Origin of the sequence: Deinococcus depolymerans, from assembly GCF_039522025.1 — a bacterium.
Taxonomy (GTDB): Bacteria; Deinococcota; Deinococci; order Deinococcales; family Deinococcaceae; genus Deinococcus; species Deinococcus depolymerans.
In genome coordinates, this window is sequence record NZ_BAAADB010000031.1 from 1 (window position 1) to 55,465 (window position 55,465).

General features: G+C 71.0%; 54 protein-coding genes and 1 riboswitch (1 of these 55 cut by a window edge). Of the genes, 30 read left to right on the forward strand and 24 right to left on the reverse strand.

Features of this window, described 5'->3' with window-relative positions:
• Positions 1–458: 458 nt before the first annotated feature.
• Positions 459–1,382, forward strand: a complete 924-nt coding sequence (locus ABDZ66_RS16060; protein ID WP_343761082.1) for a hypothetical protein — start codon at positions 459–461, stop codon at positions 1,380–1,382.
• 406 nt (positions 1,383–1,788) lie between these two features.
• Here ABDZ66_RS16060 and ABDZ66_RS16065 read toward each other — a convergent pair whose 3' ends face one another.
• Complete coding sequence (locus tag ABDZ66_RS16065) at positions 1,789–2,232, reverse strand: Hsp20/alpha crystallin family protein (RefSeq protein WP_343761084.1); 444 nt, start codon at positions 2,230–2,232, stop codon at positions 1,789–1,791.
• 391 nt (positions 2,233–2,623) lie between these two features.
• Between ABDZ66_RS16065 and pyrR the strand changes: the two genes are divergently transcribed.
• From pyrR to ABDZ66_RS16080, 3 genes are read left to right on the forward strand one after another with little or no spacing between them, the layout of a single operon-like run.
• The gene (gene pyrR / locus ABDZ66_RS16070; protein ID WP_343761086.1) at positions 2,624–3,172 is read left to right on the forward strand and encodes a bifunctional pyr operon transcriptional regulator/uracil phosphoribosyltransferase PyrR; all 549 of its coding nucleotides are present in this window, start codon (positions 2,624–2,626) and stop codon (positions 3,170–3,172) included.
• Positions 3,169–4,113, forward strand: coding sequence for an aspartate carbamoyltransferase catalytic subunit (locus ABDZ66_RS16075; RefSeq protein WP_343761088.1), 945 nt, complete (start codon positions 3,169–3,171; stop codon positions 4,111–4,113). Before pyrR ends, ABDZ66_RS16075 begins: the two co-directional genes overlap by 4 nt.
• Before the next feature lie 17 nt (positions 4,114–4,130).
• Complete coding sequence (locus ABDZ66_RS16080) at positions 4,131–5,390, forward strand: dihydroorotase (RefSeq protein WP_343761090.1); 1,260 nt, start codon at positions 4,131–4,133, stop codon at positions 5,388–5,390.
• Between the two features lie 51 nt (positions 5,391–5,441).
• Here ABDZ66_RS16080 and ABDZ66_RS16085 read toward each other — a convergent pair whose 3' ends face one another.
• A complete protein-coding gene (locus ABDZ66_RS16085; protein WP_343761092.1) occupies positions 5,442–6,650 on the reverse strand; it encodes an NAD(P)/FAD-dependent oxidoreductase in 1,209 nt (402 codons plus the stop codon).
• A 254-nt stretch (positions 6,651–6,904) separates the two neighbouring features.
• Complete coding sequence (locus tag ABDZ66_RS16090; protein WP_343761094.1) at positions 6,905–7,120, reverse strand: hypothetical protein; 216 nt, start codon at positions 7,118–7,120, stop codon at positions 6,905–6,907.
• 174 nt (positions 7,121–7,294) lie between these two features.
• On the opposite strand from ABDZ66_RS16090, the gene ABDZ66_RS16095 reads away from it, so the two are divergent.
• Together ABDZ66_RS16095 and sufU are read left to right on the forward strand one after the other, a co-directional pair.
• A complete protein-coding gene (locus ABDZ66_RS16095; protein ID WP_343761096.1) occupies positions 7,295–8,473 on the forward strand; it encodes a M20 family metallopeptidase in 1,179 nt (392 codons plus the stop codon).
• A complete protein-coding gene (gene sufU / locus ABDZ66_RS16100) occupies positions 8,470–8,904 on the forward strand; it encodes a Fe-S cluster assembly sulfur transfer protein SufU (RefSeq protein ID WP_343761098.1) in 435 nt (144 codons plus the stop codon). Before ABDZ66_RS16095 ends, sufU begins: the two co-directional genes overlap by 4 nt.
• A 44-nt stretch (positions 8,905–8,948) precedes the next feature.
• Here the strand turns inward: sufU and ABDZ66_RS16105 are convergent, their stop codons facing one another.
• The 4 genes from ABDZ66_RS16105 to ABDZ66_RS16120 all read right to left on the reverse strand — a co-directional run bounded on the left by ABDZ66_RS16105 (position 8,949) and on the right by ABDZ66_RS16120 (position 14,864).
• Positions 8,949–11,696, reverse strand: coding sequence for an HD domain-containing phosphohydrolase (locus tag ABDZ66_RS16105; protein WP_343761100.1), 2,748 nt, complete (start codon positions 11,694–11,696; stop codon positions 8,949–8,951).
• 430 nt (positions 11,697–12,126) lie between these two features.
• Positions 12,127–12,738, reverse strand: a complete 612-nt coding sequence (gene folE, locus ABDZ66_RS16110; protein WP_425544449.1) for a GTP cyclohydrolase I FolE — start codon at positions 12,736–12,738, stop codon at positions 12,127–12,129.
• Positions 12,739–13,045: 307 nt separating this feature from the next.
• A complete protein-coding gene (locus ABDZ66_RS16115) occupies positions 13,046–14,263 on the reverse strand; it encodes an adenylosuccinate synthase (RefSeq protein WP_343761102.1) in 1,218 nt (405 codons plus the stop codon).
• 175 nt (positions 14,264–14,438) lie between these two features.
• The gene (locus ABDZ66_RS16120) at positions 14,439–14,864 is read right to left on the reverse strand and encodes a secondary thiamine-phosphate synthase enzyme YjbQ (protein WP_343761104.1); all 426 of its coding nucleotides are present in this window, start codon (positions 14,862–14,864) and stop codon (positions 14,439–14,441) included.
• A 120-nt stretch (positions 14,865–14,984) separates the two neighbouring features.
• Here ABDZ66_RS16120 and ABDZ66_RS16125 point away from each other — a divergent pair, with 120 nt between their 5' ends.
• The 4 genes from ABDZ66_RS16125 (at position 14,985) to ABDZ66_RS16140 (ending at position 20,783) form a co-directional block, all read left to right on the forward strand.
• Positions 14,985–16,328: a DUF4403 family protein gene (locus ABDZ66_RS16125; RefSeq protein WP_343761106.1), complete on the forward strand. Its 1,344-nt coding sequence runs from the start codon at positions 14,985–14,987 to the stop codon at positions 16,326–16,328.
• Positions 16,329–16,700: 372 nt separating this feature from the next.
• On the forward strand, positions 16,701–17,288 hold the full coding sequence (locus ABDZ66_RS16130; RefSeq protein WP_343761108.1) for an NUDIX domain-containing protein: 588 nt from the start codon (positions 16,701–16,703) through the stop codon (positions 17,286–17,288).
• 2 nt (positions 17,289–17,290) lie between these two features.
• A complete protein-coding gene (locus ABDZ66_RS16135; protein ID WP_343761110.1) occupies positions 17,291–17,905 on the forward strand; it encodes an IMPACT family protein in 615 nt (204 codons plus the stop codon).
• Positions 17,898–20,783, forward strand: a complete 2,886-nt coding sequence (locus ABDZ66_RS16140; RefSeq protein ID WP_343761112.1) for an AAA family ATPase — start codon at positions 17,898–17,900, stop codon at positions 20,781–20,783. Before ABDZ66_RS16135 ends, ABDZ66_RS16140 begins: the two co-directional genes overlap by 8 nt.
• Before the next feature lie 9 nt (positions 20,784–20,792).
• Here ABDZ66_RS16140 and ABDZ66_RS16145 read toward each other — a convergent pair whose 3' ends face one another.
• The 3 genes from ABDZ66_RS16145 to ABDZ66_RS16155 are packed head-to-tail and all read right to left on the reverse strand — an operon-like array spanning position 20,793 to position 22,525.
• A complete protein-coding gene (locus ABDZ66_RS16145) occupies positions 20,793–21,233 on the reverse strand; it encodes a hypothetical protein (protein ID WP_343761114.1) in 441 nt (146 codons plus the stop codon).
• A gap of 34 nt (positions 21,234–21,267) precedes the next feature.
• Entirely contained in the window at positions 21,268–21,738 is a 471-nt protein-coding gene (locus tag ABDZ66_RS16150; RefSeq protein ID WP_343761115.1) for a hypothetical protein, read from the reverse strand.
• 10 nt (positions 21,739–21,748) lie between these two features.
• Positions 21,749–22,525, reverse strand: a complete 777-nt coding sequence (locus tag ABDZ66_RS16155) for a diguanylate cyclase domain-containing protein (RefSeq protein ID WP_343761116.1) — start codon at positions 22,523–22,525, stop codon at positions 21,749–21,751.
• 137 nt (positions 22,526–22,662) lie between these two features.
• Here ABDZ66_RS16155 and ispF point away from each other — a divergent pair, with 137 nt between their 5' ends.
• The 4 genes from ispF (at position 22,663) to ABDZ66_RS16175 (ending at position 26,172) form a co-directional block, all read left to right on the forward strand.
• The gene (gene ispF / locus ABDZ66_RS16160; protein WP_343761117.1) at positions 22,663–23,169 is read left to right on the forward strand and encodes a 2-C-methyl-D-erythritol 2,4-cyclodiphosphate synthase; all 507 of its coding nucleotides are present in this window, start codon (positions 22,663–22,665) and stop codon (positions 23,167–23,169) included.
• Between the two features lie 16 nt (positions 23,170–23,185).
• The gene (locus ABDZ66_RS16165) at positions 23,186–23,644 is read left to right on the forward strand and encodes a tRNA (cytidine(34)-2'-O)-methyltransferase (RefSeq protein ID WP_343761395.1); all 459 of its coding nucleotides are present in this window, start codon (positions 23,186–23,188) and stop codon (positions 23,642–23,644) included.
• A gap of 118 nt (positions 23,645–23,762) precedes the next feature.
• Positions 23,763–24,779: a GGDEF domain-containing protein gene (locus ABDZ66_RS16170; protein WP_343761118.1), complete on the forward strand. Its 1,017-nt coding sequence runs from the start codon at positions 23,763–23,765 to the stop codon at positions 24,777–24,779.
• Between the two features lie 148 nt (positions 24,780–24,927).
• The gene (locus ABDZ66_RS16175) at positions 24,928–26,172 is read left to right on the forward strand and encodes an aminopeptidase (protein WP_343761120.1); all 1,245 of its coding nucleotides are present in this window, start codon (positions 24,928–24,930) and stop codon (positions 26,170–26,172) included.
• Between the two features lie 238 nt (positions 26,173–26,410).
• On the opposite strand, the gene ABDZ66_RS16180 is transcribed toward ABDZ66_RS16175, so the two are convergent.
• The 6 genes from ABDZ66_RS16180 to ABDZ66_RS16205 form a co-directional block, all read right to left on the reverse strand.
• Positions 26,411–27,331, reverse strand: coding sequence for a ferritin-like domain-containing protein (locus ABDZ66_RS16180; RefSeq protein ID WP_343761121.1), 921 nt, complete (start codon positions 27,329–27,331; stop codon positions 26,411–26,413).
• A gap of 167 nt (positions 27,332–27,498) precedes the next feature.
• Positions 27,499–28,089, reverse strand: coding sequence for a MerR family transcriptional regulator (locus ABDZ66_RS16185; RefSeq protein ID WP_343761123.1), 591 nt, complete (start codon positions 28,087–28,089; stop codon positions 27,499–27,501).
• A complete protein-coding gene (locus ABDZ66_RS16190; RefSeq protein ID WP_343761126.1) occupies positions 28,086–28,271 on the reverse strand; it encodes a hypothetical protein in 186 nt (61 codons plus the stop codon). The genes ABDZ66_RS16185 and ABDZ66_RS16190 overlap by 4 nt, the downstream gene beginning before the upstream one ends.
• A gap of 49 nt (positions 28,272–28,320) precedes the next feature.
• Positions 28,321–28,686 carry a hypothetical protein gene (locus tag ABDZ66_RS16195; RefSeq protein WP_343761128.1) on the reverse strand — a complete coding sequence of 122 codons (366 nt, stop codon included), beginning with the start codon at positions 28,684–28,686 and terminating at the stop codon, positions 28,321–28,323.
• Between the two features lie 99 nt (positions 28,687–28,785).
• The gene (locus ABDZ66_RS16200) at positions 28,786–29,778 is read right to left on the reverse strand and encodes a malate dehydrogenase (RefSeq protein ID WP_343761130.1); all 993 of its coding nucleotides are present in this window, start codon (positions 29,776–29,778) and stop codon (positions 28,786–28,788) included.
• A 515-nt stretch (positions 29,779–30,293) separates the two neighbouring features.
• Positions 30,294–31,115 (reverse strand): enoyl-CoA hydratase/isomerase family protein, encoded by an 822-nt coding sequence (locus ABDZ66_RS16205; RefSeq protein ID WP_343761132.1) that lies wholly within the window; start codon positions 31,113–31,115, stop codon positions 30,294–30,296.
• 162 nt (positions 31,116–31,277) lie between these two features.
• Between ABDZ66_RS16205 and ABDZ66_RS16210 the strand changes: the two genes are divergently transcribed.
• On the forward strand, positions 31,278–31,943 hold the full coding sequence (locus ABDZ66_RS16210) for a CAP domain-containing protein (RefSeq protein WP_343761134.1): 666 nt from the start codon (positions 31,278–31,280) through the stop codon (positions 31,941–31,943).
• A gap of 23 nt (positions 31,944–31,966) precedes the next feature.
• Here ABDZ66_RS16210 and ABDZ66_RS16215 read toward each other — a convergent pair whose 3' ends face one another.
• The 3 genes from ABDZ66_RS16215 to ABDZ66_RS16225 all read right to left on the reverse strand — a co-directional run bounded on the left by ABDZ66_RS16215 (position 31,967) and on the right by ABDZ66_RS16225 (position 35,075).
• Entirely contained in the window at positions 31,967–33,151 is a 1,185-nt protein-coding gene (locus ABDZ66_RS16215) for an MFS transporter (RefSeq protein ID WP_343761136.1), read from the reverse strand.
• A 5-nt stretch (positions 33,152–33,156) separates the two neighbouring features.
• Positions 33,157–33,756, reverse strand: coding sequence for a hypothetical protein (locus ABDZ66_RS16220; protein WP_343761138.1), 600 nt, complete (start codon positions 33,754–33,756; stop codon positions 33,157–33,159).
• 407 nt (positions 33,757–34,163) lie between these two features.
• Positions 34,164–35,075 carry a response regulator gene (locus ABDZ66_RS16225; RefSeq protein ID WP_343761140.1) on the reverse strand — a complete coding sequence of 304 codons (912 nt, stop codon included), beginning with the start codon at positions 35,073–35,075 and terminating at the stop codon, positions 34,164–34,166.
• Between the two features lie 108 nt (positions 35,076–35,183).
• On the opposite strand from ABDZ66_RS16225, the gene ABDZ66_RS16230 reads away from it, so the two are divergent.
• Positions 35,184–35,900, forward strand: coding sequence for an HD domain-containing protein (locus tag ABDZ66_RS16230; protein ID WP_343761142.1), 717 nt, complete (start codon positions 35,184–35,186; stop codon positions 35,898–35,900).
• A 17-nt stretch (positions 35,901–35,917) separates the two neighbouring features.
• On the opposite strand, the gene ABDZ66_RS16235 is transcribed toward ABDZ66_RS16230, so the two are convergent.
• Positions 35,918–36,544: a histidine phosphatase family protein gene (locus ABDZ66_RS16235; RefSeq protein ID WP_343761144.1), complete on the reverse strand. Its 627-nt coding sequence runs from the start codon at positions 36,542–36,544 to the stop codon at positions 35,918–35,920.
• The gene (locus tag ABDZ66_RS16240; protein WP_343761398.1) at positions 36,541–36,942 is read right to left on the reverse strand and encodes an acyl-CoA thioesterase; all 402 of its coding nucleotides are present in this window, start codon (positions 36,940–36,942) and stop codon (positions 36,541–36,543) included. The genes ABDZ66_RS16235 and ABDZ66_RS16240 overlap by 4 nt, the downstream gene beginning before the upstream one ends.
• A gap of 321 nt (positions 36,943–37,263) precedes the next feature.
• On the opposite strand from ABDZ66_RS16240, the gene ABDZ66_RS16245 reads away from it, so the two are divergent.
• The 7 genes from ABDZ66_RS16245 to sugE all read left to right on the forward strand — a co-directional run bounded on the left by ABDZ66_RS16245 (position 37,264) and on the right by sugE (position 43,867).
• Positions 37,264–38,400 carry an ABC transporter substrate-binding protein gene (locus ABDZ66_RS16245; RefSeq protein WP_343761146.1) on the forward strand — a complete coding sequence of 379 codons (1,137 nt, stop codon included), beginning with the start codon at positions 37,264–37,266 and terminating at the stop codon, positions 38,398–38,400.
• Positions 38,401–38,519: 119 nt separating this feature from the next.
• Entirely contained in the window at positions 38,520–39,386 is an 867-nt protein-coding gene (locus ABDZ66_RS16250) for a branched-chain amino acid ABC transporter permease (protein WP_343761149.1), read from the forward strand.
• 44 nt (positions 39,387–39,430) lie between these two features.
• Positions 39,431–40,420, forward strand: a complete 990-nt coding sequence (locus ABDZ66_RS16255) for a branched-chain amino acid ABC transporter permease (RefSeq protein ID WP_343761403.1) — start codon at positions 39,431–39,433, stop codon at positions 40,418–40,420.
• On the forward strand, positions 40,413–41,222 hold the full coding sequence (locus ABDZ66_RS16260; protein ID WP_343761151.1) for an ABC transporter ATP-binding protein: 810 nt from the start codon (positions 40,413–40,415) through the stop codon (positions 41,220–41,222). The genes ABDZ66_RS16255 and ABDZ66_RS16260 overlap by 8 nt, the downstream gene beginning before the upstream one ends.
• The gene (locus tag ABDZ66_RS16265; protein WP_343761153.1) at positions 41,215–41,922 is read left to right on the forward strand and encodes an ABC transporter ATP-binding protein; all 708 of its coding nucleotides are present in this window, start codon (positions 41,215–41,217) and stop codon (positions 41,920–41,922) included. The genes ABDZ66_RS16260 and ABDZ66_RS16265 overlap by 8 nt, the downstream gene beginning before the upstream one ends.
• Positions 41,922–43,166 (forward strand): serine hydrolase domain-containing protein, encoded by a 1,245-nt coding sequence (locus tag ABDZ66_RS16270; protein ID WP_343761157.1) that lies wholly within the window; start codon positions 41,922–41,924, stop codon positions 43,164–43,166. Before ABDZ66_RS16265 ends, ABDZ66_RS16270 begins: the two co-directional genes overlap by 1 nt.
• Before the next feature lie 299 nt (positions 43,167–43,465).
• Positions 43,466–43,536, forward strand: a riboswitch (guanidine-III (ykkC-III) riboswitch).
• 16 nt (positions 43,537–43,552) lie between these two features.
• Complete coding sequence (gene sugE / locus ABDZ66_RS16275; protein ID WP_343761159.1) at positions 43,553–43,867, forward strand: quaternary ammonium compound efflux SMR transporter SugE; 315 nt, start codon at positions 43,553–43,555, stop codon at positions 43,865–43,867.
• A 27-nt stretch (positions 43,868–43,894) separates the two neighbouring features.
• On the opposite strand, the gene ABDZ66_RS16280 is transcribed toward sugE, so the two are convergent.
• Positions 43,895–44,980, reverse strand: coding sequence for a quinone-dependent dihydroorotate dehydrogenase (locus ABDZ66_RS16280; RefSeq protein WP_343761161.1), 1,086 nt, complete (start codon positions 44,978–44,980; stop codon positions 43,895–43,897).
• Positions 44,981–45,047: 67 nt separating this feature from the next.
• Positions 45,048–45,506, reverse strand: coding sequence for an RrF2 family transcriptional regulator (locus tag ABDZ66_RS16285; protein WP_343761163.1), 459 nt, complete (start codon positions 45,504–45,506; stop codon positions 45,048–45,050).
• A gap of 122 nt (positions 45,507–45,628) precedes the next feature.
• Here ABDZ66_RS16285 and ABDZ66_RS16290 point away from each other — a divergent pair, with 122 nt between their 5' ends.
• From ABDZ66_RS16290 to ABDZ66_RS16300, 3 genes are read left to right on the forward strand one after another with little or no spacing between them, the layout of a single operon-like run.
• Positions 45,629–46,795 carry a hypothetical protein gene (locus tag ABDZ66_RS16290; protein WP_343761164.1) on the forward strand — a complete coding sequence of 389 codons (1,167 nt, stop codon included), beginning with the start codon at positions 45,629–45,631 and terminating at the stop codon, positions 46,793–46,795.
• Entirely contained in the window at positions 46,792–48,702 is a 1,911-nt protein-coding gene (locus ABDZ66_RS16295; protein ID WP_343761166.1) for a chorismate-binding protein, read from the forward strand. The genes ABDZ66_RS16290 and ABDZ66_RS16295 overlap by 4 nt, the downstream gene beginning before the upstream one ends.
• Positions 48,699–49,406: an aminotransferase class IV gene (locus ABDZ66_RS16300; protein ID WP_343761168.1), complete on the forward strand. Its 708-nt coding sequence runs from the start codon at positions 48,699–48,701 to the stop codon at positions 49,404–49,406. Before ABDZ66_RS16295 ends, ABDZ66_RS16300 begins: the two co-directional genes overlap by 4 nt.
• A gap of 477 nt (positions 49,407–49,883) precedes the next feature.
• Here ABDZ66_RS16300 and ABDZ66_RS16305 read toward each other — a convergent pair whose 3' ends face one another.
• Positions 49,884–50,468, reverse strand: a complete 585-nt coding sequence (locus ABDZ66_RS16305; protein ID WP_343761170.1) for a hypothetical protein — start codon at positions 50,466–50,468, stop codon at positions 49,884–49,886.
• A 176-nt stretch (positions 50,469–50,644) separates the two neighbouring features.
• Between ABDZ66_RS16305 and ABDZ66_RS16310 the strand changes: the two genes are divergently transcribed.
• From ABDZ66_RS16310 to ABDZ66_RS16325, 4 genes are all read left to right on the forward strand, one after another.
• Complete coding sequence (locus ABDZ66_RS16310) at positions 50,645–51,625, forward strand: polyprenyl synthetase family protein (RefSeq protein ID WP_343761172.1); 981 nt, start codon at positions 50,645–50,647, stop codon at positions 51,623–51,625.
• 784 nt (positions 51,626–52,409) lie between these two features.
• Positions 52,410–53,654: a Glu/Leu/Phe/Val family dehydrogenase gene (locus ABDZ66_RS16315; RefSeq protein ID WP_343761173.1), complete on the forward strand. Its 1,245-nt coding sequence runs from the start codon at positions 52,410–52,412 to the stop codon at positions 53,652–53,654.
• 91 nt (positions 53,655–53,745) lie between these two features.
• Positions 53,746–55,083: a Glu/Leu/Phe/Val family dehydrogenase gene (locus tag ABDZ66_RS16320; RefSeq protein WP_343761175.1), complete on the forward strand. Its 1,338-nt coding sequence runs from the start codon at positions 53,746–53,748 to the stop codon at positions 55,081–55,083.
• A 145-nt stretch (positions 55,084–55,228) separates the two neighbouring features.
• Positions 55,229–55,465, forward strand: the 5' end (the start) of a protein-coding gene (locus tag ABDZ66_RS16325; protein ID WP_343761179.1) for an APC family permease. It continues 1,716 nt past the right edge of the window; the window shows 237 of its 1,953 coding nt (coding positions 1–237); the start codon lies at positions 55,229–55,231; its stop codon lies off the right edge, out of view.

The window sequence follows — 55,465 nt, forward strand, 5'->3', positions numbered from 1 at the left end:
CCTCCAGCGCACACCGGCGATGGCGATTGGGCTGACCGATCGCGTTTGGACGCTGCGAGCGTGGCTGTCACGGCCTCAAGGCGTTCCCTGTCGGGCATAGTTCCAGCCAACTACCGAGCGAAGCGAGTAGGAGAAAACCGGGTTCCGGACGTGGAGTTGACAGAGCGGTGGTGTTCCGATCTGTGAACGAAACAAACGGAATCCGTATGAGACGGACTCGGAGAGCTGCCCCGCAGAGCAGGAGAGAAACGTCCCTCCGGACGTGGAGCCGGCAATCCGGTGAAGTTCCGGATTGTCAGCGAAACAAACGGCAGTCCGTATGATCCGGTAAACCCTGCTGCGCGTCACGGCGCCCGGCGCTCCGGAACCGGTATGCTGCTGCGCCCGGGGTGGTCCGGCAGGGCGGTAAGGAACAGGGAGGCACGGTGGGGTCCAGAACGCGCGCAACACAGGACAACTTGACGGGCGGCGCAGCGGAGCGCGGGGGGCCCGAGCGGGTCACGGACCGCCTGATCGCGGATCGGCGCGTGCGGGCCGTCGCGCACGCCGGCAGTCACGGCACGGAGTTCGCGTGGGCGGGCAGCCTGCCGACCCTGGTGGCCTTCGAGCGGGGCGTGACGGAAGCGCACGCGGACACGCGGGCCGGCGTGACGACCGAGCGGTTCCCGTTCGAGAAACTTGAGGCGTGGCGGGACTGGGAGGTCGCGCGCACCGAGGCGCCGCTGGCGCTGCTGGCGACCAGCCGCGTCGTGTACGATCCGACCGGGGGGTACAGCCGTATTCAGCGGACGCTGTGGAACCTCAGTGAGTCGCAGCGGGCCGCGCACCGCGCCGAACTGCTGAACCTGGCGGACAGCCGGTTGCGGGCGGCGCAGGCGGCGTACACCGGTCCCGGTCACGGCGTGCAGGAGCAGCTGCTGGCGCTGGCGGACGCCCGCAGCGTCGCGCTGGACGCGCTGTACCCGGCGCTGCTGACCTGGCTGCACCTGTGGCCGGAATTCGAGATTCGCCTGCCGCACGCGTGGCGGGCCTCGGCGGGGCTGCGCTTCCCGAAGGCCGTGTACCGCCTCGAAGCCCTGTACGGGTTCGGCGGTGAGGAGGAGGCCCGGCGGGTGCTGCTCGCCACGCGCGGTCTGGGGCTGGTCGAGCAGGAACGCCGTGCCCGCGCGGCCTTCCAGGCCGGGTACTACGACGGCGCGGTGCGCTACCTGCGCGACGAGGCGGCCCGCACGCACCGCGCCGACCTGAGCGGCTGGATGCACCTGACGCCCGCCCGGCGCGAGAAGCTGGGCACGCTGCTCGGCGTGACGCGCGCGCCGCTGGGTCCGGCCGCGCTGAACCTCGCGCAGGAACTGCTGGAAGCGGTGCGCGAAGGGGAGTAACGGTTGCCGGGGGGTGGCTGATGGAGGAGCTCATACGGACTCCGATTGAATGGCTTACAAAGCCATTCAATCCGAGCGGATGCGACTCGGAGAGCTGCTGCGCAGAGAAGGAGCAAAACGGGTTCCGGACGTGGAGTTGACAGATCGGTGGTGTTCCGATCTGTGAACGAAACAAACGGATCATGCGGGCTGCCGTCTGGTTCGCCCGCCAGCCGCCAACGTGCCGGGTGGTCCGGGTGGTCAAGGCCACGCCCGGAGGGGCGGGGCTCTCCTGCTCGCTCTGCGGCGCCGCTCTGCGGGTCCGTCCGGGTAGACGTGTTGTGCAGCCCTTTCCAGCGGAGTCGGTATCTGCCCAGGGAGCAGGGCGAGCCATTCAATCGGCTCGCCCTGCTCCTGTGTGTGGGGGTTATGCGCTGGGCGTGTCGGTGTCGAGCACCTTGGCGCTGCGGACGGTGATGGCGCGTTTCTGGGCGGCCTCGCTGCGGGGCACGCGGATGGTCAGGGTGCCGTGGTCGAAGTCGGCCTCGACCTTGCCGAGGTCGTACTTGGCGGGCACGCTGAAGGTGCGGGCCAGGGTGCCGTAGGCGCGTTCGACGCGGTGGGCGGTGCGGCCGTCGCGGCGGTCGTAGCTGCGGGTGGCCTGCACGGTCAGGGTCTGGTTCTCGGCTTCGACCTGGATCTGGTCGGGGTGGATGCCGGGCAGGTCGAGGGTGAGTTCCAGGCCCTGGTCGTCCTCGTGGACGTCGACGGGCGGGGCGATGCGGGTGGGGGCGCTGGCGCTCTGGCCGAAGGCGCGGTCCATGCGCTGGGTCAGTTCCTCGATTTCACGGAAGGGATCGAATCGCATCATGGTGGGTTCCTCCTGTGGGTGGGAGCGCGGGTGCCGGGGCCGCCGGATCACTCCGAACATCTGAGTGCCCTGCGCTCAACTGCAGTCATAGTAAAACCTGAGTGCAATCGTGTCAAGTTTAGTGCGTCTTGAATCGGCGTTCAGAACTGGACACCCCTCCCCCGCCCCGGCACACCGCCCCGCCCGCGGTGTTACACTTCGTCAGGCCGCGCACGGCAGCCCATCTGCCCGCGCCCCGGCAACCCCAACCCAACCCGTCCCTTTCCCGGCAGTCCCGTGAGGCTGCACCCGCCCCGTGAGGCAGGAGAAGGAGCACCATGTCCACACCCACGCACCGTCAGCCCACGCTGAACGGCCCTTTTTTTATGCCCCGCCCCGCCCCGGTGAGCGCATGACCCCCAAGGCCATCATCCTGACGCCCGACGAGGTCCGCCGCGCCCTGACCCGCATCGCGCACGAGATCATCGAACGCAACAAGGGCGCCGAGAACCTCGCCCTGATCGGCGTACATACCCGCGGCATCCCCCTGGCCCGCCGCCTCGCCGAGAAGCTCAGCGCCCTCGAAGGCGTGGACGTCCCCACCGGCATGCTGGACATCACCCTGTACCGCGACGACCTCAGCGAGGTCGCCCAGCAGCCCATCATCCGCGAGACACAGGTCCCCTTCGACCTGCGCGACCGCCGCGTGATCCTCGTGGACGACGTGCTGTACACCGGCCGCACCGTCCGCGCCGCGCTGGACGCCCTGATCGACCTCGGCCGCCCCGCCGGGATCCAGCTGGCCGTCCTCGTGGACCGCGGGCACCGTGAACTCCCGATCCGCGCGGACTACGTGGGCAAGAACCTCCCCACCGCCGCCAGCGAGGTCGTGAAGGTCAAACTCCAGGAAACCGACGACGTGGACAGCGTCGAACTGTGGGACATGGAGGCGCTGCGATGAACGCCCCCACCAGCATGGGCGCCCGCCCACCCCACCTCCTGGACTTCCAGGACTGGACGCCCGAACGTCTGAAGGCCATCCTCGACAACGCCGACACCATGCTTCAGGTCCTCGACCGGCCCGTGAAGAAGGTCCCGGCCCTCCAGGGCCTGACGGTCTGCAACGCGTTCTTCGAGAACTCCACCCGCACCCGCACCTCCTTTGAACTGGCCGCCCGGCGCATGAGCGCCGACGTCCTCACGTTCGCAGCCGGGGCCAGCAGCGTCAGCAAGGGCGAAAGTCTGCGCGACACGCTGGAAGTCCTGACCTCCTACAAGGTCGACGCTTACATCGTCCGCCACCACGCCGCCGGCGCCGCGCATCTGGTGGCGCGCTACAGCGGCAAACCCGTCATCAACGCCGGGGACGGCCGCCGCGCCCACCCCACCCAGGCGCTGCTCGACGCGTACACCATCCGACAGGAATACGGCAGCCTGGAAGGCAAGAAGGTCGCCATCCTCGGCGACGTCCGCCACAGCCGCGTGGCGCGCAGCAACGCCGAACTGCTGCCCAAACTGGGCGCGCAGGTCGTCCTGTGCGGCCCCGCCACCCTCCTCCCCCCCGGCCTCGCCCGCATGCCCGGCGTGACCCTCACCACCGACCCCAAGGAAGCCGTGCGCGGCGCCCACGCCGTCATGGCCCTGCGCCTCCAGCGCGAACGCATGAGCGGCGGGTTCCTCGGCAGCCTCCAGGAATACGCCGACACCTACCAGGTGAACGACACCCTGCTGGGGGAAGCCGAGAGCGGCGCGATCGTCCTGCACCCCGGCCCCATGAACCGCGACCTGGAAATCAGCAGTGACGCCGCCGACGGCCCCCAGAGCCGCATCCTGAAACAGGTCGAGAACGGACAGGCCATCCGCATGAGCGTCCTGTACCACCTGCTCGTCGGACGGAACTGAAGGACGAGGGAACAGACATGATCACGATTACGAATATCAAGCGCGTCGGGTCGGAGAAGACCGAGAGCGTCACCATCGAGGGCGGCCTGATCAAGGGCTGGAACATTCCGGAAGAAGGGCAGGTCATTGACGGGCAGGGCGGCACGGTCGCGCCCGCGCTGATCGAGCTGCACGCGCACCTGCGCGAGCCGGGGCAGACGGAGAAGGAAGACCTGAGCAGTGGGCTGGCGGCGGCGGCGGCCGGTGGGTACGGCACGGTGGTCAGCATGCCGAACACCAGCCCGGTCGTGGACGACCCGGCGATCGTGCGCAGCCTGATCGAGAAAGCCAATAGCCTGGGCTTCGCACGCCTGCGTCCGGCGGCGGCGCTGACGAAGGGGCAGAAGGGTGAAGAACTGGCCGAACTGACCTACCTGAAGGAGGCGGGGGCGGCGATGTTCACGGATGACGGGCGCACGAACGAGAACGCCCGGACGCTGCGCCTGGGGCTGGAGACGGCCGGGAGTCTGGGCATGGTGATCAGCGTGCACGCCGAGGACGCCAGCCTGCGCGCGGACGGCGTGATGAACGAGGGGCCGGTCAGCGAGGCGCTGGGCCTGCCGGGCAACCCGGCGGCGGCCGAGGCGGCGCGCGTGGCGCGGGATATCGAGATCGTGGCGGGCCTGCACGCGCAGGGCGTTCCGGCGCGGCTGCACATCCAGCACCTGAGCACCGCGCGGGCGCTGGATCTGGTGCGGGCGGCGAAGGCGCAGGGCCTCCCGGTGACGTGTGAGGTCTGCCCGCACCACCTGACGCTGACGGACGAGGCGCTGCGTTCTTTTGACGCGATCTTCAAGGTCGCGCCGCCCCTGCGCACGCAGGCGGACGCCGATCATCTGCTGGAGGGGCTGCGGGACGGCAGCGTGGACTGCCTCGCCACCGATCACGCGCCGCACACCCGAGCGGAGAAGGAACGCGACCTGCTGGACGCGCCCAGCGGCATCGCGTACATCGAACTGGCGTTCCCGCTGATGTACACCCGCTTCGGCGAGACGCTGGGCCTGGACCGCATCCTGGACCTGATGACCGCCGCGCCCGCCCGCGTGATGGGCTGGACGGAACCCACCCTGGACGCGGGCGCGAAGGCCGATCTGGTCGTCCTCGACCTGACCACCGAACGCCCCGTGAACCCCGCCGAATTCAGGAGCAAGGCGAAATTCACGCCCTGGGCGGGCGAGACCCTGAAGGGCTGGCCCGTGCTGACGGTCGTGGACGGCCGGGTCGCGTACCAGCGGTAAGAGGCAACAGGAAGAGGGGCGCCGGGATGACCACCCAGCGCCCCTTTCCGTTCAGCGGTCCAGGCGGAAGATGCGCAGGTCGTCGTTCTCCTCACCCTGGATCAGGTCCGTGAGGAGGCGGGCGGCCTGCACACTGTACGTGATGCCGTTCCCGCCGTACCCGAGCGCGAACAGCAGGCGGTCGCCCTTCTGCCGGGGGCCGATGTACGCGAGGCCGTCCTTGGTCTCGCCGAAGGTGCCGGCCCAGGCGAAGGCCGTCTCGGCCTGCAGGTGCGGCAGGAGCTTCCCGAGCTTGCGTTCGAGCCGGCGTTGCTTGCCGTTCAGGGCGCGTTCGCGGCGGGCGGGATTGTGGTGGTCGTCGTCCTCGCCGCCGATGACGACGCGGCCGTCCCCGGTGGTGCGGGCGTACAGGTACGGCCGGGCTGTCTCCCAGATCAGGCAGCCGGTGGGCCACAGCTCCCCGTCGGTCTGCTCGATGGGTTCGGTGGCGAGCGCATAGGAGTTCTTCAGCTGCGCGAGGCGTTTCCCGAGGAACTTCTCGGCCTCGTACCCGGTGGCGACCACGACCCAGCGGGCCTGGATCTTCGCGTTCCGGTCGGTGTGCGCGGTGAATTGATCCCGGTGCTCGTCCAGGCGGGTGACTTCCGTGCGGTCGTACACCCGCGCGCCCCGGCCATGCGCGCGTTGCAGGAGGTGCTGCGCGAGGCGGTACGGGTCGACCTCGCCGCCGTCGGGGCTGAACAGCGCGGCGGGCGCGGTGATCCCGAACCGGGCCTTCAGGCTGCGGGCGTCGAGGTGTTCGACGTTCAGGCCGGCGCGGGTGCGGGCGGCGTGCTCCTGCGCGAGCATGCGGGCGTCGCGGCGGTTGCTGGCGTAGTACAGGCTGCCGCGCTCGTGGAAGCCGCAGTCGTCGGGCAGTTCGGCGGTCAGGTCGCGGACCAGGTCGATGGCGTCGCGGCACAGGTGGTAGGCGCGTTCCGCGTCGGCCTGCCCGGTCATGGGGATCAGGTCCACGAGGTTCGTGTCGATCTCGTACTGCAGCAGGGCGGTGCTGGCGCTGGTGCTGCCGAACGCGGCGTCGCGCAGGTCGGTCACGACGACGTCCAGCCCGGCGGCACTGAGCGAGTCGGCGAGCAGCGCACCCGTGATGCCCGCCCCGATGACGAGCACGTCGGCGGTCTCGTCGCCGCCCAGGGGCGGGTAGGTGTGCATGAGGCCGTTCGTGAGGGGCCAGAAGGCGCGTCCGCTGCGGAGATCCATACCCCTGATTCTGGGGAGGTGCGGCGGGGGGCGGGTGGGCGCGCGGCTACGGTTCCCCGCACGGGACGTTCAGGGTTCGTTGGGGAAGTTCAGGTGGGGGGAAGTTCAGGTTGGGGGAAGTCCAGGCTGGGTCTCCGGGACACGGTGGGCGGCCGCTGCGGCCGGAGGGCGCGCCCCGGCGTGCGGCAGGCCGTCCAGCCGGCACGGGTCGCGCCGGGCCCCTGCCGGGAAGGCGTGGCGCTGGGGGACGGCGGTCAGAAGAAGCGGCGTTTGCCGGGTTTCCCGACGGCCCGCTGTGCGCCGCTCAGGAGCGAGTCGATCAGGCGGTCGCGTTTGCGGGCGCGGGTGTACCGGGCGCGTTTCTTCTGGGCGTTGCGGGCCGTGACGAGCAGTTCCAGAACGATGGGGGCGGCGGCGAGGATCAGGCCCAGCCTGCCGGATTTGCCTTTCACGCGGGTGCGGTTCTTCATGCCACCCATTACGACATGCAGGGCAGGAAAGTTGCTGAGGGGAAACTCAGATTCCTTCGGGAATGGTGGTGGCACGCCGGGCCGTCCGCCTGCTGTCCGCGCGGCCCGGCCACCCGGACAGCAGGCGGACGGCGCCGGGCAGACGGCGGGGCGACTCAGGCGCTAGGCTGGGGCATGACCGCAACAGGTGACCGGGTGGAGGAACTTCGTGGGCAGCTCGTGGCGTGGCGCCGGCACCTGCACATGCATCCCGAGGTCGGCTTCGAGGAACACGCGACCGCCGCGTACATCGAGGCCGAGCTGAAGAAGATGCCGGGCCTCAGCGTGTCGCGTCCCACCGGGACGAGCGTGCTGGCGGTCCTGAAGGGCGGGCGGCCGGGACGCACCGCGCTGCTGCGCGCCGACATCGACGCGCTGCCCATCCACGAGGAGAACACCTTCGAGTTCGCCTCGACCCGGCCCGGCGTGATGCACGCCTGCGGGCACGACGGGCACACCGCGATCCTGCTGGGCGTGGCGCAGCTGCTGTCCGCCGACGCGGGCAACGTGCCGGGCGAGATCCGAATGATCTTCCAGCACGCCGAGGAGATCGGCCCCGGCGGCGCCGAGGAACTGGTCATGAACACCCCCCTGATGGACGGCGTGGACGTCGTCACGGGCCTGCACCTGAACAGCCAGCTGCCGGCCGGGGTGGTGGCCGTCAAGCCCGGGGCGTTCATGGCCGCGCCGGACATGCTGGAACTCACGATCCGCGGGCGGGGCGGGCACGGCGCGCACCCGGAGGAAGCCGTGGACCCCATCGCGGTGGGCGCGCAGGTCGTCACGAACCTCCAGCATGTCGTGAGCCGCATGGTGGCCGCGCAGGACGCGCTGGTGGTCAGCGTCACGAAGTTCACGAGCGGCACCACGCACAACGTCATTCCCGACACGGCCGAACTGATGGGCACGGTCCGCACCTTCGACCCGGCGCTGCGCGAGCGGGCGCCGCAGCTGATCGAGCGGGTGGTCAGGGGCATCTGTGACGCGCACGGCGCGACGTACGAACTGAAGTACGAGTTCGGGTACCGCCCGCTGATCAACACCGACTGGGTGGCGGCGCAACTGAAAGACATCGCGCTGGACGTGGTGGGGCCGGACCTGTACCGGGACGCGCGCCCCACCATGGGCGGCGAGGACTTCAGCGCGTACCTGGAAAAAGCCCCGGGCGCGTACTTCAACGTCGGCTCGGGCAGTGACGCTCAGGACAGCCGCTGGCCGCACCACCACCCGCGCTTCACGATCGACGAGACCAGCCTGGAAACCGGGGTGCGGATGCTGCACGCCGCCGCGCTGCGCCTGACCGTTCCGGAGTGACCGTGCTGCCCGAGACGGTCGCCCGCCAGATCATCGCCGACCACCAGCGCCACCCGCGTCACACCGGGCCGCTGAGCGGCGTCCAGGGGGTCACGCTGGACAACCCGGGCTGCGGGGATCAGGTGACCGTCTGGGCCGACGTGCAGGAGGGCCGGATCGCGGGCCTGACCTTCACGGGGCAGGGCTGCGCGATCAGTCAGAGCAGCGCCAGCCTGATGACCGTCGCCCTGACCGGGAAGACCGTACCCGAGGCCCACGCCCTGGCCGGGCAGTTCCGCGCGATGGTCATGGGCGAGGCGCCGGGCGACCCGCAACTGGGCGACCTGCTGGCCCTCTCGGGCGTCAGCCGCCTGCACGCGCGGCGCAAGTGCGCGCTGCTGGCGTGGCGGGCGCTGGAGCGGACGCTCGGCACCAGCAGCGCGCCCGCCTGACCGCGGGTTCGGACTCCGCCCTGGGGTGACAGGGCCACCGGGTTTCAGCCGGAACGGACCGGTGCCGGCCCGCTGCCGACGGGGCTCGGCCCGTCCGTTCCGGCCGGGAGACTCACCCCGGCGGCGTCCTCCGCGCGTACCAGCTGGCAGAACAGGTCCGTCAGGGCAGGATCGAACTGCGTGCCCCGCCCCTCGCGGATGATGTCCAGCGCCTGCGCGTGCGTCAGGGCGGCCTTGTAGGGCCGGACGCTGATCAGGGCGTCGTACACGTCGCACAGCGCGAAGATGCGGGCCAGCAGGGGAATCCGGTCGGCCGCCAGCCGGTCCGGGTAGCCCGCGCCGTCCCAGCGTTCATGGTGGTGCCGGACCACGTGGTGCGCCTCGGGGTGCAGGAACGGAATGCGGGCCACCAGGTCCGCGCCGAGTGGGGCGTGCTGCTCGACGACGGCGCGCTCGTCCGGGGTGAGCCGGCCGGGTTTCAGCAGCACGGCGTCGGGAATGCACAGCTTGCCGATGTCGTGCAGGGTCGCGCCGTGCCGCAGGGCCGTCATCTGATCGTCCGGGAGGTGCAGGGCCGCGCCCATCATCAGGGCCAGGTCCCGGACGCGCTGGGTGTGCCCCTGCGTCTCGAAATCACGCGCTTCGAGCGCCACGCCCAGCGTGTTCAGCGAGGCTTCCAGCGTGGCGCGCAGGTCGTTCAGGTGCGTGCTGCGCTCCATGACGCGCGTGCCGACGCTGGCGAGCATGGCGGCCAGCGCCTCGTCACTCGCCTGGAAGGGCCGGTGCTCGCTGCGCAGCAGGCACAGCACGCCCAGCGGCTGACGCTGGTGCGACAGCAGCGGCACGGCCATCAGGGCCCGGCGGTCCGGTTCGAGGTTCTCCGGTCGGTAGGCGCCGGGCGTGGTCATGATGTCCGCCACGCGCTGCACCTGCCCGGTCTCCAGCGCCTGCCAGGACATGCCCTCCCCGCGCCTGAGCCGCACCGGCGGGCCGTCCGGCTGGGTCGACCCGGCGCGGGCCGCGCTGATCAGCATGTCCTGCGCGGCGTCGTAGCGCAGCAGGACGGTGTAACTCGTGCGCAGCAGGGCGTGCGCGGTATCGGTCAGGTGGCCGGCGATGGCGTCGTCGTCCAGGCTGAGGCTGAGGTCACCGTGCAGGCGGGCCAGCTGCTCGAGTTCCCGCCAGCGTTCCTGAAGTTGCAGCAGCGCCGCGATCTGCTGCGCGAACACCCCGGCGTCCTGCATGACGGCGGGCGTGAACACGTCCTCGGTGCTCAGCGAGTCGAGGTTCAGGTGCGCGATCACCTCGCCGCCCAGGACGACGGGGAAGCACAGGTTCGCGCGCAGCTGGTCACGCCGCCCCACCTGCGCGAAGGTCCGCTCTTGGCCCGGCTGGTGCGCCTCGTCGGCGGACGCCCAGGCCCGCTGGATCTCGCCCAGGCGGATCACGCGCGGCCTTCCGGCCAGCCAGTCCTGCAGGCTGCCGCCGTACCATTTCAGTTGCGAGCGCTCGCTGAGACTCAGGCCTGTCAGGCCCTCGCCGTACCCCTCGGAAGCGCACACGCGGAACGCACTGCCCTCGCGGATGTTCAGCGTGCCGGCCTCCACGCCGTCCACCGTCTCGACGGCCAGCCGCAGCAGTTCGTGCCAGTCGTCATCGGTCAGGGTGCGGCGCTGCGTGAGCAGGTTCACGGTCGTGCGCTGCGCCTGCCACAGCGAGTACCGGGGCCGGATGTCCGGCAGCGGTCCCTCGGTGCTGGTGCGCCGCGCGCTGTACTGACTGACGACCAGTCGGTTGCGGCCGTTCGTCTTGGCGAGGTACAGCGCCTCGTCGGCGCGGTGCGTCAGTTCCCCCGGCGTCTCGCGCAGCAGGCGGGTTGCCATGCCGGCCGACAGGGTCAGGCTCGCCCAGGGCAGTCCGCCGGGCTCCGCGATCTGCGCCTGCAGACGCTCGACCAGTGCGCGCGCCTGGGCCTCACCGCCGACGTTCAGCAGCAGCGCGAACTCCTCGCCGCTCAGGCGGTACGCGGCGTGCGGGGCGACGTCATGCATGACCTGCCCGATGTACCGCAGCGCCCGGTCGCCCACGGGCGTGCCGTGCCGCTCGTTCAGGGAGCGGAAGTTGTCCACGTCCAGCATCACGAGTTGCGCGCCGGTCTCCAGCCGCGCGAGGTCCCGGTCGAACCGCGAGCGGTTCCCCAGGCCGGTCAGTTCGTCGGTCAGCACCTGCCGTTCCAGTTCGGACGTGACCCTCAGCAGCCGCAGCCGGGCGTTCACGACGCCCAGCACCGCCAGCGTCGACAGCGAGTGCAGGGCGAGCATCCCGGGGTACAGCACCCACGGGGACACGTTGGGTGGGTGCGGCGTGAAGAACATCAGCAGGCCCACACCCAGGTACGGCACGGGCACCTTCCAGACGTCCGCGCGGGTCAGGGCCCGGAAGTTCAGGTGCCCGCGCAGGACACCGGACAGGCCCACGACGCTCAGGGCGTTCACGAGCGCCGTCAGGCCGCCCAGTTCGGATTCCATCAGGCGCAGCGCGACCGGCGCGGCCGCCACGAACAGGCCCGGCGCGACGCCGTACCGCAGGGTGACCAGCGCCAGCGGCACGAACCGCAGGTCGATCTTGTACGGTCCGGTGGGCTGCGTGTACAGCAGCAGCAGCACGGACGTCACCGCCGCCAGCCCCACGCGCAGGGCGTGTTCCGAGCGGCGCTCCGGCAACGGCCACTTGCGGTACGTGAGGCTCAGCAGAAACGTGCAGGTCAGCAGCAGGCAGAAATTCAGTAACACGGCACGTCCCTCCCCCTCCTCACCGTAGGGGATCGGTCCTTACATGCCTCTTATCGCCTCCACACCAGAGCGAGGTCTGATTCTGCCCTCATCCCTCCCTAACCAGTCCGGAACGCCACTGGCCGTCGGGCGGCCCGGCCCGGCCTGCGGACCGCCCAGGCGACAGAACTGGTCCGGGAGGTGTGGCCGCGCGGCGCACGTCCGTTCCCCGGACCGGAAAGTGGCCCCGCCCATAATGTCGAATTTCTTACACGGACTCCGGTTGAACGGTTACCAGAACCGTTCCGTCCGGGCGGAAACGACCCGTAGACCTGCTCCGTAGAGGAGGACCACAACGGGTCCCGGGCGTCGCACTGGCAGCCCGGTGGTGTTCCGGGTTGTGAACGAACCAGACGGCAGCATTGCATGCGACCGCCGCCCGGCCGGCCGGTCAGCGGGAACGCAGGGTGGTCTGCACGGCGCTCATGAACTCCGCGCGGGTGCGCGGGTCGCTCTTGAACAGGCCGCGCATGGCGCTCGTACTCGTGCTGCTGTTCTGCTTCTGCACGCCGCGCATGGCCATGCACAGGTGCACGCCCTCCATGACGACCGCCACGCCCTTGGGTGCCAGCAGTTCCTGCACGGCGTCCGCCACCTGCGTCGTGATGCGCTCCTGCACCTGCAGGCGCCGCGAGTACAGGTCCACGATCCGCGCGAACTTGCTCAGGCCCAGAATCTGCCCGTCCGGAATGTACGCGATGTGCGCCCGGCCGTAGAAGGGCAGCATGTGGTGCTCGCACATGGAGTAGAACTCGATGTCCTTCACGATCACCATCTCGCTGCCGTCCGCGGCGAACACGGCGTCACCCACCGCCTCGTGCAGCGTCTTCTGGTACCCGGCGGTCAGGAACCCCCAGGCTTTCGCCACGCGGTGCGGCGTCTTCAGCAGACCTTCACGGTCGGGGTCCTCCCCGATGGCACTCAGCCAGCTGTGGGTCAGGGCGCTCAGGCCCGGCACTTCCTGCTTCTCGTCAGCGGCGCTGATCACGGTTTCAATCGTCAAGGGAGTTGCTCCTTCTCACGCGTTCCCCGGTCCGGGGGCGTGAACATGAATGCCGCGAGTGTAGGCCGTAGCCCCTCGCGGCAATTGTCAAAAAAGATTCAGGAACCCCACGCGGCCCTCCCGGACATCAGGGAATCCCCGGCGTCCGGGTTATACGGATTCCGTTTGTTTCGTTGACAACCCGGAACGGCACCGGGTCGTCAACGCCACGTCCGGAACCCGTTTCTCTCCTCCTCTGCGGAGCAGCTCTCCGAGTCGCATCCGCTCGGATCGAATGGCTTTGTAAGCCATTCAATCGGAGTCCGGGTTACTTCCAGCTGACCTCGCCGTACGTCTGCTCGCGGGCCGGACCGGCCGAGAAGATCACCACGGGGCAGTTCACGGTCTCCTCGATCAGGTCCAGGTACGCCTGCGCCTCCCTGGCCAGGGTCGCGCGGCTGTCGGCGCCCTCGGTGGTCGCCCAGCCCTTCATGCGTTTCATGACCGGCTGACCGTCCGCGTCGTAGCCCACGCAGACCGGCACCTCGTCCAGGCCCGCCAGGACGTCCATCTTGTTGATGACCAGTCCGTCCAGGCCGTTCACGTCCACCGCGTACTTCAGCAGGTGCAGGTCCAGCCAGCCCACCCGGCGCGGACGGCCGGTCGTCGTGCCGAACTCGTCCCAGGGTTTGCTGCCGTCGCCGCGCAGGCGCAGGATGCCGGCCTCGTCATGCACTTCCGTGACGAACGGCCCGTGCCCGACGCGGGTGTTGAAGGCCTTCGCCACGCCGTACACCTTGTGAATCGCCTTGTGGTTCACGCCCGCGCCCACCAGAATGCCGCCCACCGTCGGGTGGCTGCTGGTCACGAAGGGGTACGTGCCGTAGTTCAGGTCCAGCAGGGTCGCCTGCGCGCCCTCGAACAGCACGTTCCGGCCGTCACGGATCGCGGCGCGCAGCTGCTCGCCCGTGTCCTGAATGAACGGCGCGAGCGCCTCGCGGGTCGGGGCGAGGGACTCCATCGCCACGTCCACGCCCGTCCAGCCCGCGTCACGGGTGCTGTTCGGCTTGGCCTCCAGCAGACGCTCGATCCGCTCGCGCAGCACGCCGTCGTCCAGCAGATCACCGAAGCGGATGCCCACGCGGCGCGCCCGGTCCGCGTACGCCGGGCCGATCCCGCGCCCCGTCGTACCGACGAAGTCCTTCCGGCCATCCACGAACTTGTGGTGCGGCAGCACCAGGTGCGCCCGGTCACTGATCCGCAGGTCCGGGTTCAGGCCCCCCGCGATCAGGTTGCGGCGTTCCTCCATGAACTTGTCCGCGTCGATGACCATCCCGTCACCCAGCACGCTGACCGTCCCGTCATGCAGCACACCGCTGGGCAGCAGGTTCAACTTGAACGTCTGCCCCTTCGCCGTGACCGTATGCCCGGCGTTCGCGCCGCCCTGATACCGCACCACGAACTCGGCTTCCGGCGCCAGGAAATCCGTGATCTTCCCCTTGCCTTCATCGCCCCACTGAGCGCCAACAATCGCAATTCCAGGCATTCAAGCCCTCCACGCCACGCGCACAGACTTGCTCCTCTTACCCGCACCCCACCAGGGGCCAGAGCAAAAAAAACACGGCGCGCAGCACCGTAACTCAGTGTACGGGAAACGGCAGGCCACCCGGCGGGACTTGTTTACCAGAGACGGACAGGTGCCGGGCAGGCGGCCCGCGCAACTACGCGCCCTCGCCCGTCAGCGTCAGGACCAGCCTGCGGGGGCCGCCGTGGTCGCGGTGTTCGCAGAGGTACACGCCCTGCCACGTGCCCAGCGCCAGCCGACCATTCTGAACGGGCAGCGTCAGGCTGGGCCCCAGCAGGCTGGCCTTGATGTGCGCCGCCATGTCGTCCGGTCCCTCCAGGGTGTGCGTGAAGGGCTCCCAGCCGTCCGGGACGGCGTGACTGAAGTACGTCTCGAAGTCGCGCCTGACGTCCGGACTGGCGTTCTCGTTCAGGGTGAGGCTGGCGCTGGTGTGCTGAATGAACACGTGCAGCAGCCCCGCGTGGGTTCGGGCCAGTTCCGGGACGGCCCCCGCGACCTCCCGCGTGATCAGGTGAAAGCCGCGCCGCCGCTCGGGCAGGGTCAGGGTGTGCTGGGCCCACATGGGGTTCAGGGTAAACGCCGTGGCGCCCTCATGCACGCCCGTTACGCTGAACGCCTGATGCGCCGCGCCCCCACCCGACCCCTGACGCGCCTTCTCACGCCCCTGGTGTTCACTGGGCTCATGACCGCCCAGGCCGCCCCGCCCAGCAGTGCCAGCGTCCCCACCAGCACCCTCACCGTGCCCGTCACGGTCCCGCTGGCCGGCGTGCAGGGGGCCGCGAACGCCCGCGTTCCCCTGGAATTCGCGCGCCTGAACGAGGAGCGGGCGTTCCTGGGCGGCCTGCTGCGCGTGACGCTGACCGGCACGGTGACCCGCTCCGGGCACGTGCAGGTGCAGGCGCTCCCGGACGGTTCCGGGTTGCGGGTGAGCGTGCCGATCCGCGCGGCCTTCCGGGCCGAACCGGGCGGGGCGGGCGCGTTCCTCGCGCGGGACTTCGGAGGCGAGGCGACGGTCGCGCTGACCCTGGTCCCGACCGTCACGCCGGACTGGGAGGCGGACGTGACCGTCAGGGGCGAGGCCACCTGGACGGACCCGCTGAGCGTGGAACTGACCCCAGGCGTGCGGGTCAGTGTGCAGTCCCTGGTGGACGCACAGGTGCGCGCGCAGCTGGACGCACTGGCAGCGCAGGTGCGCACGTCGGTGCGCGAGCAGGCGCGGCTACGCGAACGGGCAGGGACGCTCTGGGCGCGCGCGCAGCAGCCTTGGACACTGCCCACCCCGGACGCCGCGTACGCACGCGTGACGCCACTGACCCTGGGGGTCTCGCCCTTCCGCTTCACGACGGACGCGCTGAAGGTCACGCTGGGCACGCAGTTACGCCTGGACGCCGGACTGGGCCGCGCCCCCACGCAGGCGACGCGGCCACTCCCGGCGCTGCGCCGCATCGAGCCACTGACCCCGGACGTGCACCTCCGCGTGCCCGCACGTCTCCCCTACCCGGAACTGTCAGCGGCCGCCACGCGAGAGGCGGCGCGGCGCACGCTGACCCTCCCGGTCCCGACCTCGCCGACCCTGCGGGTGACGGGCGTCACCCTGACCCCGCAGGGTTCGCAGTTGAACGCCGCCGTGAACCTCCGCATCGTTGGACCCCTGGGCCTGAACCTGAACGCCACGACGGACGTCCGCGGCACGCCGACACTGAACGCCGGAGGGCAGGTGCTCACGCTGACGGACGTGACCGTCACCACGCGCCGCGAGGGCCTGACCGGGCGGGTGCTCGCGTGGCTGGCCGACGCCCGCGCGCAGGCGTATGTCAGGCAGGCCGCCCGCGTCGACCTGAACCCCCACCTGGCCACCGCCCTCACCACCCTGCAGCGCCGCCTGCCGTTCACACCCGCCCCCGGCATCACCCTGACCGGGCAGGTCGGCACGCTGCGCCTGACCGGCCTGAACGTCACGCCGGACGCGCTGATCGTCACGGCCGAAGCGACCGGGACTCTCGGGGCCTACGTTCAGGTGGAATGATACGGATTCCGTTTATTTCGTTGATGGATCGGAACACCACCGATCTGCCAACTCCACGTCCGGAGGGGCGTTTCTCTCCTCCTCGCATCCGCTCGGATTGAATGGTCTTTGCAGCCCATTCAATCGGAGTCCGTATGATACGGACTGCCGTTTGTTTCGCCGACAATCCGGAAGTTCACCGGATTGCCAGCTCCACGTCCGGAGGGGCGTTTCTCTCCTGCTCTGCGGAGAAGCTCTCCGAGTCGCATCCGCTCGGATTGAACGGCTTTGTCAGCCATTCAATCCGAGTCCGTATGAGGGGGGGTGGGGCAGCCCGCCGCAGGCGCCCACCTGAAACCCCTGCACAGAACAGCAGCCTGTTAGCCTGGGTGCATGACTGATCACCCGAACTGGACGTCGTTGACCGAGGATGAGGTTCAGCCGTGGGAGACGCTGGAGTCCCGGCAGCTCGTGTCGGGGTTCCGTACGGTGTTCGAGGACCGGGTGCGCCTGCCGGGCGGCGTGGAGACCACGTACCAGTACCGGCCGCGCGGGCCGCGTGCGGTGTTCGTGCTGCCCGTGACCGCGCAGGGCGAGGCAGTCCTGATCCGCCAGTACCGCTACCCGCTGCGCGCGACCGTCACCGAGGTCGTCGCGGGTGGTGTGGAGCGCGGCGAGGACCTGCTCGGGGCGGCGCAGCGGGAACTGCTTGAGGAGGTGGGCGGCGTGGCGGCCGAGTGGGTGCCGCTGCCCGGCTTCTACCCGCAGCCGAGCATCAGCGGCGTGATCTTCTACCCGTTCCTGGCGCTGGGCGTCACGCTGGGCGACATGCACCACGAGGACACCGAGACCATCGAGCGGGTGGTGGTGCCGCTGGCCGAGGCGTACCGCCGCCTGGACGCCGGGGAGATTCTGGACGGGTCCAGCAGTCTGGCGATGTGGCACGCGCGGGCCGTGCTGGCCGGGCGGGGCCTGCTCTGATCATGGCCGAGACTGAGTTGCCCGCGCCGTTCACGACCCTGGCCGGACCGCACCGCACGGGCGCGGTGATCGAGAACAGCGAGTTCCTGACCTTCGCGGACCGCGCCGACACGCCAGGGGACGCGCTGGCGCAGCTCGCGGCGCTGCGGGCACGTTACCCGGACGCCACGCACCACTGCTGGGCGTACCGCATCGGGGCCGCGTACCGCTTTGGTGACGACGGCGAGCCGGGCGGCACGGCGGGCGCGCCGATCCTGCGGGCCATCGAGGGTCAGGGCGTGGACCACGTGATGGTCGTCGTGGTGCGCTTCTACGGGGGCGTGAAACTCGGCACGGGCGGGCTGGTGCGCGCCTACGGGGGCGGCGCGGCCGAGTGCCTGCGGACCGCCGCGCGGCTGGAGGTCCGTCCGCGCCGCACCGTGCGGGTCGCGGTGCCGTTCGACGCGGTCAGCGGCCTGTATCACCTGCTGGGCACCTGGGACGTCACGCGCGGCGAGGAGGCGTACACGGCGGGAGGGGTGGAACTCGACGTGCACCTCTACCCGGAGGACGCCGGGGCCTTCGCGGCGGCCCTGCGGGACGCGACGCGCGGCGCGGCGGTGACCGACCTTGACTGAGCCGACCCTGACTGAGCCGACCCTGACTGACCCGGCCCCCACCCTCGCCCCCGCGCCCCCGGCGCTGATCACGCTGGGCGGCCTGGACCTGGGGGGGTTCCGCAAGGTCAAGTCCCTGCTGCTGCTCGTGTACGTGGCCCTGGAGGGCCCCACGCCCCGCCGGACCCTGGCGACCCTGCTGTGGCCCGGCGCGGCCCGCCCGGAAGGCAGCCTGCGCGTCGCCCTGCACGCCCTGCGCGAGGCGCACCCCGACGCGCTGGGGGGCGAGGACCGCCTGAGCACCCCCCTGGGGAGCGACGCGGCGCAGCTGCTGACCCGGCGCGGCGAGGCCGCCTGGGACGCCTACACCGGGCCGTTCCTGCACGGCGTGCCGCTGTCGGGCGTGTCCGCCGAGTTCGAGGAATGGGTGGAGACGCAGCGGGAACGCCTCGCGCGGCACGTGCAGGAGGAAGCCCTGCGCGCCGCCGAGACCGCCGACCCCGCCCGCGCCGCCGACTGGGCCGCGCGGGCCTACCGCACCCCGGGCGCCCCACCGCCCGAGGCGGACCTGCTGCGCCGCGCGCTGCCGCTGACGCTGCCCGGCTCGCCGCTGGAGGCGGAGATCCGCGCGGAACTGGGCGAACTGGACGAGGGGACGCCCACCCCGGCCCCCACCCGCCCGGCCCGCGTGGCCGCGCGCATGCTGGGCCGCGAGGCGGAACTCGACACGCTCCTCGCCTGGACCCTCGCCCCGCAGACCACTCCCCCGGCGGGCGGCGCGGCCCTGATCACCGGCCCGGGCGGGATCGGCAAGAGCACCCTGACCCGCGAACTCCTGCGGGAACTGACCCGCCTGGACCGCCCCGCGACCCTCGTGGACGCCGAGGGGGCCGCCAGCGCCGCCGAACTGAGCGCCCGCCTGTCTGCCGCCCTGACCCCCGGGCAGGCTGCCCCGCCCACCCTGGCCGCCCTGAGCGACCACCTGCCCCCGCACGCCACGGTCCTGCTGGACGGCGCGGACGCCCTGAACGACCTCCCGGACCTGCTGCGCGCCCTGCGCCGCGACCTGCCCGGCGTGCGCTGGGTGATCAGCAGCCGCCGCAGCCCCCCCGGCCTGCTGGGGGAAAGGGACCTGCTGCTGCCCCTCGCGGGCCTCCCCCAGGCCCCGCCGGAAGCGGACCTCGCGCAGATCGCCGCGAGCAGCGCCACGCAACTGTTCCTGCGCGAAGCCGCCCGCACCCGCCGCGACCTGACCCTGACCGCCGCCAACGCCGCGCTGATCGCCGGGATCACCCGCCGCCTCCAGGGCCACCCCCTCGCGCTGGCCCTCGCGGCGTCCTGGCTGCGCGTCGAGAACCTGGAAGCCGTGTACGCCCGCGTCCTCACCGAGGCCGCCCAGCTGACCCCCGAGGGCGGCGGCAGTGACGGACGACGCGGCCTGAACGCCGTCGCCCGCCGCTCCTGGGACCTCCTGAACCCGGGGCAGCAGCACGCGGCGCTGCGCCTGACCGTCACCAGCGACCTCGACCCCGCCGACGCCCCCCACCTGGGCGTCCCCGCGCACCTCATCGACGAGCTGCTCACGCACAACTTCCTCGAAGCGCACCAGCCCGGCACGGAACGCCTGCGCCTGTACCCCGCGCTGCGCGGCCTCCTGACCGAACAGGCCGCCGCGCACCCGGGGCTGATCACGCAGGCCCGCGCCGACCACGCCCGCCACTACCTGACGTGGTTCACCGCCCAGCCCCCCGAAGCGCCCCCGGTGGACGCCGAACGCGACAACATCGTGGCCGCCCTGCACGCGGCGCTGCACAGCGGGGACGCCACCGCCGCGCAGATCGACCACTTCCTGGCGCACCACGACCGGCGCGGCCTGCACGCCAGCGGCACCGACACCTTCGCCGCCCTGGCCGACGCCGCCGAGGACGCGTGCGCCCCGGACAGCGTGCAGGCCGCCGCGCAGATCGCCAGCATGTGGCTCGCGTACCGCGCCGGACGCCTGCTGGACGCCCAGACGCTCGCCGGGCACTTCCTGGCCGGACCACTGGCCGCCGACCCCGCCAGCCGCATGAAAGTCCTGAACACCCTGGCGGCGGTCCGGGGTGTGCAGGGGCAGATGCAGAGCGCCACGGACCTGCTCAGGCAGGCGCTGGCGCTGGCGGTCGAACTGGGCGATCAGATACGCGCCGTGTTCTACCGGGTGAACATCCTGTCCAACCTGGCCTTCATCGGGACGCCCGAGCAGGTGCAGGAACTGGTGGCCCAGCTGCGTGCCGAAGTGCCGAGCCTGCCCGAGGGACTGGCGTGGATGGTGCGCGAACGGCTGCTGCAGGCAGAACTGTACGTGCCAGGGGCCGATACGGACCGGCTGCTGACGGAAGTGCAGCAGCTCGCGGAGTACGCGGAACGAGCGGGCAACGTCCAGACGTTCCATCAGGCGACGCTGATGCAGATCCGCCTGCTCCTGCGGCAGCAGAAGGTGCGTCAGGCCGAGCAGCAACTGAACGGCTGGCGGAAGCACCTGACCGACGACGGTCAACCTGGTGACCGCATGGAATGGCACCTGCTCAGCGCCGAAGTCGCCTACGCCCGTGGACGGGCGGAACAGGGACGCACGCATGCACGTCACGTTCTGCACCTCCTGAACCAGTTTCCGCAACCGTGGGAGCTGGTGGAACTGTGCCTCGTGCTGGTTGACGACCTCGAAACGCGCGCTCCGCAGCAGACGGCGCGGCTGCTGCGGAGCATTCGGGATACCGCCTCACTGCACCAGTGGCAGCGCTGGCGGGCGGGCCAGTCTCTGGCGTCGCGCTTCCCAGGGGAGAGGAGCAGTGGGGGCACTGATTTTCAGCTGCCTCAGATCCTGGCATGGCTGAGCGAACAGCTCGGCACGCCCTGAACGAAAGAATTACGGCCCGAGATAACTGGTCGGGCCACCCTCATCGTCACCGCTTTCCAGCTCGGCGGAGGTCGAGTTCGTCAGCTGGGCAATGGTGGCCGGTTGGAACAGGGCGGGCTGTTCCGTCTTGGCACCCTGTGGGACGCCCTCGACGTAGTACAGCGGGTAGCCGTTGCAGGTCTGCTGGCTGTAGTTGAACCACTGGTCACCCGTTCGCGTTTGCTGGCTGAACGTGAGGCCCTGGATGGTGGGTGGGTCGGTGACCGTCTGCAGGGGGACGTACTGCTTCACGAAGGACTGGAGGTAATCGGACCAGTCGTACCCGGCCGCGACGCTCTGGCCTCCCTTCACGAGAGGGAAGACGAACAGGGCCAGATCCTTGCCCTGTCGTCTGGCGTACAGCTGGCCGTTCTTCTCGTAGATGCTGTCTTTCTGTGGTGCTTCCGTCATGGAACCTCCGTTGAAGTGTGGTACGGGTTTCATTCTAGGGCCCGTGGGTGCGGTGGGGCGGGCCGGGCAGGGGACCCTGATCCAGGCGGACAGGCGTGAACAGGTGCGGCACCTCGCCGCCCGGGGGCTGGCCGGGGCGGTCGTGGGCGTACAGGTACAGGGGCCAGCCCTGGTAGGTGGTGTGGTCCCAGGTGCGTAGCCCGTGTGGGTCGCGGCCCTGCGCGTGCACCGTGCCGGGCAGGGGGTGGGGACCGGGGGGCAGGGTGGGCAGCGGAACGTACTGGTACAGGAAGGCCTTGAGGTGCTCGGGCCAGTGGGAGGCGCTGGGGACGCTCTCGCCGGTCAGGAGGGCCATCTGCAGGGGCGTGAAGCGGTAGACGGGCAGGGGGCCGCGTGCCGTGTGCACGCTCAGGTACGGGCCGTCGGGGCTCAGGTGGTGCAGGTCCGCCGGGGGCAGCGGCTGGCCGAGTCGTCGGGTGTGCGGCATGGAGTACGTGTGGGTCATGCGGGCCTCCCTACAGGGCGAGCAACCGGTGAACGGGGCCGGGGTCGGTGGCACGCAGGAGACGGCGCAGGCGGTCCAGCGCGCCTCGCCGGGAGCGGTGGGGGCCGGCGCGGTCCTGCGCGGCCTCGAGCAGGTCCGTGAGGGTGCGCCCGTCGTGCGGGGCGTCGCTGAGGCCCGCGCGGATGGCCGCGCAGCGTCCCAGGGGGCCGAGGCGGTCTTCCAGACTGCGGAGCAGGGGCGCCAGCTGCTCCGGCGTGAGGGGCCGCGGGGTCAGGAGGGTGAATTCGTCCGTGCCGCTGCGGTAGGCGCTGGCGTTCCAGGTGCGGGCGGCGCGGGTCAGGTCGCGCGCCATGTGCCGCAGGGCCTGATCGACGGGCGCGTCGCCCAGCTGGCGGCGCTGGTCATGCAGCGGCGGGAGGCGCAGCGCGGCGAGGGTCGCGACGCCGTCCGTCTGGGCAGCGTCGCGCAGCAGGGCGTCACGGTTCGGCAGGCGGGTGACGGGATCCAGGTGATAGGTGTGGACGTCCTCGATCAGCGCGACGCGGTCCCCGTTCGGCAGGCGGCTGAACGTGAGCCGGCACACGCGCCGCTCCCCGGCGAGGTCCGGCAGGCGGGTCTGGTGCGTGCCGTCCGGCCAGCTGACCGCGCGGGCCGGCAGCGCGGCGGGATGAAAGCTGCGCCGGTAGGCGTGGTTGGGCTGGGCGTGGCTGGGGGCGTGGGCGGGCCAGCGCAGGGCCGGCAGGGGCAGCAGGTGAAACAGGTCGTCTTCGAGGTGCCGGTGGGTCATGCTGGGTCGTCTCCCTGAGATGCTGGGGGGGCGGGTTGTGTGCCTCTCTGCAGGCAGCATGCCCGCAGGGGCGTTAAAGGGGCGTTACGGAGCGGGAGGGGGCACCGGCATCGCGGGGGGCGGGCTACACTCCGGGCATGAGTTCGTGGCCGTTCAGGGTTGGATTCGGAGAGGACGCGCACCGTCTGGAAGCGGGGCGGCGGCTGGTGCTGGGCGGCGTGCCCATCCCGCACGCCGAGCTGGGCGCGGCGGCGCACAGTGACGGGGACGCGGTGCTGCACGTGGTGGCCGACGCCCTGCTGTCGGGGCTGGCGCTGGGGGATATCGGGCAGTACTTCCCGGACACGGACGCCCAGTGGCGCGGCATGGACTCGCGCCTGATCGTGCAACGGGCGCTGGCGCTGGTGCGGGAGCGCGGGTGGGTGCCGGTGAACGTGGCGGTCGTGGTGACGCTCGACCGCCCGAAGCTGGGGCCGCTGCGCGCCGAGATCGCCCGGTCCGTCGCGGCGCTGCTGGGCCTGCCAGAAGGGGACGTGGGCGTGAGTTTCAAGACGTCCGAGGGACTGGCGCCGCTGCACGTGCAGACGCGCGCGACGGTGCTGCTGGCCCGCGCGGAAGCGGCTCCGGGGGTCAGTGGTGAGTGAGGCGGAACCGGGTGGGATGGTGCCGCTGCTGCGGGTGGTGCTGTTCGAACCGGAGAAGGCGGGGAACGTCGGCAACGTCGCACGCACGTGCGCGGTGCTGGGCGCGGACCTGCACCTGATCCGCCCGTTCGGCTTCCACCTGCACGACCGCGAGTTCCGCCGCGCCGTGATGGACTACCTGGAGGGCGTGACGCTGCACGAGCACGCCAGCTGGACGGCCTTCCAGGGCACGCTGGGGCCGGGCGCGCGGGTGTGGGCGTTCAGCACGCACGCCACCGAACTGCACACCCGCGCGGGCTTCGCGCGCGGGGATTACCTGCTGTTCGGCCCGGAATCGCGCGGGCTGCCCGCGTGGCTGCGTGACGCCCTGCCGAAACTGAGACTGCCGCAGCCCGGCGGGGGCCGCAGCCTGAACCTGAGCGTCGCGGCGGGCGTCGCGGCCTTCGAGGCGGGGCGGCAGATCGAGGGCTGGTGAGGGCCGGTCAGGGCCGGGCCGGAAGCGGGCGCGACACTGAACCCGGTTCAGCTGAACGCAGTCCAGAGAGCGTTTCCATCACCCGGTCCCGGCCGCCCACGCCTACACTGGGCAGTACATGCCCCTCCTGCCTGCCCAGTCACCGCTGAAGGCACGCCGGGACCAGCGGTACTCCGCGCACCTGTCGCTGGCCCTGCTGTCCACCGGCGTCCATGGAGCGCTGCTGTGGTACGACCTGACCCACGACCGGCAGACCATGCCTTCCCTGACCGGCGCCGTGATCCTCAGCGCCTTCCTGACCGCCACGGTCCTGTCGCGCCGCATCCCGCTCGACACCCTGACGACCACGGTCGCGTACGCGCTGCCCGTGTGGGTGGTCCTGCAGGTGGTCGCGGCCGGACTGCAGGGACAGGGCGTGCCGCCCGCGTACTTCCTGTCCCTGGGGGTGGTGGGCCTGCTGGCCTTCGTGTGGCTGCCGCTGGCGCAGGCGGTCACGCTGCTGCTGCCGGTGGCGGGCTTCATGTTCGCGGCCGTCCTGCTGTTCAATCCGCAGGACCTGCCGCTGATGCTCTACTCGACCTTCCTGATCGCGCTGATGGGCCTGCTGACCCTGCACGGGCAGCTGATCGGCCCGGAACGCGCCCGCCGGCTCAGCCAGCAGCGGCTGGCACACACGGACAGCCTGACCGGCCTGCTCAACCGCCAGGGCGGCCGGGCGGCGCTGCAGAGCCTCACGGCCTCCCCCCTGAACGCCGCGCGGGTGGCAGCCGTGCTGGTCGACATCGACGGCTTCGGGACGCTGAACACGCGCCTGGGGCCGGAGGCGGCCGATCAGCTGCTCGTGGAATTCGCGGGCCTGCTGGGCCGCGTGATCCCGCCCGGCAGCGTGCTGGCCCGCTGGGACGCCGACGCCTTCGTGCTGATCCTCACGGACGTCGGCATGGCCGGCGCGCACGACGCGGCCGAACGGGTGGTCCGCGCGGCCCGCAACCTGAACCTGCCGCACCTGAACGGCGCGCCCGTCAGTGCCGGCGTGGCCTTCGCCGCCGAAACCGAGGACCCGGACGCCCTGATGGACCTGTGCGCCCAGCGGCTCGGGCAGGCCCGCGCTGCCGGCGGGAACCGCTGGGCGTGACCCGGCCTCCGACCGGCGCACCCACCTGCTACGGACTCGGATTGAACGGGCTCAGCAGCCCATTCAATCGGAGTCCGTCTGATCCCCCCGGTCCGCCCTGTCGGCCCCGCCGGACACCCGTACCGGAACGCCCGCTAGAGTGACGGGCATGACCTCAACCGATTTCGACGCGAACCTCGCGCGGTACGCCGACCTGCTCGTCCGGACCGGCGTGAACCTCCCGGCCGGCGGGAAGGTGCGGATCACGGCGCCCATCGAGGCGGCCGAACTGGTGCGCCTGACCGCCCGCGCCGCGTACCGTGCCGGGGCCAGCGACGTGCGCGTCACGTACCTCGACCCGCACCTGGACCTCGCGCTGTTCGAGGACGGCACCGACGACGCGGTCGCGTTCCTGCCCGCGTGGCAGGCGCAGGAGCGCGAGGCGATGATCGAGGACGGGTACGCGTCCATCGGGATTGTCGGGGAGGACCCGTCGCTCCTCGCGGGCGTGAACCCCGCGCGGGTCGCGGCGCGCAGCAAGCTCACGGCGCAGGCGATGCGCCGCGTCAGCGAGGCCCACGGCAGCTTCCAGGTGAACTGGACGGTCGCGGCCATGGCCACCCCCGCCTGGGCCGCCCGCGTGTACCCGGACCTGCCGCAGGAGGAGGCCGTGGCGCGCCTGTGGAACGACATCTTCACGGTGACCCGCGCGGATCAGCCGGACCCGGTGGCCGCCTGGGACGCACACCTGACCCGCCTGCAACGCCTGACCACCCACCTGAACGGCAAGCAGTACGCCGCCGTCCACCTGCGCAGTGATCTTGGGACCGACCTGACCGTCGGCCTCGCCGAGAACCACATCTGGCAGGGCGGCGCGGAGACCGCGCGGAACGGCGTGCGCGGCGTCCCGAACCTTCCCACCGACGAGGTCTTCACCGCCCCGCACCGGGACCGCGTGGACGGCGTGGCGGTCGCCAGCAAACCCCTGAGTGCGCGCGGGCAGCTGATCGAGGGCATCCGCGTGCGCTTCGAGGCGGGCCGTGCCGTCGAGGTCAGCGCCACGCGCGGCGAGGACACCCTGCGCCAGCTGATCGGCACGGACGACGGCGCCGCGCACCTGGGCGAGGTCGCCCTGGTGCCCGCCAGCGCCCCTGTCGCGCAGACCGGGACGCTCTTCCTGAACACCCTGTTCGACGAGAACGCCGCGTCGCACATCGCACTGGGGCGCTGCTACCCCACCAACGTGCAGGGCGGGACCGACGCGGCCACCCTGAAGACCGCCGGCGGGAACGACAGCCTCATCCACGTCGACTGGATGATCGGCACGCCCGCCACCGACGTGGACGGCATCACCCGCGGCGGCACCCGCGAGCCCCTGATGCGCGCCGGCGAGTGGGTGATTGAAGGACTCTGAACCGGCACAAGGGAGGGGGGGAGGGAGCCGCGTGCGGCCCTCCTCCCCTCCTCCCTTGCCCGGATGGAACGGGTCTGTCAACCCATGCCCTCGGAGTCCGTATTATACGGATTCCGTTTATTTCGCCAACAATCCGGAACTTCACCGGATTGCCGACTCCACGTCCGGAAACCGTGTTGCTCCCACTCGCTTCGCTCGGACCCAGCGGGCTTTGCAGCCCATTCAATCGGAGTCCGTATTACAGCGCGAGGATCTTGCTGAAGTCGCCGCTCAGGCCGTTCGGGTAGAACCCACCCTTGACGGCGTCCACCGCCAGGAACACGATGTTCCCCACCTGGCGGGGCGTGCGGCTGTACGCGATGCCGTTCGTGTCGGCCAGCACGATGTTCGCCGCGCCGTTCTCCAGGATGCCCTGATCGACGTCCAGGGCGCCGTCCACGCTGTCACGCAGGTTGCTGATGGCCTGCACCACGTCACTGACCTTCAGGGCGGGCGTGACCTGCGTGTTGCGCTGCTGGTACAGCAGGGTGCGGATCATGCCCGCGTGGTACGCCTCGACCGCCAGGATGCCCGCCGCGTTCTCCAGGTTCCCGCCGGCACTCGTGTCGCTCAGCAGACGCGCCGCACCCTTGTAGGCGCTGACGCCCACATCCTCGAAGATGAACGCGCCGTGCAGGAAGAACAGGTCGTTCGCGAAGGGGTTGAAGTTGGGAATCGCCCCGCCCGACGCGGCGCTGCCCGCCGCCGCGAAGGCCGGGCCGAGGTCCAGGGTCGGCTGCGCGACCGCGCCGAAACCCAGCACCTTGCGGATGATGCGCACGTGGTTCAGTTCGTCGGTGGCGACCTCGTTCGCGTAGGCGCGCACGTCGGCCGACTCGAACTTCACGCCGTCACCCTTCTTACCGGTGAACCCGGCGGGCAGGATGACTTTGCTGCTGTCGCCGCCCACGCTGTCCAGTTCTTCCAGGCGACCCACCGCCGCGAGGTAGAACGCCGCTTCCAGGTACTCGAGGTTCAGCGCGAAGTTGAAGATCGTGGCGTCCAGGTTGGGTTTCGCCTGCCCCATGCCCATGGCGGGCGCGCAGCTGGCCAGGGCGGTCGTGACGCCGACAGCGCCGGCAGCTCCGAGGAATTTACGGCGGTTCAGGGGGTTGCTCATGGTGGACCTCCAGGGAAAGAGAGCGGAAAGCGGCGGGCGGGCAAAGCGCACAGGAGGCCAGCAGGGAAGACACTCCCACCACCAGTCACCGGCGCTTCTGACCAGCCATATGCCGCCCACCCCGGATCGGATCACCCGGCCACGCAACCGTGAAGATCAGGTGAACGTCACGCGGGCGCGGCCTGCGCTTCCGACTGCCCGAAGGCGTTCTCCTGCACCAGCCGTTCCAGCGCGCGGGCCCGCTCCAGCTGGGCGCTCAGCGCCGCGTGCCGGTCCTCCAGCGACCGGATCGCGCCGCCCAGACGGGTCAGCACGTCCGCCTTCAGGGCCGGGAGTGCCTCCGGGTCGAGCGCCTCGCGCTGCACCGAGAACATCGTGCCGCCCTGCGCGACCAGCCCCAGCAGGCCCTGCGCGTCCAGGAACGCCCGCGTGTCCTCCAGCGTCAGACCCAGCCCCTGCCACTGCTGCACACCCCGCAACTCGACCACGTTGTGCAGCAGGAACCGGAACTTGCCGTTCACGCGCACAGGGTGCAGCAACTCCTCGCGCAGCAGGTGCCGCACCGTCGTCGCGGGCAGCCCCATCAACGCCGCGAACCGCCCGATCCCCACGCCCCGCTCCTCGAACAGGGCCTCCAGCACCTCCGGCCCGCCGCACATGGTCGCCACATCCGCCCGCGGAGTCTCTGGCAGGGCACTGATCACATCCCGGAACTGCTGGACACTGCGCCGGAACTCAGCCTCGGTCTGTTCGTTCACGCCAGCCTCCGCACCGTGACCGTCACGTGCCAGCGCGGCAGCGTCCAGCGCCTGCCCAGCAGGTGGTTCAGCCGGCTCAGACGGGCGGCGCGGGCCGCCTCACGGCACTCGTCCAGCCGGTCGGAGAAGGGAGCAGCGTCGGAATAGGCGGTCAGGGCGTCGGTGTGCAGCGCATTGAACATGGGGTGGTGCCTCCTGAACCACAGTGTGGAACGTGCAGTCGACTGCACGTCAAGCGCCCGCAAGCGCCGTCAGGTGGTAGCCCGCCCACTCCCGCCAGAACGCCTCCGCCGCGTCCAGGCATGCCCGCTCCAGCCGCGCCGCCTCTGCTCCATCCAGCTCTGCCCCGTCCGCCCCCGCCTGAACGGCCTGCGCGAACGCCAGCTTCGACCGCAGGAACGCCGCGTGATGCCCCGCCGTTCCCCCATAGTTCTCCGTCACGCCCGACCAGTCCGGCACCCACGCCGCCCGCAGCCGCCCCGCCACGCGCGCCTGCACGTCCGCGTGCGGCCCGCCCGGCAGCAGGTGCGTCACATCCTGCTCCAGCCACCGCACAAAGCGTTCCTCCAGTCCCGCCCGCCACGCCGCGTCACTCACGCCCCTCAGCAGAGCACACGATGACCCCGCAGGCCGACGCACCTGCACAGAAGAAGCGGGCGACCCGCAGGCCACCCGCTCCCCCGATTCAGCCTGGGTTTACTTGACCAGGCCGAGTTTGCGCACTTCGTCGCGTTCCTCGGTCAGTTCCTGCGCGGTGGCGTCCATCTTGCCGCGGCTGAAGTCACTGACGGGGAGACCCTGCACGATCTCGTACTTGCCGTTCTTGCAGGTCACGGGGAAGCCGTAGATCAGGCCCTCGGGAATGCCGTAGCTGCCGTCGCTGGGGATGCCCATGCTGACCCACTCGCCCTCGGGCGTGCCGAGCGCCCAGTCGCGCATGTGGTCGATCGCGGCGCTCGCGGCGGACGCGGCGCTGCTCAGGCCGCGCGCCTCGATGATCGCCGCGCCACGCTTCGCCACGGTCGAGATGTACGAGTTCTCGTACCAGTCGCGGTCCACCTGATCCAGCGCAGGCTGGCCGTCCACCGTCGCCTGCGACAGGTCGGGGTACTGGGTGCTGCTGTGGTTGCCCCAGATCGTCAGGTTCTTGATGCTGCTCACAGGCTTCCCGGTCTTCTCGGCCAGCTGGCTGATCGCGCGGTTGTGATCCAGACGCACCATCGCCGTGAACTGCTTCGCGTCCAGATCCGGCGCGTTCTGCTGAGCGATCAGCGCGTTCGTGTTCGCGGGGTTCCCCACCACGAGCACCTTCACGTCACGGCTCGCCACGGCGTTCAGCGCCTCACCCTGCGGCTTGAAGATCCCACCGTTCGCGCCCAGCAGATCCCCGCGCTCCATGCCCGCCTTGCGGGGCATCGCGCCCACCAGCAGCGCGTAATCCGCGTCCTTGAACGCCACCATCGGGTCATCGCTCGTCACGATGTCCGCCAGCAGCGGGAACGCGCAGTCACGCAGCTCCATCACGACGCCGTTCAGCGCCTTCAGCGCCGGCGTGATCTCCAGCAGCTGCAGAATGACCGGCTGGTCCTTGCCGAGCATGTCGCCCGAAGCGATGCGGAAAAGAAGGCTGTAGCCGATCTGGCCAGCGGCGCCGGTCACAGCGACACGGACGGGTTGTTTGGTCGTCATGGGTATCCCTCCTGAGGATGGTTTTACGGCTCACGATAACGCGCGGCGGGACGGTTGGGGGGAAAGTTCCCCGGACGGGAACAGGGGTGGGTAGCTCGTGGTGGGAAGGTGGGCGCCTGCGGCGGGCTTCCCCACCCCCCAGCCCCCATCCCCAGGGGGGCAACGTCTTCGCCGCGCAGGGCGGCCTGCGCGTTGACGCCAGATCTACACCCGCGCCTGGAACCTGGTGGCGGCGGAGCTTCCGTTGGCACTGGGCAGGTATTTCGCTGGCTTTCTGGGTAGGGATCGGGCGGGAATGGCCACGCCTCACACGCCATCCTCTGCTGCGCAGCTCTGCGAGTCCGCCCCCGCGCCGTGCGCCCCGCGCGCTGCGCGCACGACGGGCTCGGTGCCTATGACAGTTACGTCAGCCAGTCCCCAGGCTCCCCTTGAGGGGAGCTGTCAGCGCAGCTGACTGAGGGGTCCTGCGAAGCAGCTGTGTTGCCTTCCCCCTTCCCGACTCCCTACTCTCCCCGTCAGAGCGGCGCGTCGTCTGCGAAGTTCGGTTCGCGTTTCTCGCGGAGGCTGCTGAGGCCCTCGCGGACGTCGGGGCCGGTGAAGCCGAGGAATTCCAGGGCCAGGGAGGCGTCGAAGGTGGGTCCGGCCTGCCGGAGCCAGTTGTTGAGGGCGTATTTGGTCCAGCGGATGGCGGTGGGGCTGCCGCTGGCGAGTTGCCGGGCGACCTTCCAGGCGCGGTCCAGGAGTTCGTCGTCGGGGACGGTGAGGCTGACGAGGCCGATGCGTTCGGCTTCGATGCCGCTGACGGGCTCGCCGGTCATGAGGTGGTACTTGGCCTTGTTCAGGCCGCACAGCAGGGGCCAGATGATCGCGGCGTGGTCTCCGGCGGCCACACCGAGCCGGACGTGCCCGTCGAGGAGGCGGGCGGTGTGGGCGGTGATGCTGACGTCGGCGAGCAGCGCGACGGCGAGTCCGGCGCCGACGCAGGGGCCGTGGATGGCGCTGACGATGGGTTTTGAGCAGTTGATGACGTTGTACACGAGGTCGCGGGCTTCCTTCCAGACGCGGGTGAGGGTGGTGAAGTCGCGGCTCATCTCCTCGATCAGGGTGAAGTCCCCGCCACTGCTGAAGCCGCGTCCGTCGCCGCGCACGAGGACGCAGCGGATGCCGGGCGTGTCGTCGATGTCGCGCCACACGCGGGTCAGGGCGCGGTGGGCGTCGGCGTTCACGCTGTTGAGGGTCTTGTCGTTGCGGATGACGATTTCGAGGATGCCGTCGCCGTGCAGCTGGAGGTGCAGGCCGGGGTACGCGCCGGGCGCGGTGAGGTGGGTTGTGGTCATGCGGGCAGGGTAGCGGGCGGGGCGCTGGGGTGTGCGGGTGGGTGTCCGGGTGGGCCGGATGCCACGTCGGATGCGCGGCCGGGTTCATGAGGTGGGGGTGGCCCTCCCCCAGTGCGGGCATGTCCGGCAGCGCGGGCGGCAGGCGCGGCTTACGGTGAAGGGGTGAAAACAGTCTGGTTGGGAGTGGTGGGTGCGGCGCTGCTGGGGGCACTGGTGTCATGCGGGGATACGAGCGTGAAGGAACCGGCGGGCGAGGTGACGGTGAACGTGACCGAGCAGGACGGGAGTGCGTTCTCGTACACGACCCGTGTGGATTTCCGGCCGACCCTGAAACCTGTCTCCGAGTTGAGTGCGGATGAGGCGGCGCTCCTGACCGCGTTGAACGGGGAGCGGGCGCGGGGCGGGTCGTGCACGGACCCGCAGGGAAAGGTGCACGTGTACGCGAAGACGGGAGAGTTGTCGCTGGAGGCGAACATCTACGTGGCGGCGCAGGGGCACGCGCAGGCGATGGTGAATGGAAATTTCGCCTCTCACGTCAATACCTCGGACATTTCGCTGCGCACGCCGATGCGGCGCATGGTGAAGGCTGGTTACAGGCCGGTGGCACCGGCGCAGGGAAAGGGTGAACTGTACTTCGAGGAGTCGCTGGCGTTCGGTCAGTTGACGGCGGCGGAAGTGGTGCAGGCGTGGAAGACCGAGAGCTTCCTGCACTGCCGCGCGATCTACATACCGCTGAATTACGGGGCGGTCACGGTCGTGAATGGCCGGGCAGGAAATCAGTACGGTCGGTACTGGGTGCTGAACACGTCCGGCGTGATCATGAACTGAGGCGGATGCCTGCCCCTCGGCCTTTACGTGGTCGGGGGGTTGCTTGTGTGGGGGGCGCGCCAGCCGAGGGTGCCGGTCAGGGCGGCGAGCAGCATGCTGCCCAGCACGAGGGGGGTGACGGTGGTCCAGCCGCCGCGTTCGAAGGCGTGACCGGCGATCAGGGAGGCGGCGGCGGCCCCGCCGTAGTACGCGAGGTGGTACAGGCCGGAGGCGAGGCTGCGGGCGTGGGTGACGTGGCGCTGCACGGCGTTCAGGGCGGCGGCCTGCGCGAGGAACACGCCGCAGGCGGCGGCGGCGACGCCCGTGATGACCAGCGGGAGGGGCGCGGCGAGGGTCAGGAGGAGGCCGGCGCTGCTGGTGGCGGCGGCGGTCAGCAGCGCGGTGCGGGGGCCGCGCGCGGCGAGGAACGGGGCGGCGACGGGCGTGATGACCACGCCGAGCAGGTACACGGCGAACACCGCGCCGGTCTGGGCGGTGTTCAGGTCGTAGGGGGGCGCGGCGAGGCGCAGGGTGAGGGTGTTGAAGGTGCCGACCAGCGTGAACAGGATCAGGAACCCGACGGCGCAGGTGGCCAGAAGGGGGGGGTTGTGCAGGTGGGCGCGCAGGCCCTTCAGGACGGCGCGGGGGTCGCGGTGGGGCGTGAAGGTCGGTTCGGGCGGCAGGTGGTGGGCGAGCAGGGTGCCGGTCAGGGCGGCGGCGGTCAGGAACCAGAACGCGGCGGGCCAGTGCCACTGCGCGGCGATCAGTCCGGCCAGGAAACGGCCGAGGAAGCCGCCGAGGACGGTGCCGGTCACGTAGGCGGTCAGGGCGCGGGTGCGGGCAGGGCCGGTGAGGGCGTCGCCGATGTAGGCGGTCAGGGCGACCATCACGCCGGGAATCAGCAGGCCCTGCGCGAACCGGGCGGCGTTCAGGGCGTCCAGGGTGTGGGCCTGCGTGGCGAGCAGGGCGGGCAGGGTCAGCAGCGCGAAGGCGGCGGTGACGGTGCGGCGGCGGCCGGCGGCGTCGGCGAGGATGCCGGCCAGCGGCGCGGCGAGGGCCATGGCGAGCATGGTCGCGCCGATCACGCCGCCCACGCGGGCGGGTCCGGCGTGGAATTCGCGGGCCAGGGTGGGCAGCAGGCTCTGGGGGGCGTACACGTTCAGGAACACCAGGGTGCCCAGCGCGGCGAACAGCAGCGGCGGGGCGCCGCGGGTGGGTGGGGTGGGCACGCGGGTCAGGGCAGGCCAGTCAGGCCGTGTTCGTTGACCAGGGCGGTCGTTTCGCCCAGGCTGGCGGCGCGGGCGGGGTCGGGCGTGCCGGGCGGGCCGGGCAGGAGCAGGGTGGGGCGGGCGTCCAGGCCGACGCTGCCGGTGGTGTCCAGGCGTTCGAGGACGGCGCCGAAGGTCCAGTCGCGGGCCCACAGGCGCTTGACGGCCTGCAGGGCGGCGGTGCCGCTGGTGTGCGCGCCGGGCGGCTGGTACGGGGCGGGTTCGGCGTGCAGGGTGCCGGGGCGGCGGGCGTGCAGCGGCGCGTGGTCCAGCGCGGCGGCGCGCAGCGCTCCGTGGAACTGCTGTACGGCGTCGTCCAGCAGGTAGCTGGTGCGGATCAGCGCCTGGGCCTGTGCGCTCAGGGGTTCCAGGGCGTCCTCGTCGATGCGGGTGGGGCGAATGGGGGTGAACAGTCGCGCCAGCCGTTCCGGGAGGTTGTTCTGCCGGTAGAAGGCTTCCTCGAAGGTGGCGGGAACGAGCAGCCCGCTCACGCCGTGGCGGGCCAGCCGGGCGGGTTCGTTCCCGTGCAGGGTGGGGTTCCGGGCGGCTTCCACGAAGCTCAGCATGTGTTCAGGGTAGCGCGGGCTGCTGCCCGGGGCGGCGTGGGTGTCCGGCCCGCCCGGCGGGCCTGCCTGACCTGAACGGGGACGGGGCGCTCCGGGAGGCGGGGTCCGGGTCATACGGACTGCCGTTTGTCTCGCTGACAATCTGGAACTTCACCGGATTGCCAGCTCCACGTCCGGCAGCCCGCCCTGCTCCTCCTCTGCGGGGCAGCTCTCCGAGTCGCATCCGCTCGGATTGAATGGGCTGCAAAGACCATTCAATCGGAGTCCGTCTCATACGGATTCCGTTTGTTTCGTTAACAGATCGGAACACCACCGATCTGTCAACTCCACGTCCGGAACCCGCCCAGCTCCCACTCGCATCCGCTCGGATTGAATGGGCTTTGCAGCCCATTCAATCGGAGTCCGTCTCAGTTCAGGCCGTGGCTCAGGCGGGCGCGCATCCAGGATTTCACGCTGCTGGCGCCGGGCGTGTCGCGCACGACGACTGCCACGTACCCGAACGGTACGGGGCAGACGACGAGGACGCGGTCCTGGAATTCCAGTTGCACGGCCCGGACGGGCGCGGCGGCCTGCAGGTGGTGCGCGACGCCGTGCGCGGCCGTGCCGAGGAAACGGACGTACGCGCCGACCTCCGGGTCGAGCGGCACGGCGTTCAGCGGCACCCCGGCCGGGTCGAAGGCCCAGGCGGCGGTCACGCCGGGCAGGACGTTCAGACCGGCGGTGAACATCTGCGCCTGCGCGGCCTGCTGCGCGCGGCGGGCGGCGGTGTCGGCCGGGTCGGTGTCGGCCGGGTCTGCCAGGGTGGGGGCGGGGACGCTGGGGGGCGGGGTCGCGGCGTCCGGGCGGGTGGCGGGCAGGGGGGTCGGGGTGGTGTCCGGGGTGGCCGGCGCGGCGCTGGCAGGCAGCGGACTGGCGGGCGGGGAGGTGGCCTGCAGGGTGGCGGCGCTGTCGGCCAGCCATTCCTGCAGGGCCGGGAACAGCACGCCGGGCCGCAGGGGCTTACGCAGCACGTCCAGCACACCCAGTTCGCGGGCCTCGGCGCGCAGGTCGTCCTCGACGATGCCGGTCATGAACACCACGGGCAGGTGCGGGTGGGTGCGGCGCAGCGTGCGGGCCAGTTCCACGCCGTTCATGCCGGGCATGCGCACGTCGGTCAGGACCAGGGCCGTGTCGGGGGTCAGCGCGGCCAGCGCCGCCTGTCCGCTGTCCGCCACGCGGACGGGCAGGTGCGGTGAGAGCAGGAATTCCATGGTCTGAAGCACCCCTGGGCTGTCGTCCACGATCAGGATCGAGGGGCGCCGGGGCAGGTGGGCCGTCATGCGGACCAGCCTAACTGAACGGGCGTCACTCTGCCGTCACGGTTGCAGACATGGGCGTGACCTTTCGCACAACCGGGCGGCCGGGGAGGGCTCCGGCATACTGCGCGCATGACATCCAGACTGCCCGACCGGCCCCAGGCTCACCGTCCACCCGACCTGCCGGGCACACTGGACCGCCTCCTGGCACTGGACGCCCGCCTGAGCGGCGTGTGGGCCTGGGTGCAGGGCCAGATGCAGCCGGACGCCGCGCACGACAGCGCACACCTGGCGCGCGTGGCGCGCTGGACGCTGCGCTGCGCTCCGGACGTCCCGCCGGCCCTGGCGGTCGCGGCGGCGCTGACGCACGACGTGGTGAACCTCCCGAAGAACCACCCGCAGCGGGCGCAGGCCAGCGAGCTGAGTGCCCAGGCAGTGCAGGCGACCCTGCCGGGCCTGGGGTTCACGCCCGGCGAGGCGCGCGAGGTGGCGCTGGCTGTGCGCGACCACAGCCACTCGCGGGGCGCGGTCCCGCAGACGCCGCTGGGCGAGGCCCTGCAGGACGCCGACCGCCTGGACGCCCTGGGGGCGCTGGGCGTGCTGCGCGTGGCGGGCGTGGGTGGGCAGCTGGGCCGCGCGCCGCTGCACCCGGACGACCCCTGGGCGCAGCGGCGCGAACCGGACGACCTGGCGTTCACGGTGGATCACTTCTTCACCAAGCTGCTGCGCCTGGACGGCACCTTCCGCACGCCTGCCGGGCAGGCCGAGGCACGCCGCCGCACCCGGACCATGCGTGCCTTCCTGGCCGAACTGGCCAGTGAACTGGAGGTCGACCCGCCGGGCGAGTGACGGTCGGCCCTCCCCGGTCAGTTCTCCTGCAGGTGGGCGTGGTCGTTGTAGCTGACCAGGGTCCAGCGGCCCTGCGTGCGGGTCAGGGTGGTGAGGCTGGTGTGTGCCAGCTGGTAGTTGAAGGGCAGCACGTAGCCGGGGACGGGCCGGGCGGGCCAGTCGAACAGGTGGCACAGCAGGGCGCGGATGGCGGCGCCGTGCGTGAAGGCGATCACGCGGCCCGGCGAGAGTTCGTCGGCCCAGTCGCGCAGGCGGTCGGCGACCTGCGCGAGGCTCTCGCCGCCGGGGGCGGGCAGGGTCCAGGGGTCGCGTTGCCAGTCATGGTAGGCGGGGTCGCGCTGCACGTCGTCGGTGGTGACGCCCTCGAACTGCCCGAAGTTCAGTTCGCGCAGGCGGGCGTCGAGGGTCAGGGGCGCGCCGGGCAGGGTCAGTTCGGCGGTGCGGGCGGCGCGGCTCAGGTCACTGCTGTGCACCTGGTCAACCGCGCGGCCCCGCAGGCGGGCGTGCAGCCGCGCGGCCTGCGTTTCACCCAGGGTGCCCAGGGGTGTGTCGGTCCAGCCCTGCCAGCGGCCCGCGCCGTTCCAGTCGGTGGCGCCGTGGCGGACCAGCGTCAGGTGCAGGGCGTCCGGGGCGGGGGTGGTCACGGGCGGGCCTCGGGGTCCGGCTGGGCGCTGCGGCTGTCGTGCCCGTCGGCCAGGGGCGGCACGGGGCGGGGGCGGTTGTGGTCGTCGAGTGCCACGAACACGAAGTAGCCGGTCGTGGCGAGTTCCTGCTCGCCGGTCGGCATGTCCTCGCGGTACACGTCCACGCGGATGGTCATGCTGGTGCGGCCCACCTTCACGACCTGCGCGTCGAGGGCGACGGCGTCTCCCACGCGGATCGGGACGTGGAAGTCCACGCCGTCCATGCGGGCGGTCACGACGTTCCCGCCGGCGTGGCGGACGGCGGCGATGCTGGCCGCCTTGTCCATCAGGGACAGGACCCAGCCGCCGAAGGCCGTGCCGTGGTAGTTGGTGTCCTTGGGGAACACCAGTTCCAGCATGCGGGCGCGGCTGCGGGGGGCCGGGTTGCGGGTGGGGGCGGGGTCGGTCACAGCTCATCAGTGTAGGGCGCGTGCGGCTGCGCGGGGCCGTTGCGGTCTGGGTAGGGGCGGCACCTGCCGGGTGACAGGGCCCGTGGCCGGCGCACCCGCCGGGCCGCCCGGGACCGGCTGGCAATTGACAGGTGACGGGCAGGTCCGCAGGGGTGATTGACACCCCCCCGGGCGCGTGCCACCATGATCTGCACTCACAACTTGGACTATGTTCAGCGTTTCAGGAGCGGGGCAGCTGGTGCCCCTCCGCGCTGGCCTCGGGAGGTTCCTATGAAGAAACGACTTCTCTTCCCCACCCTGCTGGCCGCCCTGGCCGGTTCCGCCCTGGCCGACAAGGTCGTGAACATCGGGTATTCCGGCCCGCTGTCCGGCGCGGCCGCCTTCTACGGCAAGGACGTCCAGAGCGGCATCGACATGGCCATCGCCGAACTGAACAAGACCGGCGTGACGGTCAAGGGCGAGAAGGTCACCTTCAAGCTCGTGGCCCTCGACGACCGCTACCTGCCGAACGAGACCGCCACGAACGTCAAACGCCTGACCAGCCAGGGCATCGACATCGTGTTCGTGCCGCACGCCGGCGGGATCCTGACCGTGCAGCCCATGACCGCCCGCGACCCGGAATTCCTGCTCGTGGCGTACTCCAGCGAACCGAAGATCCTTGAATCCCGCAACCCGCTGACCTTCATGCTGCCGCCCCGCTACGACAACTACCTGCAGCCCTTCGTGGGCACGCAGATGAAAGCCTTCGGCAAGAAACTGGGGCTGGTCGGCACCACCAGCGCCTACGGCAAGCAGTGGACCGAGGCGATCAGCGGCGAGTGGAAGAAACAGGGCGGCACCGTCGGCAGCAACAACGGCGTCGACTACAACACCACCGTGGATTACTCCAGCGCCGTCACCAAGGCCCTGGCCGAGAAACCCGACGTGCTGTTCATCGGCGGCCCCAGCCAGCCCACCGCGCTGGTCGTGAAGGCCGCGCGTGAACAGGGCTTCAAGGGCGGGTTCATCGTGATGGACCAGGCGAAATTCGAGCAGATGGACCAGCTGATTCCCCGCAACTACCTCGACGGCAGCGTGGGCGTGCTGCCCACCAAGGAATTCGCCGGCACGCAGCTGTTCGTCGCGCAGTACCAGCGCCTGTACAAGAAGATCCCCACCAGCGAGGCCGCGCTGAACTACATGGGCATGAACGTGCTTGCCAAGGCCATGGAACTGGCCGGCACGACCGAAGACCCCCGCGCCATCCGCGCCAAACTGGACGCCGCCGCCAAGGCCCTGCCGCAGAGCAAGACCGTGTACAAGCTGTTCGGCGTGACCGAGACCGGGCACGTGGACGCCGAGTTCGTGGTCGCCAGCGTCAAGGGCGGCCAGTACACCCGGCTGCGCCTGATCAAGACCTTCAAGTAAAGCTCCCCGCGCCGCCGGCTGCGCCGTTCCCTCCCGCCTGACCGCACACGCGCGCCCCGCACCCCGCCGGGCGCGCGCAGCTGTTTCGCCACGTTCTCGACCCCCGAAGGAGTTTCACCTTGACCACTGTGCTGCAACAACTTTTCAATGCCCTGGCGCTGGGCGGCGTGTACGCCCTGGTGGCGCTGGGCCTCACGCTGGTCTACGGCGTGATGCGCGTCCCGAACTTCGCGCACGGCGGGCTGTACATGCTCGGCGCGTACTTCACGTACGCGCTGCTCAGCGGGCTGGGCCTGGGGTACGTGCCCGCCCTGCTGCTGTCGGCGGTGGGCGTGGCGGCGCTGGCGGCGCTGCTCGAGCGGGTGATCTTCTACCCGCTGCGCAACGCCCCGCACGTTCACCCGATGATCGCGGCCATCGGGGTGCTGTTCTTCCTGGAGGCGCTGATCTCGCACCCGCGCGTGTTCGGGCCGGACTTCAAGCAGATTGCCGAGCCGGTGCCGGGCATCCTGAACCTGGGCGGCGTGACCCTGACATGGCAGCGGTTGCTGATCATCGCGGCGAGCGTGCTGGTGATGCTGGGCCTGAACTTCTTCCTGAAACGCACCCTGACCGGCGCGACCATCGAGGCCATGAGCCAGAACCGTGAGGGTGCGCGGCTGGTGGGCATCAACACCAACCGGGTGGGCATGCTGACCTTCGCGATCAGCGGGGCGCTGGCGGCCGTCGCGGCGAGCCTGATCGCGCCGATCAACGCGGTGACGCCCAGCATGGGCGAGGTCATGAACCTCAAGGTGTTCGCGATCATCATTCTGGGCGGCATGGGCAGCATTCCGGGCGCCATCGTGGGCGCGTTCCTGCTGGCCTTCACCGAGGTGTTCGGCGGCTTCTACATCAACCTGGACTTCGCGGACGTGATCGGCTTCGCGATGCTGGTCGTGGTGCTGGCCATCCGCCCGCAGGGCCTGTTCCGGAGGGGCACGTGAAGGCCCCGGTGACGCTTGGCACGCCGGCCGGCGCGAGGGCGGGCCTGCCGCTGGGGCGCCTGGTGTGGCCGGCACTGTTCGTGCTGGCGGCGCTGCTGCCGCTGCTGCGCCCCAGCGGATACCTGCTGGACATCGGCGTGAACATCATGATCTGGGCGATGGTCGCGTACGGCCTGAACGTGATGCTGGGGTACACCGGGCTGCTGCCGCTGGCGCACGCGGGGTTCTTCGGGATCGGGGCGTACACGGTGGGCATCCTGACCCTGAAACTCGGCTGGAGTTTCTGGCTGGCGTGGCCGCTGGCGGTGGCGCTGTGCGCCGTGCTGGGGCTGCTGCTGGGGCTCGTGGCGTTCCGCACCAAGGGGGACGCCTTCTCGATCTTCACGCTGGGCGTGGGCGTGATCATCACGCTGGTCATCAACAAGTGGGACGCCCTGACCGGCGGGAACGACGGCCTGAACGGCGTCGCGCCCCCGGCCGGGCTGGAGGCGTTCTCGCAGGCGCTGGGCCTGAAACTCTCGGCCGGCTTCTACCTGCTGGCGCTGGTCAGCCTGGCGCTGACGGTCCTGGTGGTCGCGCGGGCGCGGGCCAGCACCTTCGGGCTGTCGCTGATCGCCATCCGTGGCGGCGAGGACCTGGCGCGCAGCGCCGGCATCAACGTGTTCGCGCACAAGCTGCGCGCCATGATGCTCTCGACCGCCATCGCGGGCTTCGCGGGCGGCCTGTACGCCGTGTTCGTGGGTTTCCTCGGGTCGGCCGTGACCGGCCCGACCACGACCTTCACGGTGCTGCTGTACCTGCTGGTGGGCGGGCTGGGCACGCTGGGCGGCCCGCTGGTCGGGACGGCCATCATCTACGGGCTCACGCAGGTCCTCAAGGGCCTGCAGGACTATCAGTACATCGTGTTCGGGCCGCTGCTGGTGCTGCTGGTGATGTTCGCACCTCACGGACTGGCCGGCCTGTGGGCGCGGCTGCAGGCCCGCCGGGTGCCGGCCGGCACCGGGACGCCCACCCAGGAGAACGACCATGCTTGACGTTCAGGACCTCGGCATCCGCTTCGGCGGCCTGCACGCCGTGAAGGACGTCACGGCCAGCATTCCCGCCGGGCAGATCACGGCCATCATCGGCCCGAACGGCGCGGGCAAGAGCACCTTCTTCAACCTGATCAGCGGCTTCTACCAGCCGACCTCGGGCAGCATCCGCTTCGCCGGTGAGGACATCACGCGCCTGAAAACCCACGAGGTCGTCTCGCGCGGCATTGCCCGCACGTTCCAGACGACCACCATCTACCGGGAACTGACGGTACTGGAAAACGCCATGATCGGCCACCGGGTCCGCACGCGCGCCGGCCTGCTCGACGCCCTGCTGCGCACCGGCCGGGAACGGCAGGACGTGCAGGGCAGCCGCGACGGGGCCATGCAGGCGCTGACCCGCGTGGGCCTCGCGCGGCAGGCGCACCTGCCGGCCGGGGCGCTCACGCAGGAAGGGCAGAAACGCGTGGGGATCGCCATGGCGCTCGCCAGCGACCCGAAACTGCTGCTGCTGGACGAACCGGCCGCCGGCATGAACCCCGAGGAGACCGTGAACCTGATGAGCCTGATCCGTGAACTGGTGGCGGGCGGCCTGACGGTCGCGCTCGTCGAACACAAGATGAGTCTGGTGATGGGCCTCGCCGATCAGATCCTGGTGCTGCACCACGGGCAGAAGATCGCGGCCGGCACGCCCGCGCAGGTCAGCCGCGACCCGGCCGTCGTTGAGGCGTACCTCGGGTCGCACGCGCACGGCGGGCAGATGGGCCAGACCACCACACCGGAGCAGGGAGCGGCGCATGCTTGAGGTCCGTGACCTGAACGTGAACTACGGGCATTTCGTGGCGCTGCGCGGCGTGAGCCTGACCGTGCAGCCCGGCGAGATCGTGGTGCTCCTCGGCGCGAACGGCGCGGGCAAGAGCACGCTGTTCCGCACCCTGAGTGGCCTGCAGCGCCCCAGCGGCGGCAGCGCCACCTGGAACGGCATCAGCCTCACGACCGGCCGCCCGGAGTTCAACGTGGCGAACGGCGTGGCGCAGTGCCCGGAAGGCCGCCTGCTGTTCCCGGAGCTGAGCGTCGAGAAGAACCTGCGCCTGGGGGCCTTCGTGCACCGCCGGGACGCTGCCGGCACCACGCGGGAACTGGAACGCATCTATGAACTGTTCCCGGCGCTCGTCGAGAAGCGCGGCTCGCCCGCCGGGAGCCTGTCGGGCGGGCAGCAGCAGATGGTCGCCATTGCCCGCGCCCTGATGGCCCGCCCGCAACTGCTGCTGCTGGACGAACCCAGCCTGGGCCTCGCGCCGCTGGTCGTCGAGCAGGTGTTCCAGGCGGTGCAGCGCGTGAACACCGAGGGCGTGTCGGTGCTGCTGGCCGAGCAGAACGCCTTCGCGGCGCTGGGCATCGCGCACCGTGGGTACGTGCTGGAGGGCGGGCAGATCACGCTGGACGGCCCGCAGCAGGCGCTGATGACCGACGACCGCGTGCGCAGCGCGTACCTGGGCGTCTGATGACCACCCCCGAATCCCCGGCGGTCCGGCAGGGCGTGTCACTGGACCGCCTGGAGCGCTGGGAGACGCACCTGAAAACCCGCTACCTGGACACCGGCATCCTCCCGAACGCCCTGACGCTGGTGTACCGCCGGGGCGAGACCGTGCACCGGCACGCGCAGGGCTTCGCGGACGTGGAGGGAAGCGTGCCGCTGCGGGACGATCACATCTTCCGCATCTACTCCATGACCAAACCCGTCACCAGCCTCGCGTTCATGATGCTGGTCGAGGACGGCCTGACGACCCTGAGCGACCCGGTCAGCTCCGTCCTGCCGGAGTGGGCGAACCTGGGTGTGTGGACCGGCGGCACACTGGGCCGCTTCACGGGCGAGGCGCCGCGCCGCCCCATGCGGATGGTGGACCTGCTGCGCCACACGTCCGGCCTGAGTTACCACATCCAGCAGGGCGGGCACCTGGACGGCGCGTACCGCGACCTGGGCCTGGGCGTGAAGACCACCCTGCCGGAATTCGTCGCGGCCCTGGCGGACCTGCCGCTGGAGCACGAACCCGGCGAGCACTGGCATTACTCGGCCGCCACCGACGTGCTCGGGTACGTGATCGAACGCCTGAGCGGCCAGCCCTTCGAGGACTTCGTGCGGGACCGCATCCTGACGCCGCTGGGCATGACCGACACGGCCTTCCACGTCCCGGCCGACAAACTGGACCGCTTCATGCCGTGCTACGCCCTGACCGGGCAGGGCCGCGTGCTGTTCGACCCGGCCGCCGGACGCTTCGCGCGCCCGCCGCACTTCGTGTCCGGCGGGGGCGGCCTCGTCTCCACCGCCGCCGACTACCTGCGCCTGTGCCGCCTGTTCCTGCGTGGCGGCGAACTGGACGGCACGCGCCTGATCAGCCCCAAGACCATGGAACTCATGACCCGCAACCACCTGCCCGGCGGGGCCGACATCGCCAGCATGGCCCTCTCCCCCATTGCCGTGTCCGAAACCAGCGCCGCCGGGGTGGGCTTCGGGCTGGGGTTCGCCGTCACGCTGGACCCCGTGCGCACCATGCGCGCCGGGAACGCCGGGGATTACTCGTGGGGCGGCGCGGCCGGCACGTACTTCTGGATCGACCCGGTCGAGGACCTCGCCGTGATCTTCATGACCCAGCTGCTGCTCTCGCCCGACCGGGTGCGCGACGACCTGCGCACCTTCGTGTACGCCGCCCTGACCGACACGCCCACCCAGCCCCGCAGCCTCGCCTGAACACCTCCGGTGGCGTGGCAAATACCCCTCCTACGGACTCCGATTGAATGGGCTGCAAAGCCCATTCAATCCGAGCGGATGCGACTCGTAGAGCTGCTCCGCAGAGGAGGAGAGAAACGCCCCTCCGGACGTGGAGTTGGCAGATCGGTGGTGTTCCGATCTGTCAACGAAACAAACGGCAGTCCGTATCATCCCCTGCTACGCAGGGCCCTCTCCCCACGGAGAGGGTCTTTTGCCTGTGTAGGGAGACGTTTACAGTTCTGGACCCGCCTGCTTACACGGGTGGCTTATTCTGAGTTCAGTCGCCCCCGGAGGGGCTGCACTCCGGACGAGAGCACCGCCGTACCCGGTCAAGACAAGACGGCGCGACACTCTGGAGGTGTCACATGGCATGGACGCTGCTGGTTCTCGCGGGTCTGCTGGAAGTCGGCTGGGCCATCGGTCTGAAGTACACGGAGGGCTTTACCCGCCCGCTCCCCACGGTCCTGACGGTGGCGAGCATGATCGCCAGCATGGCGCTGCTGGGGCTGGCGACCAGGACGCTGCCGATCGGCACGGCGTACGGCGTGTGGGTGGGGATCGGCGCGGTCGGGGCCGGGATTCTGGGCATCGTGCTGCTGGGCGAATCGGCCAGTCCGGCGCGGCTGGCGTTCATGGCGCTGATGGTCGTGGCGATCATCGGCCTGAAAGTCACGAGCTGACGGGCAGCTCCCGCGCGGCTGGCGGGGTCAGGCGTCCACGCCGACGGCCTCGCTGACGCTGCGCAGGCCGTCGCGTTCCAGCAGGGCGTTCAGGCCGGTGTGGAGGCGGCGCACGAGGCCGGGGCCCTCGTAGACCAGGGCGGAGTACACCTCGGTCAGGGAGGCCCCGGCGCGGATCTTGTCGTAGGCGTCCTGCGCGGTGAAGATGCCGCCCACGCCGACGATGGGGGTGCGCCCGGCGGTCTGGCGGTACGCGGCGCGGATCAGCTCGGTGCTGCGGGTGGTCAGGGGGCGTCCGCTGAGGCCGCCGGCCTGCGTCTGGTGCGGGTGGGTGAGGCCGCTGCGGTCCAGGGTGGTGTTGCTGATGATCAGGCCGGACGCTCCGGCGTTCACGACGGCGTCCACGCTGGCCTCGAAGTCGGCGGGGTGCAGGTCCGGCGCGAGTTTCACCAGGACCGGCGGGGTGCTGAGGGTCCGGACGCGCCCGGCTTCCACACCGTCCACGACGGCCCGGACCAGGGCGGCCAGTTCGCCTGCAGCCTGCAGGGCGCGCAGGCCCGGCGTGTTGGGGCTGCTGACGTTCACCACGAACGCGTCGGCGACGTCCTGCAGGGCCGTGACGCACTTCAGGTAGTCGTCGGTGGCGGCCTCGTTGGGCGTGACCTTGTTCCGGCCGATGTTCACCCACACGGGCGCGGTGCGGTGCGGCAGGGCGCTCAGGTGGGCGTGCAGGGCGGCCGCGCCGGCGTTGTTGAAGCCCATGCGGTTGATGAGCGCCTGGTCGGGCGGCAGGCGGAACAGGCGGGGGCGGTCATTCCCGGCCTGCGGGAGGGGCGTGACCGTCCCGACTTCCAGGAAGCCGAAGCCCAGGGCGCTGAAGGCGGGGACGGCCACGCCGTTCTTGTCGAGGCCGGCGGCCAGTCCGACCGGGCTGCTGAAGGTGCGGCCCCACAGCGTCTGCGTCAGCGCGGGCGCACCGGGCGCGGTCACGCGGCGGGCCAGGGCGGGCCACGCGGGCACGCGCGAGGCGAGCTGCAGTCCGTTGATGGTGAGGTGGTGGGCGTCCTCGGCGTCCAGGCGGAACAGCAGTGGCTTGATCAGCGAACGGTACACGGCCCCCAGGATAGGGGATGGGGGAGGGAAACCGGCGCGGCTGCCCTCCCCCATCCGGTGGGTCGCGTCATCCCGGCGGCGGGTAGTGGGGTTCGAGCTGCACGAGGCGGGCGTGCTGCTGGCGGTCGCTCTCCTCGATCAGGTCGGCCAGGGTGGTGCCGCCCAGCACGTCGCGCAGGGCGCTGTCCACGCGGTACCAGAGGCTCTGGGTGCCGCAGACGTTCTGGCTGTCGCAGACGTGGTCGTCCTCGACGCACTGCACGGGGGCGATGCTGCCTTCCATGGCGGTGACGACGTCGTAGGCGTTGATCTCGTGGGGGGGGCGGGCGAGGCGGTAGCCGCCGTGCGCGCCGCGGATGCTCTTGATGAACCCGGCGCGGCGCAGGTTGCTGGCGATCTGCTCCAGGTAGTGCTGGCTGATGCCCTGGCGTTCGGACACGTCCTTGAGGGGTACGGCCTCGCCGCCGCGCCGCGCGATCTCGATCAGGGCGCGCAGGCCGTACTGTGCTTTGGTCGACACCCACATGCTGTCCATTCTACCCCCTAATTCCGGGCGCAGTGTAAGGAATTCAGGAGTTAACAGGAATGATTCTCATCTGGGCCGGGGGCGGTTCCCTGCGGGCGAGACGCTGCGGATAGCATGGGGCCATGCCGGTCCTGTTCATTCATGGTGTCGCCGTACGCGAGCAGGGCGAGAGCGGCTGGGAGGACGTGCGCCGCGCCACGCAGGGCATCGAGTGGCCCGCCGTGCAGGCAGCGCTGCGCCGTCACCTCGCGCCGGTCCTGAATCCCGGCGCGCCAGAGCGGGTGCAGGTGGACCGCGTGTACTGGGGGGACCTGGGCGCGCAGTACGCGCGGGGCGGGTTGTTCCGCGCCGCCCGCGCGGAGGCCGCGCCGGACCCCGCCCCCGCCAGCCTGAACGACGAGGACCTGGGCGAGGCGCTGGAAGCGCGGCTGCGGGCCACGCACGCGCTGCGCGACTGGCCGGACGTGATCACGGCGGCGTGGCAGGCCGCCCGCGACCGCCCGCTGCGGGCCATGGTGGCGGACCTGCCGCCCCCCGAGCAGTGGGGCGTGCTGGAGGCCGCGGTGAACGCGCGGCTGGGCCGCCCCCCCGCCCCGCGCCGGGTCCGGCCGCACCGGACGTTCCGGCGGCTGGACCCGCCGGCGGCCCCGCACCTACCCGCGGGACTGCAACTGTCGCAGCGGCGGAACGTGCAGCGGGCCATGCTGGAACTGCGCCGCCCGCTGGAGGCCTTCGTGCCGCTGTTCGTGGGGGACGTGCTGGCGTACCTGAACACGCGCGGCACACCGGATGCGCCGGGGCCGGTTCCGCGGCGGGTGCTGGGGGCGCTGCGTGCGGCGCACGCGGCCCGCACGCACCCGCACGAGCCGCTGGTGGTCCTGACGCACTCGATGGGCGGGCAACTCATGCATGACGCGCTGAGTGCGTTCCTGCCGGCCGATCCGGCGCTACAGGACCTGCGGGTGGACTTCTGGTGCGCGGCAGGCAGTCAGGTGGGGTTGTTCCACGAACTGGGCGTCACGCTGGGCGGCGCGCCGGACACCCTGGCCTCCGCGCGGCTGGGGTACTTCTGGAACGTGTGGGCGTACTCGGACCTGCTGAGCTTCCGGGCGCAGGGGGTCGTGCCGGGCGCGCACGACACGGCCTTCCCGCTGCCGGGGCTGGTGCGCTCCGATCACGTGGCGTACCTGACGGACGCGGACTTCTACCGCACGCTGGCCGCGAAGGTGCAGGTGCACGCGGGGCCGGGACCGTCCGGGGCAGTAGGCCCGTTAGAATCCGGCCCGTGAACGGCCCCGCTGCCCTGCCCGCCCGCCTCTTCCCTGCCCGGCCCTCCCCGGCGGACGTGCTGCGCCGCCTGCGTGCGGCGGGCGCGCCGGGCGTGGTGCTGCTGGAGTCGCTGGGGCCGGTCGTGCCGTACGGGTCGCGGTCGTTCCTGAGCGCGTGGCCGCGGCGGGTGTCGCACGACCTGCCGCCCCGCCCGCCGGGGAACGCGTTCTTTCCGGCGTGGCTGGGCGGCCTGAAGTACGAGGCGGCCCGCGCGTTCGGGCTGGCCGCGCACGCCCCGCACGGGCAGGCGATGTGGTGGGGCGAGTACCCGTCCGGGCTGGTGTGGGACCGCGCGGCGGGCACGCTGGAGATCGTGGGCGAGCCGCACGTGGACTGGGCGGCGCTGCTGGCCCTTGACCCCGGAACGGAGCCGACGCTGAGCGTGGGGCCGTTCGGCGCGGACGACGTGGACTACCCGGCGGGCGTGCGGGCCGTGCAGGAGCTGATCCGCGCCGGCGAGGTGTATCAGGTGAACCTGTCGCGCGGCGTGCGGGCGCAGGCGACGGGCGATCCGCTGGCGGCGTACCTGCGGCTGCGCGAGGTGAACCCCAGTCCGTTCATGGCCTTCGCGGACCTGGGCACCGAGGTGGTCGTGTCGTGCAGTCCGGAGCGCCTGGTGCGCTGGGCAGGGAATGACCTGAGCGCGCGGCCCATCGCGGGCACCCGGCGGCGCGGCGGGACGCCCGCCGAGGACGCCGCCCTGGAAGCCGAACTGCGCGCCAGTGGCAAGGAGGTCGCCGAGCACACCATGCTGGTGGACCTCGTGCGGCACGACCTGGGCCGTGTGGCCGCGCCGGGCAGCGTCAGCGTGCCGGACCTGATGCTCGTCGAGCGTTACAGCCACGTCATGCACCTGGTGTCGGAGGTCACGGCGCAGGCCCGCCCGGACACGACGCTGCGCGGGGTGCTGGCCGCCACCTTCCCCGGCGGGACGATCACGGGTGCGCCCAAGGAGCGGGTCATGGAGGCCATCGCGGCGCTGGAGCCGGGGCCGCGCGGCTGGTACACCGGGGCGCTGGGCCTCGTGAGCGGCGCGGCGGTGGACCTGAACATCCTGATCCGCACGGCGGCCTTCACGCGGGCTGCCGGGGAGGCCTGGACGGTGGAGGTCCGCGCGGGCGGCGGGACCGTCATCGACGCCGACCCGGCGCGCGAGGCGCAGGAGACCGTCCACAAGGCCCAGGCCCTCCTGAGCGTGCTGGCGGGCGTGCCGGGCCGCGCCGCGCAGCCGCCCGCGCCGCCCACGCCGGGCGTGCCGTGGTCGCCTCCGCCTGCCGCCACGCGCACGGGGCTGCGGGTGCTGCTGCTGGACAACCGCGACTCGTTCACCTGGAATCTGGTGCATGACCTGCGGGCGCTGGGCGCGCAGGTGGACGTGCGCGGCCAGGACGAGGCGCTGGCGGACCTGCTGGCCCTCGCCCCGGACGCCGTGCTGGTCGGCCCCGGCCCCGGCACGCCGGACTCCAGCGGCGTCACGCTGCCCCTGACGGGCGCGTGCCTGGAGGGGAACGTGCCGCTGCTCGGCGTGTGCCTGGGGCATCAGGCACTCGGGCAGGTGCTGGGCGGCCGGGTCGAGCGGGCGCAGCCGGTGCACGGGCGGCCCGAGTTCGCGCGGCACGCCGGGACCGGTCTGTTCGCGGGCGTGCCGCAGGACGCGCCGTTCGGGCGGTATCACTCGCTGGTCGTGCGCGGCCTGAACCCGGCGTTCGTGACGGCCACCAGCGTGGACGGCGAGGTCATGGCGCTGGAGGTGCCGGGGCGGCCCGCGTGGGGCGTGCAGTTCCACCCGGAAAGCGTCCTGAGTCCCGCCGGGCGGACCCTGCTGGGCAACTGGCTGACCCTCAGCGCCGCGTGGCAGGGGAAATGAACCCGCTGCCGGACGGCGTGAACGCCCCCGCGTGGCTGCACGGCGCGACCGCCTTCACGACCGTCCGCACTCGGCTGGGCGCGGCGCTGCTGTGGCCCGATCACCTCGCGCGGCTGCAGGACACCTGCGCGTTCCTGGGCCTGCCCGCCCCGGACCCAGACCTGCCCCCGCCCGACCCGCACGCCTGGGGCCTGCTGCGCGTGACCGTCACGGAAGGCGGCACCCTCGCCTCGCACCGCCCCCTGACGCCCGGCCCCCGCCCGGACGGCGGCGTGACCGTCCGCCTGACCGGCGTGCAGGTCCACCCGCAGCTCGGCGCGCACAAGACCGGCAATTACCTGCCGTACCGCCTCGCCGCGCGGCAGGCCGCGCCCGCCTTCGAGGGGTGGCTGCTGGACGCAGGCGGGCAGGTGGTGGACGGCAGCCGCACCTCGCCGCTGCTGGAACTGGACGGGCAGCTGGTCGTCCCGGCCGGCGGGCTGCCCTCCGTGACCCGCGCCGCCTTCCTGCGCGGCACGCCGCACGCCACCCGGCCCGTCCACGCAGCCGAACTGGCCCGCGTGACCCGCGCGTGGGTGTGCGGCAGCGGCGTGGGGATCGTGCCGGTCGCCCGCCTTGAGGGCCTGCCCGGCGAATGCCCGGCGCGTGACCTGGGGGTGCGGTGGCCGGACACCCGGAACCCCGCGCTCGTCTGGCCTGGCTAGGGCGGCGTGGTGGGGGAAGCGGGGCCGGGCGCGGGAGGCCCCGTCGGCCTTCCCCACGACCGGTTCCTCCGCCACCGATACGGACTGCCGTTTGTTTCGCCGACCATCCGGAACTTCACCGGATGGCCAGCGCCACGTCCGGAGGGGCGTTTCCCTTCTTCTCTGCGGAGCAGCTCTCCGAGTCGCATCCGCTCGGACCCAGCGGGCTTTGCAGCCCCTTCAATCAGAGTCCGTATGACACAGCGTCGGATGGAACGGTGTTGGTAAACCGTTCCATCCGAGCGGAAGCGACCTGTAGCGCGGCCCCGCCGGGGAGCAGCGGGACGGGATGACAGGCGTGGTGGTGGCACCCAGGGGCGCTGGCGGGGGGTGACTGGAACAGACGGCAGGCCGTATCCGTGCTTCCGGAGCAGGGTGGAAAACGGTCTCCTGACGTCACCGTCCTGCCCGGTCGGATTCACCCGCCGTGCCAGCGCTCTAGTGGCGTTCGCTCTGGAGCTGGCCGCCGCCGACCACGTCGTCGAGTTTGACGGCGCCGTGCTTGCGCATGAGGCTCAGGGCCTCGTCGCCGCGTGTGCCGCTGGGGTCGCGGGCAATGACCATCACGTGGCCGCCCTTCATGCCGGCGTAGAACTTCTCGGCCTGCGCGGCGGGAACGCCCAGGCGGCGCAGCAGGTTCACGTAGTCGCCGTGGTCGCTGCCGGCCAGCGCGCCGAACAGGGCGCCGAGCGCGCCGCCGCCGATCACGCCGAACAGCATGCCCAGCAGCCCGCCGTCCTGGTAGATGCGGGTGACGGGGATGATCAGCAGCAGCAGCCAGATGGGGGTGGTGATGGCGAGGCCGCCGACGATTCCCAGGAACGCGCCCTTGAGGACGGCGGCGGAACCGGCCGGCTGGCCCGCCTCGGGGCTCACGCCGGTCTGCTGGGCGATGTCCTCCTCGGCGATCACGTCGGTCAGGGCGAAACCGAGGTGTTCACGTTCGAAGCCGCGCTGCTGCAGGGCCTGCAGCGCACCCTGCGCCTGTTGGGGTTCGCGGAAGAGAGCAACGACACTTTCCATACGAGGGTTTTAGCATGAGGGACATGTGACTGGCGAGGGACAAGCGGGCAGCGGGGGCCGGCCGACGCTTCATGTTCCGGGCGGGCAGGGACCGCGCCGGAAATGGGGGGAGAGGGGGGGGGTTTTTCGCGGGGAGAGGTACGTTTTGCCCCCCGGGCGTTTCCTATACTGCGCGCATGACTGGTGTAGCTGACCTCTGCGTTCCGGACGTGACTTTCGACGCGCGTCTGCGCGAGGTGCTGCGCTCGGACGTGGAGTTCATCGAGCTGATCGGGGACGATCTGGTGGCGGCGGGCGGCAAGCGGGTGCGGCCCACGCTGGTGCTGCTGGCGGCGCAGGCGCTGGGGGCGCGGCCGTCGGTGGGGAGCGGGGCGTGGAGTGACGTGCTGGACCTGGGCGTGGGTGTGGAACTGCTGCACTCGGCGTCGCTGCTGCACGACGACCTGATCGACGACGCCGATACCCGGCGGGGGCAGCAGGCGGCGTTCCGGCGCTTCGGGAACGTGGTGAGCGTCATGAGTGGGGATTTCATGCTCTCGCGGCTGCTGGTGCTGCTCTCGGGCCTGCCGGGCGGGCCGGTGTTGACGCGGATGTTCGGTCAGACGGCCAGCGTGATCTGCGAGGGCGAGGTGCTGCAGTTTCAGCTGGCGGCGTACCAGGAGTACGAGCTGAGGTACTACCTGCAGGTGATTCACGGCAAGACGGCGGCCCTGACGGAGCTGGCGGCGTCGGCCCCGGCGGTGCTGCTCGGCGCGCCGGCGCACGTGCAGGCGGCGCTGGCGACCTTCGGGCGGGAGTACGGCATGGCGTTCCAGATGCAGGACGACCTGCTGGACCTGTCGGGCGAGGAAGCGGTGATCGGGAAGCCGGTGGGTGGGGACCTGCGCGAGGGCAAGGCGACCCTGCCGGTGCTGACGCTGCTGGAGGGCCCGCACGCTGCGGAGGTGCGCGGCGTGCTGGAGCGCCGGGCGGCGCAGCCGGGGGACGTGGAGCGGGTGCGGGCGCTGGCGGCGCAGTCCGGGGCGCTGGAGCGGACGCGGGCCGAGATTCGCCGGCGGGCGCAGCTGGCGATCGAGGCGCTGGGCGCGTTGCCGGCGTCGGAGGCGCGGGAGGCGCTGGCACGGCTGGCGCAGCGGGAGATTGACCGGCTGAACTGACCCGGTGTCCGTTCTGGCAGTGTGGGCCGTTCACCCCGCGCTGCCCCTGTGGATGGGGCGGCCCTCGCGCGGTTCTCTGGATCGTCCGGCCGTGTGATACGGACTGCCGTTTGTTTCGCCAACAATCCGGAAGTTCACCGGATTGCCGGCTCCACGTCCGGAACCCGTGTTGCTCCCACTCGCTTTGCTCGGATTGAACGGGCTTTGCAGCCCATTCAATCGGAGTCCGTGTGACACGGACTGCCGTTTGTTTCGACGACCATCCGGAACTTCACCGGATGGCCAGCGCCACGTCCGGAGGGGCGTTTCTCTTCTTCTCTGCGGAGCAGCGCTCCGAGTCGCATCGCATCCGCTCGGACCCAGCGGGCTTTGCAGCCCCTTCAATCGGAGTCCGGATGACCGGCGTGGGGGGTAGCTGTCCTGCGGGTCAGGACGCCGGGCCGTGCGCGGCGTGGGCTGGTCGCGGGCGGTGGGCGGGCAGGCCGACCTGACAAGTGGCAGGTCTGCCGGGGGCTACGCGCAAGAATGCTGCGCTGGAATCGGTTCCTGTTTTGCGCGTGCAGGGCGTGTCGTGCCGGGGTTGACGCCGGATTGAATACTGGATACAACTTGATCGGTTCCCCGACCGATTCCCGGCCCGCGCAGGCTGCTGCGCTCCCCGCACCTGTCTATGCGACTGCAGCCGGGCGTGTATGCTCTGGGGGCCAAAACCTCTGCTCACCACCCAGACTTCCCCGGAAGCACCCACCCCCCTTCCCTGACCGGAAGGACAAGGAGACCGTTCATGCGGGCATCAGGACTCAACTGGCAGGGCCTCATGGAGCAACTCCAGCAGGCACTCCCCCACTGCGAGGTCACCGACCAGTCCCTCGCGTACTTCAAGTACCCCAAACGCACCGTCAGCGTGAACCTCCCGGTCCGCATGGACGACGGCAGCATCCGCGTGTTCCGCGGCTACCGCACCGTCCACAGCACCTCCCGCGGCCCCAGCATGGGCGGCGTGCGCCTGCACGCGGGCGTCAACGCCCACGAGTGCGAGGTCCTCGCCGCGATCATGACCCTCAAGGCCGCCGTGGCCGACCTGCCGCTCGGCGGGGCCAAGGGCGGCGTGGACGTGGACCCCGCGACCCTCAGCCCCCACGAACTCGAGGGCCTGATGCGCCGCTACACCAGCGAACTCGTGGAACTCATCGGCCACCGCGAGGACATCCTCGCGCCCGACATCGGCACCGACGCCCAGACCATGGCCTGGATGCTCGACACCTACAACGAGAACACCGGCCAGACCAGCAACGGCGTGGTCGTCGGCAAACCCCTGGCCCTGGGCGGCAGTTACGGCAGCAAGGACGCCCGCGGCCGCAGCGCCGCCCTGGTCGCCGCGCGCGTCCTGCGCGAGAACGGCGAGAGCGTCGAGCGCGCCCGCGTGGCCGTGTACGGCTTCGGGGACGGCGGACGCAAGGCCGCCCAGACCCTCGCGGCGGCCGGCGCGCTGATCGTCGCCGTGAGCGACCAGGACGGCGCCACCTACGCCAGCGGCGGCCTGGACCTTGACGCCCTCAGCGCCCACCGCGAGGCGCACGGTACGGTGCGCGGCTTCGCCACCGACATCACCGCCGACGAGGTCATCGAACTCGACGTGGACGTGCTGATGCTCGCCTACGACTACGGCAGCGTGAACGCCGGGAACGCCCACGCCGTCCGCGCCCGCTACGTCGTGGAGACCACCAACCGCGCCGTGCTGCCCGAGGCCGAACGCTTCCTGCAGGGGCAGAACGTCACCGTGATTCCCGACCTGATCGCCAGCATCGGCGGCGTGGTCGTCAACTACCTCGAGTGGGTGCAGGACGCCAGCAACTTCTTCTGGACCGAGGAGGAGATCGAGTCCGCCATCGACGTGCGCGTGGACGCCGCCGTGGACGCCGTGCTGGCCTTCATGCGCACCCGCCAGACCGACATGCGCACCGCCGCGTACGCCCTGGCCCTCAACCGCCTGCACAACGCGACCGTGATGCGCGGCCTGTACCCCTGAGGGCCGGCGGGCCGGTCGCGGCCCGCCGCCCACCCTCCCCCAGCCCCGCTCTCCCACCCACGACCCACCCCCTCCGAAGGAGGCCCCCACCATGACCGCCACCCAGGACCCCGCCCACCAGGACCCCGGCCACCAGCCCCAGAAGAAGTACGGGGCGCACGACATCCCCAGCTACCTCGACCCCAACAACCTCGGGCCGTACGAGATCTACCTCGAGCAGGTCGAGCGCGTCACGCCGTACCTGGGGAAACTCGCGTACTGGGTCGAGACCCTCAAGCGGCCCAAACGGATCCTGGTCGTGGACGTGCCCATCCACCTCGATGACGGCACGGTCGCGCACTTCGAGGGCTACCGCGTGCAGCACAACACCTCGCGCGGCCCCGCCAAGGGCGGCGTGCGTTTCCACCAGGACGTGACGCTCAGCGAGGTCATGGCGCTCTCGGCCTGGATGACCGTCAAGAACGCCGCCGTGAACCTCCCGTACGGCGGCGGCAAGGGCGGCATCCGCATCGACCCGCGCAAGTACTCCACGGGGGAACTCGAGCGCCTGACCCGCCGCTACACCACCGAGATCGGCCTGATCATCGGGCCGGAAAAGGACATTCCCGCCCCGGACGTGAACACCAACCCGCAGACCATGGCCTGGATGATGGACACGTACTCCATGAACGTGGGCCGCACCGCGACCGGCGTCGTGACCGGCAAGCCCGTGTCGCTGGGCGGCAGCCTGGGCCGCGCGGACGCCACCGGGCGCGGCGTGTTCGTCTCGGGCGCCGAGGCCATGAAGAAACTCGGCATGCCGCTCGAGGGCGCGCGGGTGGCCGTGCAGGGCTTCGGGAACGTGGGCGAGGCCGCCTCCCGTATCTTCCATGAGCACGGCGCGAAGATCGTCGCCATTCAGGACGTGACCGGCACCGTGTACGCCAGCGCCGGCATCGACCCGAAAGCGGCGCTGGAGCACCTGCGCCGCACGGGCCGCATCACCGACCTGCCCGGCACCGAGGAACTGAAACGCGACGAGTTCTGGGACGTGGACTGCGACGTGATGATTCCCGCCGCCCTGGAAAAGCAGATCACGCTCGAGAACGCCGGACGCATCAAGGCCCGCCTGATCGTCGAGGGTGCCAACGGCCCCACCATCCCCGCCGCCGACGACCTGCTCGCCGAGCGTGGCGTGACCGTCGTGCCGGACGTGCTGGCGAACGCGGGCGGCGTGACCGTGTCGTACTTCGAGTGGGTGCAGGACTTCAGCTCGTTCTTCTGGACCGAAGACGAGATCAACAAACGCCTCGACCGCATCATGAGCGAGGCCTTCGTGAGCCTCTGGGACGTGAAGGAACGCCACGGCGTGACCCTGCGCACCGCGGTGTACATCGTCGCCTGCACCCGCGTCCTCGAAGCGCGCGCGCTGCGCGGCCTGTACCCGTAAGGGCCGATGGTTGAAGGTCGATGGTTGACAGGGGATGGGTGCTGGGGGCGACCTCCGCACCCATCCTCTTCTGCCGAAGCTGCCCCTGAACCGTGAAGCAGGGCACCTTTCTTTCTGGCACTGAAAGGCGGATACTCCGCAGGTCATGCCCTCCACGCCGCCCCGGTCCCTGACCCGACGTTTCTCCCGCTGGATTCTTCAACAGGACGACCGTCCGCAGCAGGAGGGCTTCTACGAGGCCGAGGGCGAGGTCAGGGCGCACGAACGCAAGCACCCCTGGTGGCAGGTCATGTGCCTGACCGGCGTGGATTACTTCTCCACGCTGGGCTACCAGCCGGGCATCGCCGCGCTGGCGGCGGGGGCGGTGTCACCCTTCGCCACC

Coding starts and splice junctions, on each gene's coding strand:
- ABDZ66_RS16065 (WP_343761084.1), bottom strand. CDS start 2,232: ATGATGCGATTCGATCCCTTCCGTGAAATCGAGGAACTGACCCAGCGC.
- pyrR (WP_343761086.1), top strand. CDS start 2,624: ATGACCCCCAAGGCCATCATCCTGACGCCCGACGAGGTCCGCCGCGCC.
- ABDZ66_RS16075 (WP_343761088.1), top strand. CDS start 3,169: ATGAACGCCCCCACCAGCATGGGCGCCCGCCCACCCCACCTCCTGGAC.
- ABDZ66_RS16080 (WP_343761090.1), top strand. CDS start 4,131: ATGATCACGATTACGAATATCAAGCGCGTCGGGTCGGAGAAGACCGAG.
- ABDZ66_RS16085 (WP_343761092.1), bottom strand. CDS start 6,650: ATGGATCTCCGCAGCGGACGCGCCTTCTGGCCCCTCACGAACGGCCTC.
- ABDZ66_RS16090 (WP_343761094.1), bottom strand. CDS start 7,120: ATGAAGAACCGCACCCGCGTGAAAGGCAAATCCGGCAGGCTGGGCCTG.
- ABDZ66_RS16095 (WP_343761096.1), top strand. CDS start 7,295: ATGACCGCAACAGGTGACCGGGTGGAGGAACTTCGTGGGCAGCTCGTG.
- ABDZ66_RS16115 (WP_343761102.1), bottom strand. CDS start 14,263: ATGCCTGGAATTGCGATTGTTGGCGCTCAGTGGGGCGATGAAGGCAAG.
- ABDZ66_RS16120 (WP_343761104.1), bottom strand. CDS start 14,864: ATGTGGGCCCAGCACACCCTGACCCTGCCCGAGCGGCGGCGCGGCTTT.
- ABDZ66_RS16125 (WP_343761106.1), top strand. CDS start 14,985: ATGACCGCCCAGGCCGCCCCGCCCAGCAGTGCCAGCGTCCCCACCAGC.
- ABDZ66_RS16130 (WP_343761108.1), top strand. CDS start 16,701: ATGACTGATCACCCGAACTGGACGTCGTTGACCGAGGATGAGGTTCAG.
- ABDZ66_RS16135 (WP_343761110.1), top strand. CDS start 17,291: ATGGCCGAGACTGAGTTGCCCGCGCCGTTCACGACCCTGGCCGGACCG.
- ABDZ66_RS16145 (WP_343761114.1), bottom strand. CDS start 21,233: ATGACGGAAGCACCACAGAAAGACAGCATCTACGAGAAGAACGGCCAG.
- ABDZ66_RS16150 (WP_343761115.1), bottom strand. CDS start 21,738: ATGACCCACACGTACTCCATGCCGCACACCCGACGACTCGGCCAGCCG.
- ABDZ66_RS16155 (WP_343761116.1), bottom strand. CDS start 22,525: ATGACCCACCGGCACCTCGAAGACGACCTGTTTCACCTGCTGCCCCTG.
- ispF (WP_343761117.1), top strand. CDS start 22,663: ATGAGTTCGTGGCCGTTCAGGGTTGGATTCGGAGAGGACGCGCACCGT.
- ABDZ66_RS16165 (WP_343761395.1), top strand. CDS start 23,186: ATGGTGCCGCTGCTGCGGGTGGTGCTGTTCGAACCGGAGAAGGCGGGG.
- ABDZ66_RS16170 (WP_343761118.1), top strand. CDS start 23,763: ATGCCCCTCCTGCCTGCCCAGTCACCGCTGAAGGCACGCCGGGACCAG.
- ABDZ66_RS16175 (WP_343761120.1), top strand. CDS start 24,928: ATGACCTCAACCGATTTCGACGCGAACCTCGCGCGGTACGCCGACCTG.
- ABDZ66_RS16180 (WP_343761121.1), bottom strand. CDS start 27,331: ATGAGCAACCCCCTGAACCGCCGTAAATTCCTCGGAGCTGCCGGCGCT.
- ABDZ66_RS16190 (WP_343761126.1), bottom strand. CDS start 28,271: ATGTTCAATGCGCTGCACACCGACGCCCTGACCGCCTATTCCGACGCT.
- ABDZ66_RS16200 (WP_343761130.1), bottom strand. CDS start 29,778: ATGACGACCAAACAACCCGTCCGTGTCGCTGTGACCGGCGCCGCTGGC.
- ABDZ66_RS16205 (WP_343761132.1), bottom strand. CDS start 31,115: ATGACCACAACCCACCTCACCGCGCCCGGCGCGTACCCCGGCCTGCAC.
- ABDZ66_RS16220 (WP_343761138.1), bottom strand. CDS start 33,756: ATGCTGAGCTTCGTGGAAGCCGCCCGGAACCCCACCCTGCACGGGAAC.
- ABDZ66_RS16225 (WP_343761140.1), bottom strand. CDS start 35,075: ATGACGGCCCACCTGCCCCGGCGCCCCTCGATCCTGATCGTGGACGAC.
- ABDZ66_RS16230 (WP_343761142.1), top strand. CDS start 35,184: ATGACATCCAGACTGCCCGACCGGCCCCAGGCTCACCGTCCACCCGAC.
- ABDZ66_RS16240 (WP_343761398.1), bottom strand. CDS start 36,942: ATGCTGGAACTGGTGTTCCCCAAGGACACCAACTACCACGGCACGGCC.
- ABDZ66_RS16245 (WP_343761146.1), top strand. CDS start 37,264: ATGAAGAAACGACTTCTCTTCCCCACCCTGCTGGCCGCCCTGGCCGGT.
- ABDZ66_RS16260 (WP_343761151.1), top strand. CDS start 40,413: ATGCTTGACGTTCAGGACCTCGGCATCCGCTTCGGCGGCCTGCACGCC.
- ABDZ66_RS16265 (WP_343761153.1), top strand. CDS start 41,215: ATGCTTGAGGTCCGTGACCTGAACGTGAACTACGGGCATTTCGTGGCG.
- ABDZ66_RS16270 (WP_343761157.1), top strand. CDS start 41,922: ATGACCACCCCCGAATCCCCGGCGGTCCGGCAGGGCGTGTCACTGGAC.
- sugE (WP_343761159.1), top strand. CDS start 43,553: ATGGCATGGACGCTGCTGGTTCTCGCGGGTCTGCTGGAAGTCGGCTGG.
- ABDZ66_RS16285 (WP_343761163.1), bottom strand. CDS start 45,506: ATGTGGGTGTCGACCAAAGCACAGTACGGCCTGCGCGCCCTGATCGAG.
- ABDZ66_RS16290 (WP_343761164.1), top strand. CDS start 45,629: ATGCCGGTCCTGTTCATTCATGGTGTCGCCGTACGCGAGCAGGGCGAG.
- ABDZ66_RS16300 (WP_343761168.1), top strand. CDS start 48,699: ATGAACCCGCTGCCGGACGGCGTGAACGCCCCCGCGTGGCTGCACGGC.
- ABDZ66_RS16305 (WP_343761170.1), bottom strand. CDS start 50,468: ATGGAAAGTGTCGTTGCTCTCTTCCGCGAACCCCAACAGGCGCAGGGT.
- ABDZ66_RS16310 (WP_343761172.1), top strand. CDS start 50,645: ATGACTGGTGTAGCTGACCTCTGCGTTCCGGACGTGACTTTCGACGCG.
- ABDZ66_RS16315 (WP_343761173.1), top strand. CDS start 52,410: ATGCGGGCATCAGGACTCAACTGGCAGGGCCTCATGGAGCAACTCCAG.
- ABDZ66_RS16320 (WP_343761175.1), top strand. CDS start 53,746: ATGACCGCCACCCAGGACCCCGCCCACCAGGACCCCGGCCACCAGCCC.